The 55447-nt window shown below is 52.4% G+C and carries 58 protein-coding genes and 6 pseudogenes (2 of these 64 only partly in view); 32 read left to right on the top strand and 32 right to left on the bottom strand.

Going from position 1 to position 55447, the window contains the following annotated elements; translation table 11 throughout:
- Both FOV68_RS12295 and FOV68_RS12300 read left to right on the top strand, forming a co-directional pair.
- Positions 1–30, top strand: the end of a protein-coding gene (locus FOV68_RS12295) for a protein phosphatase CheZ (RefSeq protein WP_064703800.1). 591 nt of this gene lie to the left of the window's left edge; 30 of the gene's 621 nt are visible here — the last part of the coding sequence; the start codon falls outside the window, past its left edge; it ends in the stop codon at positions 28–30.
- A 321-nt stretch (positions 31–351) separates the two neighbouring features.
- The gene (locus FOV68_RS12300) at positions 352–666 is read left to right on the top strand and encodes a cupin domain-containing protein (protein WP_143990964.1); all 315 of its coding nucleotides are present in this window, start codon (positions 352–354) and stop codon (positions 664–666) included.
- Positions 667–760: 94 nt separating this feature from the next.
- On the opposite strand, the gene FOV68_RS12305 is transcribed toward FOV68_RS12300, so the two are convergent.
- Both FOV68_RS12305 and FOV68_RS12310 read right to left on the bottom strand, forming a co-directional pair.
- Positions 761–1201, bottom strand: coding sequence for a GNAT family N-acetyltransferase (locus FOV68_RS12305; protein ID WP_186289747.1), 441 nt, complete (start codon positions 1199–1201; stop codon positions 761–763).
- A gap of 208 nt (positions 1202–1409) precedes the next feature.
- The gene (locus FOV68_RS12310) at positions 1410–2402 is read right to left on the bottom strand and encodes a threonine/serine dehydratase (RefSeq protein WP_186289748.1); all 993 of its coding nucleotides are present in this window, start codon (positions 2400–2402) and stop codon (positions 1410–1412) included.
- Positions 2403–2453: 51 nt separating this feature from the next.
- Between FOV68_RS12310 and FOV68_RS12315 the strand changes: the two genes are divergently transcribed.
- The 5 genes from FOV68_RS12315 to FOV68_RS12335 all read left to right on the top strand — a co-directional run bounded on the left by FOV68_RS12315 (position 2454) and on the right by FOV68_RS12335 (position 6216).
- Positions 2454–2801, top strand: coding sequence for a helix-turn-helix transcriptional regulator (locus FOV68_RS12315; RefSeq protein ID WP_064703797.1), 348 nt, complete (start codon positions 2454–2456; stop codon positions 2799–2801).
- Positions 2802–3424: 623 nt separating this feature from the next.
- Positions 3425–3883 (top strand): DUF2778 domain-containing protein, encoded by a 459-nt coding sequence (locus FOV68_RS12320; protein ID WP_370513287.1) that lies wholly within the window; start codon positions 3425–3427, stop codon positions 3881–3883.
- On the top strand, positions 3861–4133 hold the full coding sequence (locus tag FOV68_RS12325) for a hypothetical protein (protein WP_083069397.1): 273 nt from the start codon (positions 3861–3863) through the stop codon (positions 4131–4133). Before FOV68_RS12320 ends, FOV68_RS12325 begins: the two co-directional genes overlap by 23 nt.
- Before the next feature lie 567 nt (positions 4134–4700).
- Positions 4701–5402, top strand: coding sequence for a glutathione S-transferase family protein (locus FOV68_RS12330; protein WP_115388192.1), 702 nt, complete (start codon positions 4701–4703; stop codon positions 5400–5402).
- Between the two features lie 250 nt (positions 5403–5652).
- Positions 5653–6216 (top strand): TetR/AcrR family transcriptional regulator, encoded by a 564-nt coding sequence (locus FOV68_RS12335; RefSeq protein ID WP_109651318.1) that lies wholly within the window; start codon positions 5653–5655, stop codon positions 6214–6216.
- A 127-nt stretch (positions 6217–6343) separates the two neighbouring features.
- On the opposite strand, the pseudogene FOV68_RS12340 reads toward FOV68_RS12335, so the two are convergent.
- Positions 6344–6727: pseudogene (locus tag FOV68_RS12340) on the bottom strand (terminase large subunit domain-containing protein); the annotation flags it as partial.
- Between the two features lie 234 nt (positions 6728–6961).
- Here FOV68_RS12340 and FOV68_RS12345 point away from each other — a divergent pair.
- Both FOV68_RS12345 and FOV68_RS12350 read left to right on the top strand, forming a co-directional pair.
- Entirely contained in the window at positions 6962–9169 is a 2208-nt protein-coding gene (locus tag FOV68_RS12345; protein WP_143990965.1) for a DUF4401 domain-containing protein, read from the top strand.
- Positions 9162–9692 (top strand): GDYXXLXY domain-containing protein, encoded by a 531-nt coding sequence (locus FOV68_RS12350; RefSeq protein ID WP_143991017.1) that lies wholly within the window; start codon positions 9162–9164, stop codon positions 9690–9692. Before FOV68_RS12345 ends, FOV68_RS12350 begins: the two co-directional genes overlap by 8 nt.
- Before the next feature lie 70 nt (positions 9693–9762).
- Here FOV68_RS12350 and FOV68_RS12355 read toward each other — a convergent pair.
- A pseudogene (locus tag FOV68_RS12355) lies at positions 9763–9945 on the bottom strand (Rid family hydrolase); the annotation flags it as partial.
- Between the two features lie 147 nt (positions 9946–10092).
- On the opposite strand from FOV68_RS12355, the gene FOV68_RS12360 reads away from it, so the two are divergent.
- Positions 10093–10488, top strand: coding sequence for a VOC family protein (locus FOV68_RS12360; RefSeq protein ID WP_069026903.1), 396 nt, complete (start codon positions 10093–10095; stop codon positions 10486–10488).
- Positions 10489–10512: 24 nt separating this feature from the next.
- On the opposite strand, the gene FOV68_RS12365 is transcribed toward FOV68_RS12360, so the two are convergent.
- Entirely contained in the window at positions 10513–10722 is a 210-nt protein-coding gene (locus tag FOV68_RS12365; RefSeq protein ID WP_143990966.1) for a hypothetical protein, read from the bottom strand.
- Between the two features lie 350 nt (positions 10723–11072).
- On the opposite strand from FOV68_RS12365, the gene FOV68_RS12370 reads away from it, so the two are divergent.
- On the top strand, positions 11073–11486 hold the full coding sequence (locus FOV68_RS12370; protein ID WP_143990967.1) for a hypothetical protein: 414 nt from the start codon (positions 11073–11075) through the stop codon (positions 11484–11486).
- Between the two features lie 594 nt (positions 11487–12080).
- Here the strand turns inward: FOV68_RS12370 and FOV68_RS12380 are convergent.
- The 3 genes from FOV68_RS12380 to FOV68_RS12390 all read right to left on the bottom strand — a co-directional run bounded on the left by FOV68_RS12380 (position 12081) and on the right by FOV68_RS12390 (position 15281).
- Positions 12081–12686 carry a hypothetical protein gene (locus tag FOV68_RS12380; protein ID WP_143990968.1) on the bottom strand — a complete coding sequence of 202 codons (606 nt, stop codon included), beginning with the start codon at positions 12684–12686 and terminating at the stop codon, positions 12081–12083.
- 456 nt (positions 12687–13142) lie between these two features.
- On the bottom strand, positions 13143–13595 hold the full coding sequence (locus FOV68_RS12385) for a GNAT family N-acetyltransferase (RefSeq protein WP_143990969.1): 453 nt from the start codon (positions 13593–13595) through the stop codon (positions 13143–13145).
- A gap of 615 nt (positions 13596–14210) precedes the next feature.
- Positions 14211–15281, bottom strand: coding sequence for a LacI family DNA-binding transcriptional regulator (locus FOV68_RS12390; protein WP_143990970.1), 1071 nt, complete (start codon positions 15279–15281; stop codon positions 14211–14213).
- Between the two features lie 205 nt (positions 15282–15486).
- On the opposite strand from FOV68_RS12390, the gene FOV68_RS12395 reads away from it, so the two are divergent.
- The 3 genes and pseudogenes from FOV68_RS12395 to FOV68_RS24575 form a co-directional block, all read left to right on the top strand.
- The gene (locus tag FOV68_RS12395) at positions 15487–18594 is read left to right on the top strand and encodes a beta-galactosidase (RefSeq protein WP_143990971.1); all 3108 of its coding nucleotides are present in this window, start codon (positions 15487–15489) and stop codon (positions 18592–18594) included.
- Positions 18595–18647: 53 nt separating this feature from the next.
- On the top strand, positions 18648–19913 hold the full coding sequence (locus tag FOV68_RS12400; protein ID WP_109651328.1) for an oligosaccharide MFS transporter: 1266 nt from the start codon (positions 18648–18650) through the stop codon (positions 19911–19913).
- Positions 19914–19978: 65 nt separating this feature from the next.
- Positions 19979–20083, top strand: a pseudogene (locus FOV68_RS24575) (type VI secretion protein); the annotation flags it as partial.
- Between the two features lie 120 nt (positions 20084–20203).
- On the opposite strand, the gene FOV68_RS12405 reads toward FOV68_RS24575, so the two are convergent.
- Entirely contained in the window at positions 20204–20602 is a 399-nt protein-coding gene (locus FOV68_RS12405; RefSeq protein ID WP_143990972.1) for a helix-turn-helix domain-containing protein, read from the bottom strand.
- Positions 20603–20668: 66 nt separating this feature from the next.
- Here FOV68_RS12405 and FOV68_RS12410 point away from each other — a divergent pair, with 66 nt between their 5' ends.
- On the top strand, positions 20669–21160 hold the full coding sequence (locus FOV68_RS12410; RefSeq protein ID WP_143990973.1) for a DUF2938 domain-containing protein: 492 nt from the start codon (positions 20669–20671) through the stop codon (positions 21158–21160).
- Between the two features lie 325 nt (positions 21161–21485).
- Here the strand turns inward: FOV68_RS12410 and FOV68_RS12415 are convergent, their stop codons facing one another.
- Together FOV68_RS12415 and FOV68_RS24390 are read right to left on the bottom strand one after the other, a co-directional pair.
- Positions 21486–21776: a Bor family protein gene (locus FOV68_RS12415; protein ID WP_010259114.1), complete on the bottom strand. Its 291-nt coding sequence runs from the start codon at positions 21774–21776 to the stop codon at positions 21486–21488.
- Positions 21777–21976: 200 nt separating this feature from the next.
- Positions 21977–22111 (bottom strand): annotated as a pseudogene (locus tag FOV68_RS24390) (molecular chaperone DnaJ); the annotation flags it as partial.
- Between the two features lie 139 nt (positions 22112–22250).
- On the opposite strand from FOV68_RS24390, the gene FOV68_RS12425 reads away from it, so the two are divergent.
- The gene (locus FOV68_RS12425) at positions 22251–22709 is read left to right on the top strand and encodes a GNAT family N-acetyltransferase (protein ID WP_143990974.1); all 459 of its coding nucleotides are present in this window, start codon (positions 22251–22253) and stop codon (positions 22707–22709) included.
- Positions 22710–22790: 81 nt separating this feature from the next.
- On the opposite strand, the gene FOV68_RS12430 is transcribed toward FOV68_RS12425, so the two are convergent.
- Positions 22791–23207 carry a GNAT family N-acetyltransferase gene (locus tag FOV68_RS12430; protein WP_010259116.1) on the bottom strand — a complete coding sequence of 139 codons (417 nt, stop codon included), beginning with the start codon at positions 23205–23207 and terminating at the stop codon, positions 22791–22793.
- Between the two features lie 582 nt (positions 23208–23789).
- On the opposite strand from FOV68_RS12430, the gene FOV68_RS12440 reads away from it, so the two are divergent.
- The 3 genes from FOV68_RS12440 (at position 23790) to FOV68_RS24395 (ending at position 26435) form a co-directional block, all read left to right on the top strand.
- A complete protein-coding gene (locus FOV68_RS12440; RefSeq protein WP_143990975.1) occupies positions 23790–24398 on the top strand; it encodes a dTMP kinase in 609 nt (202 codons plus the stop codon).
- 334 nt (positions 24399–24732) lie between these two features.
- A complete protein-coding gene (locus tag FOV68_RS12445; protein WP_186289749.1) occupies positions 24733–26046 on the top strand; it encodes an FAD-binding oxidoreductase in 1314 nt (437 codons plus the stop codon).
- A gap of 218 nt (positions 26047–26264) precedes the next feature.
- A complete protein-coding gene (locus FOV68_RS24395) occupies positions 26265–26435 on the top strand; it encodes a hypothetical protein (protein WP_255473680.1) in 171 nt (56 codons plus the stop codon).
- A gap of 144 nt (positions 26436–26579) precedes the next feature.
- Here the strand turns inward: FOV68_RS24395 and FOV68_RS12455 are convergent, their stop codons facing one another.
- A complete protein-coding gene (locus FOV68_RS12455; RefSeq protein WP_109651334.1) occupies positions 26580–27326 on the bottom strand; it encodes an NADPH-dependent F420 reductase in 747 nt (248 codons plus the stop codon).
- A 99-nt stretch (positions 27327–27425) separates the two neighbouring features.
- Between FOV68_RS12455 and FOV68_RS12460 the strand changes: the two genes are divergently transcribed.
- Positions 27426–27794 carry a helix-turn-helix domain-containing protein gene (locus tag FOV68_RS12460; protein WP_031594296.1) on the top strand — a complete coding sequence of 123 codons (369 nt, stop codon included), beginning with the start codon at positions 27426–27428 and terminating at the stop codon, positions 27792–27794.
- Between the two features lie 208 nt (positions 27795–28002).
- Here the strand turns inward: FOV68_RS12460 and FOV68_RS12465 are convergent, their stop codons facing one another.
- Positions 28003–28455, bottom strand: a complete 453-nt coding sequence (locus tag FOV68_RS12465) for a nuclear transport factor 2 family protein (RefSeq protein WP_143990977.1) — start codon at positions 28453–28455, stop codon at positions 28003–28005.
- A 144-nt stretch (positions 28456–28599) separates the two neighbouring features.
- Here FOV68_RS12465 and FOV68_RS12470 point away from each other — a divergent pair, with 144 nt between their 5' ends.
- Complete coding sequence (locus FOV68_RS12470) at positions 28600–29181, top strand: TetR/AcrR family transcriptional regulator (protein ID WP_064703859.1); 582 nt, start codon at positions 28600–28602, stop codon at positions 29179–29181.
- A gap of 44 nt (positions 29182–29225) precedes the next feature.
- Here the strand turns inward: FOV68_RS12470 and FOV68_RS12475 are convergent, their stop codons facing one another.
- On the bottom strand, positions 29226–29795 hold the full coding sequence (locus tag FOV68_RS12475; protein WP_031594299.1) for a DUF4142 domain-containing protein: 570 nt from the start codon (positions 29793–29795) through the stop codon (positions 29226–29228).
- A gap of 463 nt (positions 29796–30258) precedes the next feature.
- Between FOV68_RS12475 and FOV68_RS12480 the strand changes: the two genes are divergently transcribed.
- On the top strand, positions 30259–30768 hold the full coding sequence (locus FOV68_RS12480; protein WP_039387834.1) for an anti-virulence regulator CigR family protein: 510 nt from the start codon (positions 30259–30261) through the stop codon (positions 30766–30768).
- Between the two features lie 3 nt (positions 30769–30771).
- Here the strand turns inward: FOV68_RS12480 and FOV68_RS12485 are convergent, their stop codons facing one another.
- The gene (locus FOV68_RS12485; protein ID WP_143990978.1) at positions 30772–31047 is read right to left on the bottom strand and encodes an AraC family transcriptional regulator; all 276 of its coding nucleotides are present in this window, start codon (positions 31045–31047) and stop codon (positions 30772–30774) included.
- Positions 31048–31101: 54 nt separating this feature from the next.
- Positions 31102–31527: a RidA family protein gene (locus FOV68_RS12490; RefSeq protein ID WP_039387835.1), complete on the bottom strand. Its 426-nt coding sequence runs from the start codon at positions 31525–31527 to the stop codon at positions 31102–31104.
- 142 nt (positions 31528–31669) lie between these two features.
- Between FOV68_RS12490 and FOV68_RS12495 the strand changes: the two genes are divergently transcribed.
- A complete protein-coding gene (locus tag FOV68_RS12495; protein WP_143990979.1) occupies positions 31670–32266 on the top strand; it encodes a TetR/AcrR family transcriptional regulator in 597 nt (198 codons plus the stop codon).
- Between the two features lie 88 nt (positions 32267–32354).
- Here FOV68_RS12495 and FOV68_RS12500 read toward each other — a convergent pair whose 3' ends face one another.
- Positions 32355–32924 carry a TetR/AcrR family transcriptional regulator gene (locus tag FOV68_RS12500; protein ID WP_143990980.1) on the bottom strand — a complete coding sequence of 190 codons (570 nt, stop codon included), beginning with the start codon at positions 32922–32924 and terminating at the stop codon, positions 32355–32357.
- Positions 32925–33060: 136 nt separating this feature from the next.
- Between FOV68_RS12500 and FOV68_RS12505 the strand changes: the two genes are divergently transcribed.
- Positions 33061–33783, top strand: a complete 723-nt coding sequence (locus FOV68_RS12505; RefSeq protein ID WP_143990981.1) for a glutathione S-transferase — start codon at positions 33061–33063, stop codon at positions 33781–33783.
- 466 nt (positions 33784–34249) lie between these two features.
- Here FOV68_RS12505 and FOV68_RS12515 read toward each other — a convergent pair whose 3' ends face one another.
- From FOV68_RS12515 to FOV68_RS12545, 7 genes are all read right to left on the bottom strand, one after another.
- Positions 34250–35029: an ABC transporter ATP-binding protein gene (locus FOV68_RS12515; protein WP_010246775.1), complete on the bottom strand. Its 780-nt coding sequence runs from the start codon at positions 35027–35029 to the stop codon at positions 34250–34252.
- Entirely contained in the window at positions 35026–35712 is a 687-nt protein-coding gene (locus FOV68_RS12520) for an ABC transporter permease (protein WP_143990982.1), read from the bottom strand. The genes FOV68_RS12515 and FOV68_RS12520 overlap by 4 nt, the downstream gene beginning before the upstream one ends.
- 9 nt (positions 35713–35721) lie before the next feature.
- Positions 35722–36447 (bottom strand): ABC transporter permease, encoded by a 726-nt coding sequence (locus FOV68_RS12525; RefSeq protein WP_186289750.1) that lies wholly within the window; start codon positions 36445–36447, stop codon positions 35722–35724.
- Between the two features lie 6 nt (positions 36448–36453).
- Positions 36454–37302, bottom strand: coding sequence for a transporter substrate-binding domain-containing protein (locus FOV68_RS12530; RefSeq protein WP_022624593.1), 849 nt, complete (start codon positions 37300–37302; stop codon positions 36454–36456).
- Positions 37303–37323: 21 nt separating this feature from the next.
- Positions 37324–38511: a M20 family metallopeptidase gene (locus FOV68_RS12535; RefSeq protein ID WP_143990983.1), complete on the bottom strand. Its 1188-nt coding sequence runs from the start codon at positions 38509–38511 to the stop codon at positions 37324–37326.
- Positions 38512–38752: 241 nt separating this feature from the next.
- Positions 38753–39652 carry an alpha/beta fold hydrolase gene (locus FOV68_RS12540; protein ID WP_143990984.1) on the bottom strand — a complete coding sequence of 300 codons (900 nt, stop codon included), beginning with the start codon at positions 39650–39652 and terminating at the stop codon, positions 38753–38755.
- A 50-nt stretch (positions 39653–39702) separates the two neighbouring features.
- On the bottom strand, positions 39703–40317 hold the full coding sequence (locus tag FOV68_RS12545; protein ID WP_143990985.1) for a TetR/AcrR family transcriptional regulator: 615 nt from the start codon (positions 40315–40317) through the stop codon (positions 39703–39705).
- Between the two features lie 213 nt (positions 40318–40530).
- Between FOV68_RS12545 and FOV68_RS12550 the strand changes: the two are divergent.
- Positions 40531–40948, top strand: a pseudogene (locus tag FOV68_RS12550) (LysR substrate-binding domain-containing protein); the annotation flags it as partial.
- A gap of 34 nt (positions 40949–40982) precedes the next feature.
- Here the strand turns inward: FOV68_RS12550 and FOV68_RS12555 are convergent.
- Positions 40983–41240, bottom strand: a pseudogene (locus FOV68_RS12555) (aldo/keto reductase); the annotation flags it as partial.
- 144 nt (positions 41241–41384) lie between these two features.
- On the opposite strand from FOV68_RS12555, the gene FOV68_RS12560 reads away from it, so the two are divergent.
- The 3 genes from FOV68_RS12560 (at position 41385) to FOV68_RS12570 (ending at position 43498) form a co-directional block, all read left to right on the top strand.
- Positions 41385–41828 (top strand): antitoxin Xre/MbcA/ParS toxin-binding domain-containing protein, encoded by a 444-nt coding sequence (locus tag FOV68_RS12560; RefSeq protein WP_064703869.1) that lies wholly within the window; start codon positions 41385–41387, stop codon positions 41826–41828.
- On the top strand, positions 41825–42295 hold the full coding sequence (locus FOV68_RS12565) for an RES family NAD+ phosphorylase (RefSeq protein WP_069026891.1): 471 nt from the start codon (positions 41825–41827) through the stop codon (positions 42293–42295). The genes FOV68_RS12560 and FOV68_RS12565 overlap by 4 nt, the downstream gene beginning before the upstream one ends.
- Positions 42296–42466: 171 nt before the next feature.
- Positions 42467–43498: an AI-2E family transporter gene (locus FOV68_RS12570; RefSeq protein WP_010670602.1), complete on the top strand. Its 1032-nt coding sequence runs from the start codon at positions 42467–42469 to the stop codon at positions 43496–43498.
- Here the strand turns inward: FOV68_RS12570 and FOV68_RS12575 are convergent.
- Complete coding sequence (locus FOV68_RS12575; protein WP_143990986.1) at positions 43487–46216, bottom strand: cation-transporting P-type ATPase; 2730 nt, start codon at positions 46214–46216, stop codon at positions 43487–43489. The two genes, FOV68_RS12570 and FOV68_RS12575, sit on opposite strands and share 12 nt — an antisense overlap.
- Positions 46217–46730: 514 nt before the next feature.
- Here FOV68_RS12575 and FOV68_RS12580 point away from each other — a divergent pair.
- The 3 genes from FOV68_RS12580 to FOV68_RS12590 are packed head-to-tail and all read left to right on the top strand — an operon-like array spanning position 46731 to position 51839.
- Positions 46731–47819: an efflux RND transporter periplasmic adaptor subunit gene (locus FOV68_RS12580; RefSeq protein ID WP_033768724.1), complete on the top strand. Its 1089-nt coding sequence runs from the start codon at positions 46731–46733 to the stop codon at positions 47817–47819.
- On the top strand, positions 47819–50881 hold the full coding sequence (locus FOV68_RS12585) for an efflux RND transporter permease subunit (RefSeq protein WP_143990987.1): 3063 nt from the start codon (positions 47819–47821) through the stop codon (positions 50879–50881). The genes FOV68_RS12580 and FOV68_RS12585 overlap by 1 nt, the downstream gene beginning before the upstream one ends.
- On the top strand, positions 50874–51839 hold the full coding sequence (locus FOV68_RS12590) for an acyltransferase family protein (RefSeq protein WP_039387848.1): 966 nt from the start codon (positions 50874–50876) through the stop codon (positions 51837–51839). Before FOV68_RS12585 ends, FOV68_RS12590 begins: the two co-directional genes overlap by 8 nt.
- Here the strand turns inward: FOV68_RS12590 and FOV68_RS12595 are convergent.
- From FOV68_RS12595 to FOV68_RS12610, 4 genes are all read right to left on the bottom strand, one after another.
- Entirely contained in the window at positions 51825–52517 is a 693-nt protein-coding gene (locus tag FOV68_RS12595) for a DJ-1/PfpI family protein (RefSeq protein ID WP_143990988.1), read from the bottom strand. The two genes, FOV68_RS12590 and FOV68_RS12595, sit on opposite strands and share 15 nt — an antisense overlap.
- A gap of 56 nt (positions 52518–52573) precedes the next feature.
- Positions 52574–53476 (bottom strand): alpha/beta hydrolase, encoded by a 903-nt coding sequence (locus tag FOV68_RS12600; protein ID WP_143990989.1) that lies wholly within the window; start codon positions 53474–53476, stop codon positions 52574–52576.
- A gap of 107 nt (positions 53477–53583) precedes the next feature.
- Positions 53584–53907 (bottom strand): AzlD domain-containing protein, encoded by a 324-nt coding sequence (locus FOV68_RS12605; RefSeq protein ID WP_010246806.1) that lies wholly within the window; start codon positions 53905–53907, stop codon positions 53584–53586.
- On the bottom strand, positions 53904–54572 hold the full coding sequence (locus tag FOV68_RS12610; RefSeq protein ID WP_010246808.1) for an AzlC family ABC transporter permease: 669 nt from the start codon (positions 54570–54572) through the stop codon (positions 53904–53906). Before FOV68_RS12610 ends, FOV68_RS12605 begins: the two co-directional genes overlap by 4 nt.
- Before the next feature lie 111 nt (positions 54573–54683).
- Here FOV68_RS12610 and FOV68_RS12615 point away from each other — a divergent pair, with 111 nt between their 5' ends.
- Positions 54684–55232, top strand: coding sequence for a helix-turn-helix domain-containing protein (locus FOV68_RS12615; RefSeq protein WP_143990990.1), 549 nt, complete (start codon positions 54684–54686; stop codon positions 55230–55232).
- Here the strand turns inward: FOV68_RS12615 and FOV68_RS12620 are convergent, their stop codons facing one another.
- A protein-coding gene (locus FOV68_RS12620) for an ASCH domain-containing protein (protein ID WP_115388218.1) crosses the window boundary here: on the bottom strand, positions 55233–55447 show its 3' portion. It continues 124 nt past the right edge of the window; only the last 215 of its 339 coding nucleotides appear in the window; its start codon lies off the right edge, out of view; the stop codon is at positions 55233–55235.

The following is a 55447-nucleotide window of genomic DNA, read 5'->3' on the forward strand; positions in this document are numbered from 1 at the left end:
GACGACCTGCTGGCCAGTCTGGGAATGTAAGCCGACCCGAAGAAAATACGTGATTTAAAATGACGATTAATGATTAAAGGTCTGCGCAGGACAAACAGTTCGTCTGACAGCAAACACGCTATTGCGGCTAAATGTCCGCTTTGCGCTATTAGCTGACGCGATTTACCTATCGGCCCGTTGATAAACAGGGTTCTGACCAGGCCAGATTGCAGAATCTGGCACTTCAGAAATAAGAGCATAATGAGGAATGGTATAGTCTCTTATACGATTTATTTTCCCATATTTATTATATGACGGTAGGAAATATATATGGCATAAGAGCATTAAAAGAACACTAAAAGGAGTGACGTTATGTCGCTTTATGACCTTAGAATTGAATCACATGCATTACCAGAGGCCTGGCACTCTCAGGTATTAGGCCACATTGGCACAGCGAATCTCAAAGTTTTACGAATGGATGAACGCTCTGTAATTGAAGAGGTGCATGAGTATGATAAAGGGTTACTGGTCATTGACGGTCGTCTTGAACTGAGCGTGAAAGGAAAACAAATCTCTGTAACTTCTGGCCAGCTTTATGTAGCCAAAGCAGGGATTCCTCATACTGTAAAAAAAGGCAGTTTTGGCACCCTGGTTATCATAGATTTGCCAGAAACACGAGTAGCCTAACGATAGTTTGTCCGATATTTGCTCAGAAGATAATTTGCCTGATGCAGATGTCCGCCTTATGCCATAAGCGGACATTTATGAAAGTTGCAGTAGATTACACGCTGCGATGTTTCTCCAGTTTGATATCGGTATCGTTAATCTCTTTTTTATTACCCCAGCCGAACTGCATGTAAAATTTCGCCGCGCGACTATTTTTATCGGTTTCCAGCCACGCAACCTCATGATGTTTAAATAATTCCTGCTCGGCGAGAAAAACCAGCCTTCGACCTATACCTCTGCCTTCATATTCCGGGAGAACAAAGGCCGCAAAAAGACAGCCTTCATCCGGCAAAATCATTGAAAAGCCGACTATTTTGTCGTTTTCAGCCGCAACCCAGGCGCAAAGACTCTTTTCAATCATATCGGCCAAGACGCTTTCGGTGATCCCCAGCTGACGCATTTCTTCACGACTCAAATAATTCTCGAGCACTGAGGTTCTGACTTCGAAAATACTGTCAACATCAGAAGCCCGGGCTGTTCTTATATTAATATTCATTAGTCTTACTCCTTGTATGACAAAAATATATCTTGATGATGATGCCTGACATTCCCTTAAACGAACCATAGAATCTTGAGCAAAAAGGCTGTTAAACGGCAGTCCGTCAAAGGCGGCACTACCTCAAAGCCTGCGTAATGAATGAAGCCGTTATGATAAGAACGTTGCGCAATAAGAGCTCAGCCGACCTTAACTCCGCTCTGTTTCTTCATAGTGACGCCTCATTAACTAATTTGAGATAGCGGGAGCCCGATATGTTTCTACCGCTCACCACACAGACAACTTTACGCCCGCTCAATTCTTTTGCATAACGGATGGCTGCCGCAACTGCGGGTACGCCTGAAGGCTCTACAACATGGCTGTGCAGATTAAGCATTAACAGCATCGCTGCTTTGATTTCGGCTTCTGAAACCAGAAGAACACGATCGACGCGATCGCGTATGAGGGGCCAGGTCATCGCTTCAGGCTCTATATAGCCACTTATGCCTTCAGCGATTGACGACGATATTTCCACTGGGATCGCCTCACCAGCTTCTTTCCAGCACGCAAACGTCGGGCTTGCTTCACTCTGCACTGCCCACACTTCGGCTGCAGGGTTTATGCCCTTGATGGCTGTTGCGATACCGGAGGCCAGCCCGCCGCCGCCAATGTTTACGAGAATAACGTCAGCGTCTGGCCAGTCTTCCATGATTTCCAGACCGACGGTGCCGCCTCCGGCAATCATCTGCTGATTATTGTAGGCTGAGACGAACGTTGCGCCGGACTGTTGCGCTGCGACAATGGCTTCCTGCCTTGCGTCTTCAATGTCGTCAAAAAACGTAATCTGCGCACCATAACTTTTCATTGCAGAAACCTTAATCGGGTCTGCTGAAAACGGTAGGAATATGGTTACGGGTATGCCTGCTGCATGTCCCGCACAGGCAAGCCCTAAACCATGATTCCCTGCCGTCGGGGCGATGACGCCGGCACGTCGCTGGTCTGCATTAAGACTGGCAAGAACGTTTGCAGCACCTCTCAGCTTAAAGCTACCGGTATGCTGAAGATTTTCCATCTTAAGCCTGACCTCCGTCCCGACAAGAGCAGACAGCGAGTGGGAAGGCTCCAGTGGAGTTTTGCATACTGTTGATTTAATTCGCCCGGAAGCTGCATAAATATCTTTCAGCGTGACACTGTCTGTTAGCCTTTGTCTGTGGTTTGTCATAGTATGCCCATAAAGTTATATAAGAAAATGACTATATAGGTGATTGGCTATATGCACAACTCTAAGACATTAATGGCCGATATTTTTCGTGCCCTTGGTAATGAGCATCGGCTCGTGATTGTTGAATGGCTGTCCGATCCAGAGTCACATTTTCCGGTGCAGCAGGACGGCGATCTGGTTAAGGATGGTGTGTGTGTCGGATTTATCACCGAAAAAATTGGTCTGAGTCAGCCCACCGTGACAGGCCATCTGCAAATTCTTGCTAAAGCTGGGATTGTGACATCGAAACGTATCAAGAACTGGGTGTTCTATAAACTTGATCGTCAACGGATGGATGAAGCAACGGCAATGTTGTCTGGATATGGGAAGCAGGCGACTGGTTCACCTGAACAGCCATAATCGGTCAGTATGTGTATTTACAGGGCACTAAATCCAGTGTGTGTGTGTATCTCGCTCCTGCCGTGACCGCCTTTCAGATAAATTTATTCGGTCATCGTTATCTGTTGTCATCTTCTGCAAAACTGCCGTTTAAATTCATAAACTACCCCGGCTGATGACCAGCGTGTAGGTTTGGGTCCGCTTTTCGCTGTGAGTTCAATGGGTCGATGCAACGGTATCTTTAATCGAAGGGGGACATTTACAAAATCTGCATTCACTAATCCGTGTAGAACAGATCACACTACATAGTCATGCAGACATTCTGGAATCATCAGGTGCGTTTTTCAGGGTTAAAGCTGGGAAAAAGGTGCCGAAAATGGGCCGTACGCACCAGGAGCGCACTGAGGGGCTCTGTGGGGGTCGGCCAGGTAGTCTTATATTAAATAATGCTGACTGGCTCGCATGGAAGAATTTTGGCTGTCAAGCGCCCGCCTGCCCGTTAACTTCTCTATTAAGGAATGGTAGCATTGCCCGGTTCATTGGCATGCCTTATAACCTACAGGGAGCGTTTAATGCAGTTAATGAGAATGACCTAATACGATCTGACAAAGGGCGGCGGCGAGGCAAAGCTGCACGTTTACGGCGTGGGTACCTTCCCGGTCTTTTCCGGCCAAAAGCCTTATACCAATGATCCAAACTGTACCTACAAGCCTAACAGTGCCATTCCGGTCGGGCGCTACTGGATTGTTCCGCGTCCTGAAGGCAGTATCGCTAACCGGATCAGAGGATGGGCCGTCGACACCTGGAACAACTCAAATCATTCAGAGTGGTTTGCGCTCTTTAATTCGAAAACAATGACTGATTCAATCTTCATCAATGGCGTTTCCCGTGGCGGTTTCCGCCTGCATCCTCTTCGGCCAGACGGCTCCGGAGAAAGTGAAGGGTGTATCACTTTTGTGCGGCGTACTGATTTCTATACGGTAAGACAGGCGCTGCTCCGGAGAAAAAAAATTCGCGTGCCGGGTTCGCGAAACAGCTTGATGGCATACGGCTATGTTGACGTTCAGGGAGAAAGTAACTTTGCAAACTGCAAAATTCGCTAGAAAAGCAGCGGGTTTTTTCGTCTGCTTTATTGTGGCCTTTATGGTGTCGCGTTACGGGATGCCACTCTATCCGCTGACGGCGTGGCTCGTTGAACATTCTCACCAAATTTTCAGCAGTTATCAGGATGACGTATACGAAGCCGGTACGGATCCGGTTACGTTCTTTTCCCTTTTGACCGTTATCGCGTTTTACGCTTTAGCCATGTATTGGTTAGTAAAAATGACAATTAAAAAAGTAAAACGTGGATAGACTGGTTGCAGTAAAAACCGGGGGTTTTATGCTGCCCTGCAACTCTGTCTGAAAAATCAACACCAAAAAGGGTTCGCGAGCGGGTTGTTATATTTATTATGGTAGAACGTCCCTGCCGCTATTATTTTGACGTCCGCTTTTCGCTCAAAGCCACAGCGGCCGCTCATTTTAGTGACCAGTGATGATGCCCACACCAGTCGGCTTCATGGGCTGATCTAACCGCTACTACCTCACCCCGTGGCCCTTGCGCTTCCGGACTACCAGCCGGCTCTTCCTGTTGGCCAGCAGCCCGCATGGCAACCAGTCGACAGTAATTGCCAATATGTAACTCACCTGAAAACCCGTTTGAATCAAACCTCTCCACTCATTTGCATTTTTCATCCCTCCGGCGTCATTGCCCCCCTTCTTCAGTTATGCCTCCGCTGAAATATCGTATCAAGCAGGAAGGTCACCAAAAAATTAACCTAACAAGTGTTAGACATGTGTTGACGTGTGTTGATTTGACCGCTAATGTTTACCTACCTAACGTTAGTTAGATACCCCAACCATCAACCTGTAGGATCGACCATGACTGCTAAACTTCAGCTTTTTACATCACCTTCGGCCTTTCCTAATCCACAGCGCCTGCGGCTTTTCATGCACGAAAAGGGCATCGCTGACCAGTTTTCCGAGACCATCTATGACATGTCCCCTGGAGGAGAGCAGCGTGGCTGGCGACATTTGAATATGAATCCGTGGGGCGAAACACCTACCCTTGAACTGGCTGACGGTAGTTATATTTCTGAAACGGCTGCCATCGTTCGCTATCTTGATCAGGAGTATCCGGGCCGCAAGATTATGGGAGAAACAGCACTGGAACAGGGTCTGGATAATATGTGGGATAACCGGGTGTGGGTGCATATCCTGTACCGCATCGTTACAGCGTTCCACGTGTTGCACACCGGCCTCGGCTTCAAGCTGGAATTGACCAAAAATGAGGCCTGGGGTGAACACTGCCGTAAAGAAGCTTTGGCTCACGCCGCGCTGGTTAATCGCCATCTGTCAGACGGCCGCGAATGGCTGCTTGGCGGCGATGCCCCGACCTTCTCGGATATGACTCTGGCGACCGCGATCGCCTTCTCGAAATTCCCGGTCAATGCCACTCCACTGGACGAGCGTTTTGAGTTCTTAGATGCGTACTGGCAGCGCTGGACAAAACGTCCTGCCTTCCAGGCGGCCTACGCCGATCGCAACAGCGGCATTCCTGAGCTGGATTCGCCAACCCGGTAATAGCGCCACTCAATGTAAACTCCGGTACGCCGGGTTCGTTATCTACTGACTTTCCCGGTGACCAGAGTGCTTATGATAGCGTCGGCTGTCGATGTTACTTGCTAAACCATGATGGAATGACGTCTGCCTGAGCACCCTGGATGCATTGAACTTACTGTTTTTCATGGCAATCACCCTGTCACCCGGTAAGCGTTTGCTGTAAATTAGCGTTCTCTATTTAAGAGATCATCCCAATACCAAAGGCATCAAGATGAGCGTCAACACCAGGGAAGCCATTTTGCAGGCGGCCAGGAAAATTGCCCAATCTCAGGGCTATAACGGTTTGAATTTCCGCGACCTCGCGCAAGATGTGGGTATCAAAGCGGCGAGTATTTACTACTATTTTCCAGGCAAAGCCGAGTTGGGTATTGCCGTTGCCAGACGATACTGGGAGGACGGTGCGCTCGCGCTCGAGATGATCGAATCAGAAAGCCCCTCACCCATTGATGCGCTGGGTCGCTTTCCTGAAATCTTCCGAAGATCACTTGAGGCCGAAAATCGTCTCTGCCTGGGCAGTTTCATGGGCGCTGAAAAAGATACCTTACCTCCTGAAATGAATGCAGAAATACAGAAGTTTGCTGATGTGAACATTGCATGGCTGAACAAACTGCTGGTGGCTGCGAAGGTGTGCGATTCAAGTGAGAGTGAATCCAGAGCGCGTGCAATTTTCACGGCCATTGCCGGTGCCCAGCTTATCGCCAGAAGTCGCTCAGATATCTCGCTTTTTGATTCACTGGTGGATTCATACCGCGCCTTCGGACCTCTGCCAGCATAGCAACTGCCCGCAATCCGATTCAGTGAATGGGCGTTTTTCTGCACGCGCGCCCAATGCGGCGCGGCTTCCGGTAGCGTATGTGCTTTTCCACTCAGGAACTCACCCCTTTGAATCAATGCGCGACGGGCCAGAACGGATAGGCGCTGTGTGTCAGGCTGGATGGGATGGAAAAGTAAGTTTGGCACCACTTCGTGCAGCGCCATGCCGGACGCCACTTTCTGCAGTTCCTGAAACTTAGGGATCCAAACATATTCATTCAGGTACAGGTTGCCGTAATAACTTTGCACGGTATGAGCGTGGGTGCCTAAGAAATACAAGCGCGCGGCGGTGGTCAGTTGCATCTGATCCAACGGGCCATAGTCGCCCACTTATCACGCTTAATCCAGCTGTGCACGGTTGCGGATTTCTCTCCCAGCATTTCAGCAACGCGGGTGATGCGGTACGCCTGAGAGTACAGCAGTAAAGCCTGCCTGCGGGGATCGAGTTCGTCGGGGGCGGATGTCATGTTCACGCAGCCAAAATACGGCCACGATACTATTTGATCAAAATAATGCGGCAGATTGCGCAGAGTTCCCCCTCGCCTTTGATTTACGCTGTTATATCCTGGAAAAGATGTTTACATTTGTTCAGCAAAATCATCGGCCGCTCAGCAGAGCGTTACTGACCGACACGCGGATTGATCGCAGGGAAGAACAGCCGTTAACTTCATCATCAAAGTCATACCGCAAACAGAGGCAGGGAAAGAATGAGGGAGCTTGCACCCGATGGCATCACCGGGATGCCGTCACGGACGGCAGAGTATCTTTGTCGCCAGATCGCACGCCTGCTGAAAGGAGGAAGCCTGACCCCGGAGACCTGCGAGCGTATCTTTGCTTTCTGTGGAATCAGACCGTCAGATGCTCAGTGGCGTCAGTTTCTTATCCCGGTTCTTTCCTGTCTGGGATTACTGTCATTGGTTGCCGGAGCGGTGTTCTTTGTTGCCTGGAACTGGGCCTGGCTGCCAAAAATGGCGAAATTTGCCCTGGCCGAGCTGTTGATCGTCGCGCTGGCGGTGATTGTCTGGTGGCGCTGGTACAGCACGCTGGCACGCAACGCATTACTGGCGACAGGGTTAAGCTTCGGTGCCCTTTTTGCGCTGTATGGACAGATTTATCAGACCGGTGCTGACAGCTGGGAGCTATTCCGGGCCTGGTTATACGTTCTTCTGCCGCTGGCGCTGATTGCCAGGCAAAACAGCCTGTGGTTTTGCAGCTGGCTGGTCGCTAACCTGGCGTTCCAGCTCTATTACAACACCCTGCCGTCGTCACTTCTGGATCTCGCCGCGTCTGACAGTTTAACCAGGCTCCCGATCACTGTGCTCTACGCATATCTGGCGTTGCTGGCAGCCTGCCTGATTGTCAGGGAAGCGCTGGCCTGGTGCGCGATAACGCATCATCCCAAGAGCTGGCTGGCAAGCCGCTGGTTCTCGCGAGTCATGGCGGGATTTTTACTGCTTCAGCTGACCGCCATCGTGGCCGGGAACCTCTCTGACTGGGGCGGCGGTGACCACCTTCCTTATATCACCGGCGGTTGGGTGATCACCCTGCTGGCAGGTTATTACCTGTACCGTTACCGCTATCAGGATCTCTGCATGCTGACGCTGGGCATTGCCAGCCTGTCCGTGGTTGGCTGTGCGCTAATTATGCAGTTATTTCTTTTAGCCTACGATACGGGTGATCTGTTTTTGACTGGCATCCTGTTGGCATTCTGGGTGGCGGTAAATGGTTCAATTCTGCTGAAGTGGCAACGCAAACTGGTTGAAAAGGGGCCAATCGATCTGGTTCCGGCCAGGCTGACCTTACTGACAGACACTTTGCGTCAGCAGGGTTTGCTGAGCGCCTCACAGGTTGAGGAAATTAAGCAACGCGGTCACGCATCCGACCTGCCCTGGTATCTCAGGCTGGCGCTAAGCGTCGGAGGCTGGGTGGCAGCGATCATCATTCTGTTACTGATGATACTGATGCTCTATGCCACTGATCTGCTGGAAGACCCGAATGCTGCCACCCTTATTATTCCTTCGCTGCTGCTTGCCGCCATTGCACGTGGCCTGTTAAGCAGTCAGCGTGACGGTAAACATCATCTCGGGCTGGCATGGGCGATTGCGGCAACGTGCGGGCTGATAACCGGTGTTCTGCTGCAAATTCAGAGCAATGACGTCAGCTTTATTATGCTGAGTTCACTGACTGCCTTGCCGATCCTGGCCGCAATGGCAATGGCGATGCCCGACCGCACTTATCGGTTTATGGCCATCACTGCCCTGACCTTTTTCCTGGTGCTGGCGGGCTACTCTCTGGCCCGGATCTGCCTGTCTCCGATGGCTGCACGCCTTGCTGTGTCCGTACTGGTGGCGGCGGTTATATTTTTATGGATGTGGACTGTCAGTCATCAGTTGAGGTTACAGGCAGGGCCGTATGCTGACGCGGTACACCCCCTGCTGTATGGCATACCTTGTGGTCTGATGTTGCTGAGTTTCCTTGGGATTAACGCGGCGTATCTCACGGATTTCCTCTGGTCAGCATCGCAATTTTCCACGCTGCAGTCTGGGACCGGCACAGGGATCGCGGCTGGCTTAGTGCTGAGTGCGCTCAGTCAGAAAAGGCACAGACAGCCGCTGTTTTCGATTATCACGCTGCCCGCTGCGCTTATCTGCGGGGCCGCAGCCCTCTATGCACCGGGTATAGGGCTGGGATTGTGGTTAATTCTGATGGCACGTTATCAGGGAAGTCTGGGGTTGCTGGTGGTCAGTGGCGGTTTCATGGTGCTGTATGTCATTGGCTGGTATTACTTCCTGGAGGTAATTCTGCTGCAGAAATCCCTGCTGCTGCTGGTCAGCGGTCTGGTTTTACTTGGGCTGGCATGGGGAGTCAAAAAAGTATTACCTGCACAAATCGGAGGTGCCAGTGAAAATGCATAAACAGAGCCGATGGCTGGCTGGCGCTGTGATAGCGCTGGCGCTGATAGCCGTCAATGTCAGCATCTGGCAAAAAGAGCAGTTGCTGAAGCAAGGTGCGGTCATGATTTTACCTCTTGCCCCGGTTGACCCGCGATCCCTGATGCAGGGTGATTACATGGCGCTGAACTATGCCCTCACCCGCCCGCTGGAACTGACGTTGTATCAACAGGCTGAGTCCTGCGGCGCGACCCTGTCAGCGCCATGCCTGCCCACCAGCGGAACCCTGATTGTTGACCTCGATGCGGAGCGTCACGCGACTCAGGCCCGTTTTGATCAGGGTGAACCTCTGCAGCCAAATCAGCTGCGGGTAAAATACCATCAACATTATGGCTCGCTGACCATCGGCACCAACGCTTATTTCTTTCAGGAAGGTCATGCCGACAGATTCGCGCAGGCACGTTACGGGGAATTTCGGGTGGGAAGCGATGGCACGGCCCTCCTGACGGATCTGCTTGATGAGCAGGGTAAGGTGATTCAGCCTTAAGGATGCGAGACGCTCACTGGCCTGGCGCTAAATACCCTGACAGGCGGCCTTGATGTCCGGATGCTCCAGTCAGATAGTCAAACGTACAACCTGCCGCCGCAAGCGTTGTTGTCAGATTTGCAAAGGTCATTTTTACCGTAGCCGTAAAATCGGGTTCCGGGGTGCCATTGTCTCGGCTGCCTGTCTGACCCGGGACAAACAGCAAATCGCCTGAACGGATGGCAGCAGCATAACCATGCTGCTGATAGCGGGCGAACTGAAGTCAGCGTTTTGCCAGAAGCGGACATGGCTTACATCTGCTGCTTTAATCTCAAGAGAAATGCCTGACCCTCTTTCTGACTTGAACTACAACATGTACGGACTACATTAAGATTTCTCATTTCATTCAGGAGAATTGGTAATGTTTAGTCATGTTCACGTTGGCGCGAGAGATCTCAACGCATTAGTGGCTTTCTATGAACCTCTGCTTGCGAAGTTAGGCTTTGAACAGATGCCAGAGGGTAATGGCGGTCAGGCTAAAGGGGTTGGCTGGAAATATCCTTATAAACGATGGCCTCAGTTTTACGTGCAGGTGCCTGAAAATGGCCTTCCTTCAACCTGGGGAAACGGTATGCAGGTCAGTTTTTTAGTCGCTTCTCAGGAAGAAGTTCAGGAGATTTGGCACCTCGCCATGAAAATGGGAGGTGCCGACGAGGGTAAACCTGGTTTCAGAGAATACGCTTCAGACTTCTATGCGGCTTATTGTCGGGATCCGGAAGGGAATAAGCTGTGCTTTGTCCACGCTCCTGAAGAATAAATGCAGAAGACCAGACCACTGTTCTCATGTTGTCTGTACAATCTCCGCCTGGCGCTTATAGGACGTCAGTCCCCCATCTTCCCTGAGGCGGATATTTTCAGACAAGCAATAGCCCGGTGAAGCGTTATGGACATTGCTGGGCTGGCTCATCATGTCACAGACTGCCAGATAGAGGTGACCTGCAGGTATTGCCCCTTTCAGGCCGCCCACGTGATACGGGCATTGCTGACGCATGTCATACCTTAGCTGCCTTTATTGTCCAGCCAGAGTGATGGAACAGCGGTTGATAAGGGCAGTATTGCAATGGTGCCGGTTAGTGATCCTGACTTCTGCTTTGCCAGATGATGTGCGATCAGATCCTTCTGCTCAGCAAAATTTCGATTTATTCAACAACGTCCGTTGCATCATTATGAAGTAATGATTAAAGCATCATTTTACCTCTAATTGATTTTGCTATAAGGTTCTTCTGCTCGCGCAACTATACAGAGGATGCTGTGCCGGAAGCCTGTTTTGCTATAAACCTCGCGGCGAAAATTTAAGCGGATACGTTGCATCAATATAGCTGCTCAGACATAGAGAAAATTATGACGAACATTACTAACGACAACTGGATTAGGGTATCTGTGATATCAGCAATATTTAGTAGTGTCGTGGGTTCATTACTGGTTTTAACCTATCTTTCCTGGGGAAAAAGCAGTACACCCGTAGTGGGTATGATTTTCACTTATTTTTTTATTGTAATGACGAGTATTATTGGGACCACGATGGGCTCTTTAATAATTGGCATGCCATTAGCGATGATTTCAAAGCGATTTTATCCTGACGCTTCCCTCAGGGGGAGCTTTTTTATCGTGTGCTCTACGCTCTTCATGTGGCTGGTTGTACTGGCATGGCCTGTTATCAGGATATGCGAAACGCCTTATTCGGATATTTTGCTTTTAAGCCCCTATGCTTTCTGTTCAGCTGCCGCACTTGCTTATCTGGTTTACTGGGATTAATGCGTATTATATCAATCAGGATCGGTGCAGTAGGACCGTTAATGAAAAGAGCTAATGGTATCATTTTTCAGCCAGACATATGGAAACAGGTGAGTCCAGGGTGTCGGAATTCCCATGTTTTCCAGCCCCCCTGTGAGCAGTTTTAATTACAGACTCATCTGGATATTAATTAGATAATTCTTACGTGAGAACACGTGATCACATTTTGCCTGCCAGATAATCATGGATTCTGCTCGAAATATTGTTTATCCATCTCGACAAGTTTCTTTTGTAATCCTGACTCCCCTTCAACCACTTCGTAAAATTTACTGTGAGTATAAAGATAAATACGCTCGGATGACGCAAACATAAACATGTCTGGTGAAGCCATATTTGTGAAGCGACTTTTCAATTCGGGCTGTAAAAAGATGACATCATTCCCAACCTGAGGATTATTTTGCCACTCAATAAAGATAGCGCTTTTCTATTCCCCCATTTACATCGGCTTTTTCTTTAAAAAACCCCAGTAGGTAATAGTATAAATTAAACCTGTAGTATCTACCGTGCCACAAATGCAAAGAGCGTACTCATGATTACTTTTACTCATCCAGTAAATTACCACCCTATCGACTTGCACTGACTGAATTCAGTTTTTGGAACAATTAGCGCCATATGGTTTACTGCCATGCACTGTTTAAAAACCTGCTCTTTGTAATGCCCCACCTGTAAACCCAGCATGGTGCTGGACCGTTCCGCTGCATTCTTTTCAATGTAATAGCCACAATTTTCTTTGAAATCCTGAGGATTATCGCTATGAGACATCGACCATCTCAGCTGAGCTTCAGCTGCACCAGCTGACTGATGCTGAGGGGCGTCTTTTGCTGTTGTAGAGCCAGAAAAGAGTGGATTGCCCAGTAATTTCTGTACAAAGCGTTGGTTTTCACCGGTTATATGGCCGGTTTTACACAGCTGCAGATAGGCCTGCGAAAGGCGTTGCTCCTCAGCATTGGCAGCATGAGTGCATTCCTCCAGGACTTGTTCATTGGTCTTAGCGGGTTTTTTATCTGTGGATCTCCAGTAACTATTTTTAAAGTCCGGAACTGTGCCTTCAGTGGTGCCAAAAGGGCAAAGTGCACTGGCGCAACCCTGTAAAAACATGGGCACACACGTCAGCATCAGTACACGTAACAGGGGAAAGGCTTTAAGACTGCTTCTGTTCATTTTATTTTCACTTTGGTCAGCTGCGGACATGGTGTCTGAGCAATGTCATTTTTATGTACGTCGTTCAGATAATACCCGGTCTGCTGCACAAGGTATTCCGAATTCAGTGTTTCTGGTGCTGTACTCCTCGGCTGGCCACAAGTCTGGCAATGAACCACTGTCATCGGAAGCACATACTTATTATGTTCTCGACACTAAGCTGCCTGACTTACGCCTTATATGTTCCGCTTTTCGTTCATAGCTACCAGTAAGTTCCTTTGATTTCCTGAAGATGTTTCAGCCGCCGTTCTGCATGCCTGGTAAGAAAAGCAGCGTGTCCAGGGCGGCGCGGATTTAACGGTAATGGCTCTGATTTGCCTGAAAGTGGTTTGGTTATGTCAGCGCTGTATCCCGGCAGGCGTTTCTGAAAAGCGGTTCACCGGACAGAATATGCGGTCTATCCAGGAGGTGACTGTATCAATGCGCTGGGTCTCTGAGGCAGAGATGGTGCGTCACTTTTTCAATGCCGTTTAAAGCAACAAAGCCAGCTCGTTCATAGAAAGTGAATGCCGATGAAGGAGCGTTTGTGTTGATAAAATCAAACCAGTGGCCAGAATCCTTAAGTATCTCACTGAGCAGGGCACTGCCAACCTGCCTTTTTCTCCATCCTGAGTCTACATAGAGATGTCGCAGACGTCCGATGCCAGTTTTTAGTGTAAACGGGTCGATGTTGAGTCCACACACGCCAATGATTAATCCCTCTACAGAAGCCCCAATGAGTTTTTCTCCGGGTCTGTCAAAACGGTTGTGTCCGCTAAGCCAGTTATCTTCCAGTCGGCGTAACATGTTAAATCCTTCAGCCATGCTCTGCGATCTTAACTCAGCAAATCCTGGGCTGTCCGGGGTGACGCTTGTGAATTGGATATCCATGATTCTTCCAGTGATTTCAATCTGCATAGTCTGGACAGAATGATGATTGTGTCCAGTATGACAATGGCACACTCATACTTCCTACTGCCATCAATGTCCGCTCTGTGCCAGGAGCGGACGTTGAACATCGTGAAAATCAGGACGTATAGCAGCTTTATTACCTGTTTTTAAAAAACTATTCGATTCATTTTGGGAACGTCTGGGCTGATGTAAGTATCCCGCTATATCAGTACCCGCCCGTTTTTATTATTTGGCGATGCCCATGTTTTGATGAGCCTCAACCTTCATGCTTTACAGCGTGGCCAACAGGAGAGCCTTATCAGGAGAGTTTATGACCGACACACTTAAACAGTCCTGTCACTTCTGTCGATCTTCATCAATGGTCAATGACGTAAATTCGAAAGGCACGGGCTGATCCTCTATTAACAAATTGTGGATAGCCGTGTTTGAAAAGCATGCCATAGGTGTCTGCAATTACTTCCGTTTTAGCTGCGTTATCCATGAAGGTGAGTGAATAGACAGCAATATCATCGACGTAGAGGGAATACACCATTCCGCGGGAACGAAGGCTGGATTGAAGCGCCGGCCTGGATTCCCAGAATGAACGCGAAATTTTCACAGCTTTTCTATCAGTGATTTTAATTGTGCAATGACGGATTTTTTCTCATCCTCTTCTTCTCTACCGTAAGGACGGGTTGACTCGCGGATAATCAAACGCGTCGGCAGCAATTCACGGAGGTGCATCTGCGGTGCGGCCATCTGCTGGATTAACAACTCAACGGCCCGTTTACCCAGCTTGTTGAAATCCTGCGCAACGGTTGTGAGAGGTGGCTGGAAATAGAGGCTGTCCGCCGTATCATCATAACCGGTGACGGAAACCATCCTGCTGCCGGTGCGGTTCAGTTGCGCGAGAGCACTCAACACCCCGAGCGCCATTTGATCGTTCGCTACGACGATCGCGCTAATCCGCGTATACTGATGTAACAGTTCAAAAGCCTTATGCCAGCCACTGGCAGCACTCCAGTCACCAAAGACCGTTACCGCATTACTCACCCCAAGCCGGTGTAAAGTCTCACGCCAGCTGCTCAATCGCATACGCGCCGAAACGGAACTCTCAGGCCCTGCAAGCAGGCCGAACTCCCGGTGCCCCAGCTCCCAGAGATGACGGATGCAGGCTCCGCAGCCATCAAGGTGATCAAACCGTACGCAGCAGACATTAGTTTCCGGTGAGACATCTAAAAACAGACAGCAAATATCCGGGTTCTCATTCACCAGTTTTTCCGCAATGTTACCTTCAAGGGGCAGATTAATAACCGCGCCTCGGATATTTTGCGCGCGAAATTCATTCAGTCGCGCCTGAAGTGAGACATAGTCAGCCATCACCGGCATCGCGATAGCAACCTCCAGATGATGTGTACCTGCGTGACTTTTTATCGCAGCGGCGATTTGTGAGGGCGCATGCAACGTCAACGACGCGGTAATCAACCCGATAGACGGTGCCGACTTTCCCGCCAGCAATTGTGCTGAGCGGTTCGGTACATAGTGCAACGCCTGCATTGCACGGATGACTTTATCGCGAGTACGTTCAGTCACCACACCAGGTTTATTCAGTACACGTGAGACCGTCTGCTGGGATACACCGGCCTCGCGAGCCACATCTTCTAACGTTGCTGTACGGCGTTCCATCGTCTCCTCCGTTACTCGCTAACAAGAATGTCGTTCGCTAACATTTTATGTCAGAAAATCGACATTAAACTATGGTTTTCGCTCTGTTTCGTGATCGTCCGTGAGTTTCAATCTCACCATTGTTGCCGCTATTAACAAAATATCTGATAACTCATTCCATCTTGTCTAGCGAATGACATTTCACATTTATCCTACAGGTATACCTATGCGACATCACGCTTGCCACCTCTCCGGTGGACCTCTGTTTCATGACGTGCTTGCCCGTGAAGACTGGCAAAACCAGACCATTACACACCTGAACCGTTTACCGGCCCATCCGACCTTTGCCAGCTGGCGCGATCTTCGCTCGGCAAGGGAAAATCAGTTCTCTGCACACCGCCGCCTGCTGGATGGTCAGTGGCAATTTTCTTATGCCCGCAGCCCGTTTGAGGTGGATGCCAGCTGGCTGGAAAACGATCTGGCGGACAGCCGCAGTACACCGGTCCCCTCGAACTGGCAAATGGAAGGGCATGACGTGCCAGTCTATACCAACGTGCGTTACCCCATAGATACTACGCCACCACGCGTACCTGAAGAAAACCCGACCGGCTGCTACTCACTGACGTTTAGCGTCGAGGAAGACTGGCGGGCGAAGGGTCAGACGCAGATTATCTTCGATGGCGTGAACTCCGCATTCCATTTGTGGTGCAACGGCGAATGGGTCGGTTACTCACAGGACAGTCGTCTGCCCGCGGCCTTCGATCTCAGTGCGCTCCTTAAGGCGGGCGAGAACCGCCTCTGCGTCATGGTGATGCGCTGGAGCGCAGGCACCTGGCTTGAAGATCAGGATATGTGGCGGATGAGCGGAATTTTCCGCTCCGTCTGGTTGCTGAATAAACCAACGCTGCACCTTAGCGATGTTCAGCTCACTCCGCAGCTAGATGCGCTTTATCACGACGCCGAGCTGGAGGTCAATGCCACTGTCGCCGCCCCGACACCGTTGCTGGAAAAACTGACGGTGGCCGTTGAGCTGTGGAATGACACGCAACAGGTCGCCAGACATCAGCAGCCGCTCGGCTCACCAGTCACTGATGAACGCGGCAATTATGCTGAACGCACCGTGATGCGCTTGCCTGTAGAACGCCCGGCACTGTGGAGCGCGGAAACACCAAACTGCTACCGGGCCGTAGTCTCACTGTGGTGCGGCGATGAACTGATTGAAGCCGAAGCCTGGGATATCGGTTTTCGTCGGATTGAGATCGATAATGGCCTGCTGAAGTTGAATGGTAAACCGCTGTTGATCCGTGGTGTAAACCGTCATGAACATCACCATCAGCGCGGTCAGGTCGTCACCGAAGAGGATATGTTGCAGGACATTCTTCTGATGAAGCAGAATAATTTCAACGCTGTTCGCTGTTCTCACTATCCTAACGCACCACGCTGGTACGAGCTCTGTAACCGCTATGGTCTGTACGTGGTCGATGAGGCTAATATCGAGACTCACGGCATGGTGCCAATGAGTCGTCTTTCCGACGATCCGTCCTGGTTAGCGGCCTGGAGCGCCCGCGTCACGCGGATGGTACAAAACAATCGCAACCACCCGTCGATTATTATCTGGTCGCTGGGCAATGAGTCCGGCGTGGGTGGCAATCATGAAGCCATGTATCACTGGCTCAAGCGTAACGATCCGTCACGTCCGGTCCAGTATGAAGGGGGCGGCGCGAATAGCACAACTACCGATATTCTCTGCCCGATGTATGCCCGAGTAGAAAGCGATCAGCTTATCCCTGCGGTGCCAAAATGGGGGATTAAAAAGTGGATCAGCCTGCCTGGCGAGCAGCGCCCGTTAATCCTTTGCGAATACGCTCACGCAATGGGCAACAGCCTGGGAAATTATGCCGATTACTGGCAGGCGTTTCGTTATTACCCGCGACTGCAGGGGGGCTTTATCTGGGACTGGGCCGATCAAGCCATTACTAAAACCTTCGATGATGGCAGTGTCGGCTGGGCGTACGGCGGTGATTTTGGCGATAAGCCCAACGATCGCCAGTTCTGCATGAACGGTCTTGTCTTCCCCGACCGTCGCCCTCATCCGTCATTAATTGAAGCCAAACATGCACAGCAATACTTCCAGTTTGCCCTGCTGTCGCAAACCCCGCTGCGTATTAGCATCACCAGCGAATACCTGTTCCGCCTGGCGGATAACGAGGAACTGCAGTGGCAGGTTCAGGCTGCTGGTGAAACGGTTGCCAGCGGCAGCCTGGCCCTTGAACTTCTCCCTGAAGGACAGCGCGAGCTGACGCTGTCGGAGAAATTGACGCTGCCTGCCGGGGCCGAAGAGGTATGGCTGACGCTGGAGGTTATCCAGCCGCAGGCCACGGCCTGGTCCGATGCCGGTCATCGCGTCGCCTGGCAGCAGTTTGCCCTCGCAGCCCCGCTGGTTCTGCGGGCACCTCTGTCTGCAGGAAATGCTCCTGAGCTTGAGCGCAGTGACAGTGCCTGGACGGTGCGCAGCGGTGCGCAGCAGTGGGCGATCGACCGTCAAAGCGGACTATTGACGCATTGGCAGGTGGACGGCGTGGAGCAACTACTGGTTCCGCTGCGCGACCAGTTCATTCGGGCACCACTGGATAATGATATTGGCGTGAGTGAAGTGGAGCGCATCGATCCCAACGCCTGGGTTGAACGCTGGAAAAGCGCAGGCCTGTACAACCTCACCACCCGCTGCGTGCAGTGTGACGCGCATCATCTGAACAGCAGCGTTGTTGTCGATTGCCGCTGGCACTACCTGAACGGGGATGAGGTTGTGATCGTCAGCCACTGGCAGATGACCTTTGACGCACAAGGCAAGCTGCACCTGGCCATTGACGGCGAACGTGCTGGCACACTGCCGCCGCTGCCACGCATCGGGCTGAATTTTCAGGTACTGGATCAGAATAAACCGGTCTCATGGCTGGGATTTGGCCCGCATGAGAACTACCCGGATCGTCGCACCAGCGCCTGTTTCTCCCGCTGGGAACTGCCGCTGGACGAGATGACTACACCGTACATATTCCCCACCGAGAATGGCCTGCGTTGTGATAACAAAGCACTTGACTGGGGGCGCTGGCACGTGGCGGGTGATTTCCACTTTTCCCTACAGCCTTACGGCACCGCGCAATTAATGAAGACTGACCACTGGCACTGGATGCAGCCGGAAAGTGGCGTCTGGATAACCCTTGATGGGCAGCACATGGGCGTCGGCGGTGATGACTCCTGGACTCCCAGCGTACTGCAGCAATGGCTATTGCTTGAAACACAATGGAAATATCAGTTAACGATTCATTTCCAGTAATAATCGAAGCGTGAGCCCCGGGCTTACCGGCATAACCAGATGGAACAGTCAAAATGAAACTCTCTGAACTCGCACCAAGAGAACGACATAACTTCATTTACTTTATGTTGTTCTTTTTCTTCTATTATTTCATTATGTCGGCCTACTTTCCTTTCTTTCCGGTCTGGCTGGCAGAAGTTAACCACTTAACCAAAACAGAAACAGGGATTGTGTTTTCATCTATCTCACTGTTTGCAATTATTTTCCAGCCGGTGTTTGGTCTGCTCTCCGATAAACTGGGGTTACGCAAACACTTGCTCTGGATTATCACGATCTTACTGATTTTATTTGCGCCCTTCTTTATTTTTGTTCTGTCTCCTTTACTGCAGATGAATATTTTCGCTGGTGCACTGGTTGGCGGGATCTATCTGGGAGTCGTCTTCTCCAGTGGATCCGGGGCGGTAGAAGCCTATATTGAACGCGTAAGTCGGGCTAACCGTTTTGAGTACGGAAAGGTTCGTGTTTCCGGCTGTATTGGCTGGGCGTTATGTGCATCCATCACCGGTATTTTATTTAGCATAGACCCTAATATTACATTCTGGATTGCCTCCGGTTTTGCCCTGGCGCTAGCCGTACTGTTATGGATGTCACGCCCGGAAGGGAGCAACAGCGAGCGGGTTATCGACGCGCTTGGTGCCAACCGCCAGGCTTTTTCTATGCGCACCGCCGCCGAGCTATTGCGGATGCCACGCTTCTGGGGATTTATTATTTACGTTGTAGGTGTCGCCAGTGTCTATGATGTGTTTGACCAGCAGTTTGCTAACTTCTTCAAAGGGTTTTTCTCCAGCCCACAACGCGGGACCGAAGTGTTTGGCTTTGTCACTACCGGTGGGGAAATACTCAATGCAACGATTATGTTTTTTGCCCCTGCCATCGTTAACCGCATTGGTGCGAAGAACGCCCTCCTGGCCGCAGGCGTCATTATGTCGGCGCGTATTTTGGGTTCTTCTTTTGCCTCTTCAGCCACAGAAGTGGTTATCTTAAAAATGCTCCATATGTTTGAACTTCCTTTCCTGTTGGTCGGCACCTTTAAATATATCTCCTCCGCATTTAACCCAAAACTTTCGGCAACCTTGTTCCTGATTGGTTTTAATTTATCAAAGCAACTTTCGGGCGTTGTACTGTCGACATGGGTAGGCCGGATGTATGACACCGTAGGCTTCCATCAGGCTTATCTTGTTTTAGGCTGTATCACACTGAGCTTTACCATTATTTCCCTCTTTACCCTGAAAGGGAGTAAAACACTGCTTCCGGCAACCGGATATAACAGCGCCACCTGATAATAAGTGCCCACTTCACATAGCGGGCGCTTATCCTGGCCGGGTGTCTTATTCCGGGGTAATGGTTGTCGGCGACTAAGCTCCCGCGCTGCTGTATCGAAGGGGTGATCCTGGCAAAAAGGGTGGAGGCCCTGTTCAGGGCGGCGCCGCCCAGCCTGTACCTGTCACTGACGTTTCGAATGTCAATGACGTTATGCTAACCGCAGAGAATGACGCCATCATGCCCTATTGGCAAGGTCCGCTTCGTGCCAGAAGCGGACGTAGCTCATGTCCTGGAACTTTAAAATAATCTATCTGACGAGTCGCAGCCCTCTGGATACAATTTTTTTGAATTCTTCACATTCTAAATGCTCGGTTTTTGTACAACATGCGACATGTTTCAGCCCCCGGCTTAACAACTGGAGTTTGCGGATAGTGGCGTCGATCTCCGTTGCTCGTTGAAGAAGCTGAACGCTATCTAATGCGAGTTTGTTCTCTGCACTAAACATTGCGCCTATTTCATCAAGAGAAAACCCTGCAGCCTGCCCAAGCGCGATTAATTGCAGTTTATTGATAACATTTTCATTGTATTGCCTTCTTAGCCCGTTACGGCCAACAGGTTTGATTAGTTCTTTCTTTTCGTAATATCGCAACGCTGACGGGGTAACTCCGGTAAGGTCAGCGATTTCCCTGATATCCAGTTCTTTCATTGTTGACTTAAACCTCACTTTAAGTTGCACACTGATTATTATGTCATTTAAAAGAAGGAGTACGCTTTGGATATCATTATTTTTTTCAAAACTGTCATCACGGGCATTGGCGCAACACTGGTCATGGATTTGTGGTCGTTATGTCAAAAGCTCATTTTAAAAATTCCACCATTGAATTATGCGCTGGTAGGCCGCTGGATTTTATGGCTTCCACAAGGAAAATTCAGGCATCACACCATTCTTTCAGCGTCACAGATACGTGGGGAGAATCTTACTGGCTGGGTATTCCATTATCTGACCGGGATAATTTTTGCTGTTATCCCGCTTTTGCTTAACGGAAGGGGCTGGCTCCATGAGCCTTCTCTCTCAACGGGTGTGTTTACAGGTTTGTTAACTTTGATTGCTCCGTTCTTAATTTTGCAACCCGCGTTTGGCTTTGGTATCGCAGCCTCCCGTACACCTCGTCCATGGGTGGCGCGTTTGTTAAGCCTGATTACGCACCTTGCGTATGGTATTGGGTTATATGGCATTACCGCTGTTATGGCGTCATCAACATAGCGATATTGAGCAGTTCAAGTGTCAGAACACCCACTTTTATTGACTGGCACTGACCCTATCGCTGTTTTGATAAGCCGGATGAACAGAAAGTTATTAATAGGCGGACAATTTCAATGTCCGCTTATCGCTCAAAGCGGACTGACATGCCTCAACAGCTTACCACTGCTTTTACCAGGCTGGACGACGTTGCCTGAACTCGTTTCGGATATCGTCGGCAGCAGGCAAGCCGCGCAGCGGTGTGACAGCAGAATTTAATAGTTACATTATACTAATGCGATTTAATAACCGGCGGAGGATTAGGCCGGCGAACCGGCCTGAGGCATTATCAGATGGCGCAATAAACGCGCGCTTCACGTGGCGTGTAGATACCAAACGTCACCACGCTCAGTAAGCCATTAACAAACGTTTGCTGCACTTCAACCCGGTTAACTTTTTCCTGGCCGCCGCACACCTGCGCCGCATCAATGCTCTTACGCTGACCGATACCTGAAACAAAGAACGGCTGGCTGGTGGTTTTCGTCGCCGCGCCAACTTGATTCTGTTTCATTACGAAAGTCTGCTGCGCACAGCCGGTTAAACTCAGAGCCAACAACGCCGCAACACAAAGCTTGTTCATAAATATCCTTATCGCCTGAAATGACAAATAAATGCTGAGTGAAATCATCACTCAGCCAGCAATCATGTTATCGACAACGAAAGCGGAAATATGAGAAAAATTTTTAAGTACGCCTAACGGTTACGTTTTGCTGAACAGTACAGCAATAAAAAAAGCCCCTGCACAGCAGGGGCTTTTTATGTTTGCCGCAGCGTTTCCGCTTAGCGAGTCAAATCGTAGAAGAACTTTTTGACGCCATCGAGAAAGCTTTTTGAATGCGGACTGTTCTTCTCGCCCGCCTCACCACCAAAGCGCTATTCCAGCTCACGCAGCAGCGACTTATGCTTCTCGCTCATAGCGGACCCTGGCCTGCCGTCAGTCCGCTTTGTGCCAGCAGCGGAAGTTGCACATGTACTCTTATGCTAAATACTGAAAGCCGTCATAGATGGAATATTATGTTAGATTCAGTAGTTAAAACTGAATCGAGGATAGCGAATGTTCAGCATTTCAGAAGTAGATAAAAGTGATTCTGACCTGCTGTGGCTGGTAAGCGAACTCGATGCCTTTCAGAACGCACTATATCCTGCAGAAAGTAATCACTGCCTTGATCTTCCAAAAGTTAATGATGAGCAACTCCGGTGCATCATCGTACGTGATGAAGGTGGCTTACCTGCAGGTTGTGGTGCTTTGCTATTTCATGAAAATGGCTCAGCTGAGATTAAGCGGGTTTATATTCGACCGGAATATCGGGGGAGGAAGCTCGGAGAACAGATAGTCAGTGCAATCGAGACGATTGCTTCAGAAAAAAATTTGAGCCTATTGCAGCTTGAAACAGGGATTCATCAGCAACCGGCTATAGCACTTTATCGTAGATGCGGTTATGAGATATGCAATGCATTCCCACCTTATGCAACAGATCCGTTGAGTGTTTTTATGTGCAAAAAACTTCCTTAACTTCATGTTTTTGGGGTGCTAAAGGGTGTAGATGCAAAGTTATAATGTCAGCACCCCCACCTATGAACAGGCTATCTGGTCTTATCGGAGAGGCTTTTTCATTGAAGGTGATGTGTGAGCCACAAAGCCATTCCGTTCATAAAAGGGTATCGCCTGCTGTCGGGCATCAAGGAACACGAAGTTCATATCCCTGCTTTCTGATTCAGTGGTGGCAAAATCCAGCAATTTTTTCCCTATCCCTGTGCTTCTTAAAGCCTCATCTACGATCAAATCATCAATATGGAGATGTGATCCTCTGGCCAGAGTATGAACGGGACGGAAACCCATCAAGCCAAGCATTTTTTCATTGCCAAATGCGCCAACAAGTTCATAACCGTTCAACGTCTGAATTCTGACGCTTTCGATAAATTTTTCCCTGGAAATGTTCCGTAGCTGTGAAATCAGACTGTAAGCATGATCCCATTCTAGCGGCAGTAACTTTCTGATTGAAATATTCATAGTGCCTTCATTTCCATATAGGTTTCTGATTTTATAAACTTATGAGCAATGATTCGCAACAGTGAAGTTATGTTCAACGTACTGAAACCTTCAGCTGTCAAAAGTGAAACGTCCGCTCCTCGCTCATAGCGGACGCGGACAAAGATAAAACCCCCTGGATCACGCATTTCAGGCCTGCCGCTTACACTGTGGGAACCGGAGATCACAGCCCCCGATTCTCTACCCTGGTTAAAAGACAACCTTCATAAGCCCTTCTGCGCTCAGCAGCCAAACTTGCCCATTAGCTTTTTCTTCATGCTCCGGACATAGAATGGCGTAAACTGCGACTTTATATGAGAATCCAGTCCGGTGTGGTTCTTAACAGAGCACATCGGAGCCAGATGCTGACATCCTGTTCTATAAACCCGTGAGTCAAAACCGTTGCCAGCGTATTCATCAATGTCTGTTTAACATTCATGTTCACGCTGACGTGCCTGACGGCTAAAGAGAACGATATAAGTTCAGCTATCCAAACCAGGAAAATAAGATGTTTTTACCAGCTGGACGATTCGCAAAAATCTTAACTCATTTCTCATTCCTGGCATGAGTCGTCAGCTTTTTGTTTCTCTGGATGGGCCCAAGGGAACCGGTAAAACCACCCTGCTGGAGTCCATTACGCAAGTGCTAAGAGCAGATAACAGGAAGGTGATCCGACTTAGCGAGCAAAAAAGCGATCCCTTAAGGGCAGAAACAATGACGCTGGTTAACAGGCTCGCCAGAAATCCCTCCGTCGAACTGGAGCGGGAAATTTGTGAACGCTTTGCCGTTAGCCGTGCCTGGATTTCACAGAATGTACTCACTAAACAGCCCGGGAACTGCATTATCCTGATGGATCGCTGGTATCCGTCTGATGCCGCGTTTCGGCGGATGATGCCCTTTGCTGAGATTTTGCAGCGAAACATTGAACTCAACGTGCGAACACCAGACCTGCATGTCGGGGTGGTCACGGCACCTGAGATTTCATGGGAACGAGCCGCGGCACGATCCCGTGGGCTGGGCAGTACAGTCATTCACAAACTGGAAGAGCATGTCGCTTGCACCAGAGTGTTCGAGCAGGAGATGACCAACTACGGCTGGTTTTTATGTCGCAATGAAGGAACCGTAGAAGAAGCAACGATGCAGGTGATTGCTGAAATCTATAAAACGCTTTGATGCCGTACAGGCATCGTTTTCACGGGCGGATCCTCACTCGAAATAGCCCGTTAACAGGACGACCTGTTCCGTTTCGCTCTCCCCTGCTCGGGCCTCATGAATATATCGCCTCTGCAGATCACTGTTTTCGGTCTTTGACACCAGAAAATAAACCCCATAACAGTCGCGTTATAATCTCTTCTTCGAAAATTCGTGCCACCTTTGGTTGTTAACTCAAAAATCATCCACCTGAATTTTACTTGTCTGAAATCAACATTAGTCAGATTACCGCTGGCACAGATATCCCGCTTTCACCTATAAAATTCTTTTACTTTTTTAGAGAAGGCACAGGGAATTGCGCTACGCATCGATACCATTTAATCACAATCAACTGGGCTGGCCTGCGGGTGAGCATTATTTTCCGCCGCAGCCCATGCTGCGAGAGGATATCACTGCCGACTGGGTTATCGTCGGCGCGGGATTTGCAGGTGTTGCCTTTGCGCGCCGCCTGGCTGAAATTAATCCTGGTCTGAAAATTATCATCGTCGACGCGCACAGCACACGGGAAAGCGCATCGGCACGTAATTCCGGGTTTGTTATCGGTCTGCCTCATAATATTGGCAGCTCCACCGCTGAATTAAAAAAGGCCAACGCTTACCGTAACCTGCTTCAGGAAGGCATTCGTCAACTGGAGCAGGTTATTTCTCAGCATCATCTTCAGTACGACTGGGAACAGGTTGGTAAATATCACTGCCAGGCTGAGCGTGGCAACGATCGCATTTTAAAGGAGTACGCCAGCCACCTCGATTTAATGGATGAGCCATGGCAGATGTCAGACAGCGAGGAGCTTTACCTTAAACTCGGTACGCGCTTTTACAGCAAAGGGATATACACACCAGGCTGTGTGCTGGTTAATCCGGCGCAGTTGGTCGCCGGGCTAAACCACTATTTACCTGAAAATGTTCAACGGTTCGATAATACACCAGTGCTGGGGATCCGCTACGGCAGCGTGGCTGAAGTGCTGACACCATTTGGCATCATTAAAACGCCAAAGGTGATGCTGGCCACCAATGCATTATCGCCAGAGTTGCGACCGGGACTTTCGCGTCAGGCTGCAATGGCGACCTTCGCCAGCATTACCGATCCACTGACCGATGAACAACTGGCTACTCTGCCTCCCATGCAGAGCTGGGGGCTTACGCCGGTTAATGCGATTGCCGGTGCAACCTTCCGTTTTACCTCAGACCGCCGTTTCCTGATTCGCCAGCACGTGATACCCGCACTTAGCGGTCAGGTGAATGCCGCGCAGACCTGGCAGGCGACCCGGCTGCATCAGCGCTTATTTCATAAAGTCTATCCGACCCTGGGCAGCGTAAAGATAACCCACACCTGGTCCGGCACCATCAGCGTTACGCGAAACGGCGCGCCTGAATGGGGCATGCTGAACAACTTTATCTGTACGGCGGGTGGCTGTAACGGCGCAGGCGTTTCAAAACAGACCGTGGCGGGCAGTCTGCTGGCTGATTTCATGATGAAACAGGACAACCCATATATTGCGGATATGCTGTCGCTGGGCAAGGCCAGTTTCATGCCGCCATCGCCGGCGCTGGATATCGGCATAAAACTGTCACTGATGAAAGAGCGTTATCTGGGCCGTAAAGAGGTCTGATAATCTGTAACTGTAATGGTCGATACACGGGATATTGCTGAAGTGGCCGCAATTGAACTGATAAGGCGCGCCCAGGCCGGCGAAGAATTACCGGTCGAAACGCTCAATCTCGTAGGGCCAGTACGCTGACCGGAGAAGAGGCAGCAGCAGCCTGGCAACAGCTTCTGGGCCGTCCGGTAATTTATGGAGAAGATAATCCGGATGCGTTCGAAGCGAATATGGCGGAGTTTATGCCGCGCTGGATGGCGTATGAAATGCGGCTGATGGCTGAACGTTACGCCAGTGATGGAATGCTTCCACAGGAGGGCGACCGGGAACGTCTGGTCACCCTGCCTGGCCGCCCACTGCATACCTATCGCGATTTCATTACCGCACTCGCCAGCCAGTAATCTGGATCTGAGGCTTAAGGACAAGCCTGTAGAGCAATGCCGTGGACAATTGATGCCTGAGCCAGCAAGCCACCATGCAAAAATATTCTCAGATCAATCTTTATCCAGAACTTCAATACAGACAGATTATCCTTCCCGGACGATTTAAACCGGCCAGTTTATGGCACGGTTGTTTTCGATAATATCCTGATGAGAGGGCGCATCACCCAGCGTCGCGAAACTGGCATAAAGCTGTGGCAGCCGGGTCAGCCCTTCGCCCTTTCTGGCCAACGGCAGAGCTCGCAGCATTACGGGCGCTTCCCAGTCACAGCAGTAACAAGGTGTGCAGGGCTGCTGACGCCATGATTCAGCGATAGTCCCAGAGAACACAGGATCAAAGCCTGTGTCGTTAACCAGTGACATGGCCGTCTGCACAGCTTCAGGATGATCTCCCGCTACGGCAACCGCCAGACGACCCCGACTTCCCTGCGGCTGGCCCAGATCGGCGAGCGAGTCGGCAAGAATATTATTAAAAGCTTTAACCACAGGGTGCCCGATCTGCTCCTGAACCCATTCGCTTTCGGTCTGCCCATTATCCAGTGCAGTAATCGGTGCGTCGCGCAGGCCTGGATAATAGTTGCTGGTGTCGATCACCGGGACATGGGGTGGAAGGTGATCGAAAAGCCCATCAGGCAGGCTGCTAAGTGCCGGCAGCGGAATGGAGAGAATCACGGCTTCGACGTCTGTAACCGCTCCCCTGATGTCTGTGGGTTCTGCATTAATTTCACCCGCAAAAACACGCACGCCATCAACTCCACGTGAATTAGCGATTTTTACCTTGTGCCCCGCTTCACTGAGCTTACGTGCCAGGGTACCACCGATATTACCTGTGCCAATTACGCCGATTTTCATATTTTGCTCCTGATTCAGTGGTGAGTGAGATACCCTACATATTCACTGAATAAACAACAAGAACCGACAAAATAGTGGGTTACTAACCTGAAGGTAAGTATGGAAAGAGACTGGCGTTGTGATATTCCGGAACAGCGACTGGTGTGGGCTCAGGCTACCACCGAAGCGCTGAAGATTATTGAAGGTAAATGGAAGACAATTATTATCTGTCAGCTTTTCGCCGCTAAAGGCCCGCTGCGCTTTTCAGAGCTGGAGCGCCGGATTGAGGGCGTAAATCAAAAAATGCTGATCCAGCAGCTTAAGCAACTGGAACAGGATGGCATCGTGACACGCACGGTTTATCCCGAAGTTCCACCGCGTGTTGAGTACTCACTTACCGATCTGGGAAAAGCGCTTGGGCCATCAATGACTGCTCTGATTGACTGGGCCTTCCTGCGTCGTGAAACGCTGGGGCTTGATGGCTCCTGAAGCTCGCAATTCAAGCCAGTTATACCGATGTGTCTGAGCGCAGAAAACGCTTAAAATATCCTCTCAGGCACGTGGTTTTTCTTAACATGAGCATGAGCTTAAACGCTTCAGGAATCGCGCCCGAAGTGGAAATAGCTCGACAGTGATTGCACAGGAGAGCAGCTGCGTCAGCATGGAGATCGATCCTGAACGCATGTTACTTCACCAATCAGATGTCACCTGAACGGGTCATGCCGACCGCTGGCCACAAAAATCGCTCTTCATGCGTGCTGTCGAAATCGGGATCGGCATAGATATGAAGCCGCTTAATTTTAAGCCCATCGAACTGGAAAACGTTACAGTAACGGCCTTCAGAGCGACCCTTTACAGGCCAGGGCGTTCCGTTAGCGCTGATTCCACTCTCAAACCCTTCAACGACAATGTGATCGCCAGCAACCAGAATATTCATCCGCTCGAAATCGTGCTCGATCTTTTGCAGGGTGCTCATCATTCCCTGAGCGGCGCGAGCCACTTCAGCTTTTCCGTATCCCACACCGAACTTTGGAAAGTAGATCTGAATGTCGTCTGTCAGAAGATCCATCATTGACGAATCGCCCGAGTCAAGTTTGCGAAAATAGTCCTTAACAACTGTAACGCGCTGGTTGTGCTGCTCTTCGTTCACACTCTTTCCTTCTCTGTTTCGGGCCAGACGCTATCATCTGCGCCAGCAAAAAAATTTAATACTGGTCGTTATAGTATTATTAGTACAGAGTTGGACGCGGGCCGTCAATTTTTTTATAATGACCGTTATAGAATCGGAGGCTAAATGGGAAGACATCGGGAATTTGACGCGGAGGTCGCTTTAGAAGCAGCCCTGGTGGTGTTCTGGAAAAACGGTTACGAAGGCACCTCCTTTGATGACCTGACACGTGCGACGGGCGTTGCGCGTCCGAGTCTTTACGCCACCTTTGGAAACAAAGAGAGCCTTTTCCGTAAAGCGCTGGAGAGATATGAAGTCAGATATATGGCTTTTATGACCGGAGCACTCCAGGAACCAAACGTGCATGATGCGGTGCGACTCATTCTTAATGGCATGCTGGATACCCACACACTCGGTGGTGAATGCCGGGGATGTCTCGGTATTAATGGCGCTCTGGCATGTTCAGAGGGGGCTGAGACCATTCGCCAGGAATTGATCACTCGCCGCATTGGCTCAGAGACGGCTTTGCTGGAGAGGCTCAAACGTGCAAAGCACGAGGGCGAGCTTTCTTCATCCGCTGATTGTGAAATGTTAGCGAAATACCTTATGACTGTAGCGCAGGGCATGGCTGTTCAGGCAAAGGCTGGCGTAACGAGAGAGAAACTCCAGCCGATGGTGGATTATGTCATTTCTGGCTGGTCCCGATGATCCCGTAACAGCACTTGCGGATAATTCGGAACCGGCCAGCCTGGTTACATCGCCATGTGCTGGGCGGACTTCAGATGCTGTTCTACAACAGGGGTATGCGCGTCAGCCAGCGCCTTCACATCCGGATCCTTTATCTTCGTCGCGTCGCTCTTCAACGTCGACAGCACCATCTTATGATCCATTATTCCGGCGTTTTCCATATACATTTTGTCAAAGGCACCGCCGCTCTGCTTTTCCAGCTTGTCGGCCATGGCCTTATGTTTAGCGTCTGGCGCAGTCGGTAATGTCACCTCTTTTTGCTTAGCAACCGCCTGAACTTTTGTCAGGGCACTGCCATGATCTTCGACCATCTTCTGTGCAAAGGTTTTAACTTCTGCACTTTGTGTTTTGTTCAGCGCAATTTTGGCGGCGGCAATTTCATTGATATTGGCCTGCGCCATATCCTTCAGTGCTTTTTCATCACCAGGGCTGAGCTTGTCATTCTTTACGGTCTGCGGTGTATTCCCACCCTGCGGGGCGCTTGTCTGCGTCTCAGCCTGTACGCTGGCAGTGCTGAAGAGAGCGACGACAGCTGATATAGCCAGCCATCCTTTATAGCTTTTATTAGTTTTCATTTTGAACTCCTGCATATTATGGGAAGACCGATATCAGAAAAATTCTGCTCACAATTACCTGCTCCGTCTCATGAGTCGTCATGTTTTCTACCTCACTTAAGGTGTCTTATGTAGCAGAGTGATTAAGCGTTGTACTAAAATCAGGTAATCGCAAGTATAAACAATGAATTGCAGCAGCATAAAAATAAAGATAATGTATTCCGCCTCGCTTAAAGCCGAAAATTTATCTATTGTTAGCAAGGGTTTCAGCATAAAATTTATACGAAATATCAAAACATCGTACAGCTTTTCTTTGATTAATTTGAGATAATTCTTAAGATTGCTATGTGGTTGTCGGCCGTTTAATGCTGAGTAATAACTAACAGGTGACATAATAATGTGAAGAGGTTGAACTCATATCACCTCCTTACATCGCTTTATATTTTCTGGTTCAGATTACTGAATAATATTAAGGAAAGATAACATGCTCAAATCTCGCGCTTTAAAAGCCGCATTTGCGGTGGTGATATCTTGTACCGTGCTTGCTGCGCCCGTTTTCGCAAATCCGGGCAACGGCAACGGTGGTGGCGGTCAGGGTAATGGTAATAGCGGAAACCCGGGTAATAACGGCAAAAGCGGAGAGCACGGAAACAAGGGGCATGGTAATGCGGGTCCGAAAGAAAAACATGGAAATCGTAAGAACGCTGGACGACCGGATCACGTCGAGTCAGATATCAACTACTCTCTTGCACGTAAACTTGCCGTCAATTATGGCCTTGTCGGCTATCAGTCTTTGCCGCCAGGAATAGCTAAAAAAGTTGCGCGTGGTAAACCTTTGCCTCCGGGTATCGCCAAAAAAAGTTTGCCATCATCAATGCTAAATGAGCTGCCCTATTACCCTGGTTACGAATGGCGAGCTGTCGGAGATAATCTTGTGCTGATAGCCCTGAGCACCGCTGTCGTGACCGCCGTAATTAATGGGGTTTTCGATTAACCTTCAAAACTTTTTCGAATGGGTTAACTTTCCTGGTGGAGCGCCAGTAACACGCTTAAATGCTTTTCTGAAGGCGCTCTCCGACTCATATCCCAGTGCGGCAGAAACGCCTGAAATCGTCTCTCCTGAATTTTGCAGACGATCGCTGGCGAGCAGCATCCTCCGTTGCGTCAGAGATTCTATGGGCGTAATTCCAACCGTCTGACCAAAGTGTTTTGCAAATGCAGCGCGGGACATCCCTGTCTGTGATGCCAGCATATTTAACGTCGGGCATGTCATCGCAGCGCCCCTCTCCGGTGTAAAGTGCCTGACAGGCAGATTGCCACTCACGCTTTATGCACTCTGTGACAGGCTCCGTTCGTCCCGCTGATCGGGAATGCGCGCAATCACCTTAATTTCAAAATCAAATCCCGCCAGCCACGTTACACCCACCGCTGTCCAGTTAGGATAAGGAGGCTGCGGAAAAACGCGCTGCTTTATCTGCATGATGGTTTCGAATTGTTGCTCCGGATCGGTGTGAAACGTGGTGACATCGATCAGATCGTCAAAGGTACACCCTGCCGCAGCGAGCGTGGCTGCCAGATTCTCAAATGCCCGTTCAACCTGAGCAGCAAAATCGGGCTCCGGCGTGCCGTCGGCACGGCTGCCCACCTGACCTGAGACAAACAGCAGATCGCCTGAGCGGATAGCCGCTGAATAACCATGCTGCTCATAGAGAGCGTGACGATTTGCAGGAAAAATGGGTTCGCGAGTGATCATTAGAATTTCCTCAATAGCCTTTAAGGGATTGCAGGATGCAGCGCACACGCGTTTGATTTAATATACGCGGCGTATGTCACATTAATCACACATACGTCGCGTATTTCAATTAATATACCTCGCGTATGTGAAAGGAGAATCTATGGCTGCTAAACGTCGCGCTGAAACAATGGAAGAGAACCGGGCAAAACTGATTGCAGCAGCACGCACTGCCTTTGCCGAAAAAGGCTTTGCCGCCGCATCAATGGATGAACTGACGGCCAGCGTAGGTCTGACACGCGGGGCGCTCTACCACAATTTTGGTGACAAAAAGGGGCTGCTTGCAGCGGTCGTCGCACAGGTTGATGGCGAAATGGCCCAGCAGGCTAAAGCGGCAGCGTCTGGGGTGAGCGATGCGTGGGAGAAGCTGGTGGCTGAAGGCATCGCCTACATCCGCATGGCAATGGATGCCGAAGTGCAACGTATTGTGCTGCGCGATGGCCCGGCTTTTCTGGGAGATCCCTCGCAATGGCCCAGCCAGAACAGCTGCCTGGAAGCCACGCGTGAAACTATTACCCGACTTATCGACAGCGGGATAATGAAGCCGGTCAACGCCGATGCCGCCGCTCATCTGCTGAACAGCGCGGCACTGAATGCCGCACTGTGGGTCGCTTCCAGCAGCGAGCCGGAAAAGGCGCTGCCAAATATGATCGACGTGTTCACACAGCTGGCAGGCGGCTTGCGCCATCGTGCAATTTAACCCTGAATGTTCACCGCTGATTTTACTGATAGCCCTGAAGCTGTGAGTGCTGACGCCTGCAACTCTTTCAGGCGCGGTGTCGTTTAATTCAGTGTGACAGCGGAATCAGGCCGCTCTCCTGATAGGTCGCAATCAGGTTATCAAAAATGGTTATATCCTGGCGCGTGCGGGCTATTAACTGCGCGCCGGCAACTGCGGTGTAGATTGCCAGCGCACGCTGCGCATTTTTCTCCGGGTTATCGGGCGACTTTTCGTAAAGGACTTCTGTCAGCCAGTCAACGTTCGCATCAACGAAACACTGAACTTCACACTTCACTTCCTCGGGCAGATCTTCATATTCCGCCGCCATAAAGCTGGAGAGACAGAGCCGGTTGGCATCTTCAAGCGACTTGCGGAAAATCTGCGGATAGCGCTGCAACGCTTCATCCGGTGAGGCACTTTGCTCGCGGATATTCTTTAAATCCTCAGCCGTATCCTGCCAGTATCGGTTGGCGACCGCGGCCCCCAGATTGGCCTTACTGGCAAAGTGATAATAGATACTGGCATTCTTGATGCCTACTTCGTCAGCGATACTGCGAAAATTAATCCCGTTATAGCCATGATTCTGGGCAGCACTTTTTGCTGCCGCCAGAATGGCTTCGCGCGCGTTCAGGCTCATAACTCAGTTTTCCTTCATGAGGTGGAGACGCATTATAAGGGGAAAATATTTACCTGCCAACTGGTAGACAGGGATTGACATAAGGAAAGTTCAGCCCCACAATCAACCTACCAATTGACAGGTAGGTAACTTAATCATGACTGATATCCACAATGCATCTGCTGTTCCGTCACTCCCCGCGATGAAGATTTATGACTGGTATGATGGCCCTTATCCTGCACGGGTCAGGATTGCCCTGGCGGAAAAGGGCTTACTTTCTGAGGTCGAATTTATTCCGGTCAACCTGTGGAAAGGTGAGCATAAAAAACCTGAATTTTTAGCGATCAATTATTCCGGGATCCTGCCGGTTTTAGCGCTGAATAACGGAACGCTGATCGCTGAATGCACTGCCATTACGCAATATCTCGATGTGCTGGATGATAACCCGCTTCTGACAGGCGTCACGCCGGTAGAAAAAGGCGTAATCCATATGATGACCAAACGGGCTGAGATCGAATTTCTTGATGCGGTCAGCGTCTATTTTCATCATGCCACCGCAGGGCTGGGACCGGAGGTTGAGCTCTATCAGAATCCGGAATGGGGTGCGAAGATGCGTGAAAAGGCCATCAGAGGGATGCACTACTTTGACGGCGTTTTACGCTCGCAGCCTTATGTCGCGGGCAATACGTTTTCGATGGCCGATATCGCCGTAACCGGCGGAATGATTTTCGCGGCTTTGGTGAATCTTGCTGTTCCTGACGAGTGTCGCGCCCTGAAAGCGTGGTATGCAAAAATCCAGAGCCGCCCCAGCTATCAACAATGGCAGGCAATGGTTGAAGCGGGCCGCCCTGCTGCTGCATCGTCTCAGGACCGGGCGTGAGATCGCGCTGATCGTTCTGGATAACGTGGTCTGGCTGCTATTAAAAAACCCCCGGAAAATCTTCCTGATGCTGGTCAGTTAAGATTAGATTTGTAAAGGCTGCCACGGACAAACGTGGCAGCTTTTTTTCCGGGCGAGCGAGCCGCAGTGCGGGCCAGCGCACCTCTGCTGCTGCCGGGCCGTCCTCGCGCCGCTCACGCGGTACCTTCGGCTTTGACGTCGTGCCGACGAACCGTTCGGGGATCGGCCCTCCCTGGCCGGCACAGGATGTGCCATCCCCGGCGGTGCGTCATGCAGGCGAATGAAGTGAAGGAACCGCGCAGCGGCGCGAGGACCGCCAGCCCCTTCCCGGCACCAGAATGCGTTGTCACCTGTCGCTTAACTGACTGGCATCAGGAAAATCTTCCGGGGTTTTCTGATCTCAAAACACGAAATTTCAGCGCGTCAGCCTTATCAGAATGCCGCTTCAGCCTGCATTGCGCTCAAAGTGGCTGTTCACAAAGGCGCGGCAGCGTGGCGAGATCGGATCGAGGAACACCTGCTCCGGCGAACCGGACTCCTCAATCATACCCTGATGCAGAAACACCGCTTTGTTCGACACGTCACGCGCAAAGCCCATTTCATGGGTGACGATAATCATGGTACGTCCCTCTTCCGCCAGACTGCGGATCACCCGCAATACTTCACCCACCAGCTCCGGATCCAGCGCCGAAGTTGGCTCATCGAACAGTATCGCTTTCGGCTGCTGCGCCAGCGCTCGCGCAATCGCCACACGCTGCTGCTGTCCGCCGGAAAGCTGTGACGGCCAGGCGTCGCGTTTTGCATAGAGTCCCACTTTATGGAGCAGCGCTTCCGCTTCTTCAATCGCCTCTTTATGGCTGCGCTTCTGCACATGAACCGGCGCTTCAATGATGTTCTGCATCACCGTTTTATGCGGCCACAGGTTGAAGCTCTGAAATACAAAGCCGAGCTGCATTCGCATCAGCTTGATGCGACGGCGCTGCTCGCGGCTCAGTTTTTCGTCGGCGTTATCCAGCGTGACGTTCACCTCACCGACCGCAATTTCACCCGCCTGTGGTACTTCAAGAAACGGGATGCAGCGTAACAGCGTACTTTTGCCCGACCCACTGGCACCAATCAGCGATATCACATCGCCATCCTGCGCGGTCAGGCTGATGTCGTGCAGCACTTCGTGTCCCGCATAACTCTTTCTGAGATGGCTCAGCATGATGGTAGGTGCGGTCATGAGCGTGCTCCAGAATAGTAAGGTGATAAGCGTCGTTCCAGAATCGATACCCCTTTGCTGACCAGCATGGTGAGTATCAGGTAGATCACCGCCGCGCTCAGGAACACCTCCAGCGCCCGGAAAGTGGAAGAGACTATCGAGTCGGCAATGCCGGTCATCTCCATCAGGCTGATGGTGCTGACCAGCGACGTCGCTTTGATCATCGAGATGATCTCATTGCTGTAGGCCGGCAATGCCTGGCGAATCGCAATCGGTAAGGTGATGCGGGTAAAGATTTTATACGACGACATGCCCGAGACTTTAGCGGCCTCCAGCGACTGCTGACTGACGGCACGCAGCCCGCCGCGCAGGATTTCCGAGGTATAGGCGGCATCATTGAGAATCAGCGCCAGTAAGCCGCACCAGTAGGGATCGCGCAGCAGCGGCCAGAACAGGCTTTCCCGCACCGCCGGTAAACTGCCCAGGCCGTAATAGACCATAAAGATCTGGATCAGCAGTGGCGTACCGCGAAACAGCCAGACGTAGAAGCGACAGAAAACGCTGCCGACACGCGTCATGCGCAGCAGGTTAAGCAGCAGCGCCAGCACGCCGCCGCCAAAGAGTGAGAGCAGCGCCAGGTTGATGGTCAGCGGCAATCCTTTCAGCAGCGCCAGCAGCGTCTGCTGTAAAAACATGATATCCACGTGGACTCCTTAGCCCTTCACGCGCTGTTGACCGCGCATCGCAAACTTTTCCACGTAGCGGAAAACCATATCGGAACAGGTGGTGATAATCAGGTAGATCACCGCACCCACGCTGTAGAAGAAAAAGGACATCTGGGTGGAGTTGGCTGCGGTGGAGACCTGGTTCATCGTTTCCACCAGCCCGGTTACCGAGACCAGCGCCGACTCTTTGATCACCGATTGCCACTGGTTGCCCATACCGGGCAGTGCAGTGCGTAACGCCTGCGGCACGATAATGCGGCGAAACATCATCAGCCGTCCCATGCCGGTCACCGTCGCCGCTTCCAGCGTTCCGCCGGGAATAGCGAAGAAGGCGCCACGGAATACCCCGCTCTGATAGGCTCCGGAGATCAGCCCGATGGCAATCGCGCCCGCCACAAAACCGTTCACATCAAACGGTCCCTGGAAGCCCAGCGCGGTGCCCACAGTGGAGACCACCTGTCGTCCACCGAAGTAGAAGAGGTAGATCACCAGCAGTTCCGGCACGCCGCGAAACAGTGTGATGTAGCCTGCGGCCAGTCGCTGCTGCCAGCGTGAACCGGCAATCTGCATCCAGCAGAGCACGCTGCCCAGCAATGCCCCCAGCAGCCAGGCGCAGAGTGACACGCTGACGGTGACGGCGGCGGCATTAAGCAGCACGCCACCCCAGCCCTCATCCCCGAAGCCCAGTATCTGCCAGTCAATATTCATCAGCATCAGCGGTTACGCTTTCGGCGCGACATCTTCGCCAAACCATTTGATCGACAGTTTGCTCAGCGTCCCATCTTTGATCATGGAGTCCAGCGCCTGATTCAGCACCTGCTGCAGCTCACTGTTGCCTTTACGCAGACCAATCGCCGAGCCTGCACCCAGCACGCCACCGGAGAAGCCATAGCCGCTGCTGCTGATCGCCTCAGCATGTTTTTTCACAAAGGCATTGAGGTTGGTACGAGATGCCATGACGGCATCCACCCGGCCATTCATCAGGTCGGCGAAGGTTTCAGGACCCGCCTGATAGGTGCGGATAGTGGCAACATCGCCCAGGTATTTCTGCAGGAAATCCGCCTGAATGGTGGCGACCTGCACCGCAATGGTTTTTCCTTTGAAGGTAGTTTTCAGATCGTCGATCGCTTTTTTCATGCCGGCGTCATCATCCGCCGTCACAATCGTGCCGCTGCCTGGCAGCGTGGCCAGCGGGCTTTTTTTCGCAGTCACAAAGCTGGAGACGCTGACGGTGTACTGATGGGTAAAATCGATCGCTTCAGCACGTTTTGGCGTTACGGTCACCGCATCGATCACCGCATCATATTTACCGTCGATAAGGCCTGGGATCATGCCCGACCATTTCTGGGCGATGATTTCATATTTAAAGCCAGCACGTTTAGCCAGCTCCGCCACCATATCCGGCTCATAGCCGACGATTTTGCCGCTCGGTGTGGTCTGGTTGAACGGAGGATAAGCCGCTTCAGTCGCAAACTTCAGGGTGCCGAAATCTTTCGCCTGGCTGAACGCGGAAGTGGCGAGCAGCGCCACGGTCAGAGAAGCCGTGAACAGGCGGTTACGCATCATCATATAAACCTCATTTATTTATTATTAAGAGAGTAAATCAATTGCAAGGCGGGTCAGCGCCTGCGTCCCGGCGGTAATGCTGCGTTCGTCCGGCTGATAGTCGGAGTTATGCAGGTGATCGTCACGGCCCGGCGTGGCCGATCCAATATGAATCTGGCAGCCCGGTACCCGTTCCGTGAACAGTGAAAAATCTTCGGCACCAAAGCTGGCGCTGGGCTGCGCGATGATGGGCTTATCAAACTGATGCGACAGAATCTGTTCCAGTGAATCGATCAGGTGATCGTCATTCATCAAAGGCGGGACACCACGCTGGAAGTTAACCTCCACCCGCACGTTTTGCGCCAGCGCCACCCCTTCGCACATCCGTTTAAATGAGGTTTCCATAGCAGAGCGTACTTCCGGCGACTTAGTACGGATGGTGCCCCGAAACAGGCAGCTATCGGGAATGATATTGTGGGTGGTGCCACCCTGAATGTGCCCGATGGTTAATACGGCGGAGTGAGCGAGATCGCGTTCACGCGAGATGAGGGTCTGTAGCTGGCTGATGAGATGCACGGTCGCGATGATCGGATCGGTGCCCATGTGCGGACGTGCCGCGTGGGTCGATACGCCATGCACCGTAACGTCGAATTCATCGCTGGAGGCGGTACTGGCCCCGCGCGTCAGGGCGACTTCCCCCGCAGCCAGTTCAGGCTTGTTATGCAGGGTCACAGCCCAGTCGATGCCATCTGCCGCGCCGTCCGCAATCATCGCCTCAGCGCCACTTTCCGGCGTCTCTTCCGCGGGCTGGAATATCAGCCGGACCCGGCCTTTGAGTTGCTGACGATAGTGCGGCAGGATCGTTGCCACACCCAGCATCGTTGCGGTGTGAATATCATGCCCACAGGCGTGCATTTTTCCGGGATAGCGGCTGGCAAACGGCAGACCGGTCTGCTCATGGATCGGCAGCGCGTCCATGTCGGCGCGCAACAGCAGCGTCTTACCCGGCTCTGCGCCGTCGATATCCACCACAACACCGCTGCGGCCAACGCCGGTGCGGGGATTCAGTCCAAGCGCCTGCAGATAGTCTGTGACCAGACTGGCGGTGCGCAGCGTATCAAAGCCTAATTCCGGATGCGCATGGATATCACGTCGAATCGCCACTAACTGCGATTCAAGTTCATTAACTCTGGCTTTTATTTCCCCGGCCAGTCGTGCTTTTTCCTGATTCATAGCAGCCCCGGCAATATGCGTTCGGCACTCTGCTGCCGACCGCTATTTTAATCTCATCCTGATGACGGACGTTTATGACCGTTTATTTATTCACAGCACGCGACAGAAAGCAACGCGCAACAGCCTGCTCTACATACTTAAAAATCAATAAGATAGTGTTATTTATTGGAAACCTGTATGAGATAACAGCGGATCAGCAATAATATTAATAATCTGCCACACGACATTACTTTCCCTACTGTCACTGAGGTGATATTTCGCTTTTATCCGGAGAGGTAATAAAGAAGTCTGCCAGTATTTCCGCTAATTTCTCGGGTTGTTCGTCGGGAATAAAATGGCCGCAGTTGAGAACCGTTTTACTGCTTACCTGATGCGCTACGGTGCGCAGCGGGGTGGCCATATCGGGTATCGATCCCTGGTCGGCACTGACAGCCAGCAGCGGTAAAGCCAGTTTGCCTTTTAACGCGCGCTGTCGATTCTGCTCTGCCGACTGTGCGAAAGCGCGGTAAAAAGCCAGCCCGGCCCGCAAGGCCCCGGGCTGCTGAAAAACGCGCAGATATTCATGACGGGCCGCCGCATCTATGCAATGTGGATTGGCTGACTTACGGTTAAAAAACCAGTCGAGGTAGATCGCCTCTCTGCCAGTGATCAGCGCTTCCGGTAAATCATCCACGCAGTGAAATCCAAAATGCCAGGTTTTCCAGGCGCTATCACCCACCATTGGCAGTAAGTCAGGCAGCGTGATGCCGGGAATGCCGCCATCCAGCAGCGCGAGACGGCTAACCTTTTCGGGATGGCCTGCCGCCAGTGACCAGGCGACCCACGCCCCGATATCATGTCCGGCCAGATGAAAGCGTTCGATACCCAGCTGGTTCAGCAGCGCCAGTATGCGCTCTGCCACGCTGTCAGTGTCGTAACCACTGGCAGGAAAGTCAGAATCACCCTGCCCTGGCAGGTCGGGTGCGATCACATGAAAGCGGCTGGCAAGCAAGGGAATAACCTCCCGCCAGGCATAACTGCTTTGCGGGAAACCCGCGAGCAGAACCACAGCCTCAGCGTGTTCACTGCCTGCGCTGAGGTAGTGCAGCCGCTGCGAGTCAATATTAATAAAGTGGTGCTGGTAGAGTGGATATACGGGCATAAAACCTCCGGATAATAAGGAAACGACCACTTCCTTAATGAGTAAAAAATTTAGTCGAGTAACTTCAGTGCCAGGGGGATGATGCTGGCATCGGGCCGGGTCGCAGCAACTTTACCGGCGACCCGCATCCCCAGAACAATGCATAGCATCAGCGAAGCGGTGGCCTCTCTGTCCAGTGCAGGATTGACCGAACCATCCTGCTGACCCAGGCTGATTATCTGCTGCAGATTCTGCTGGTTGCGTATCAGCGCCGCGCTGACGGCTCCGGCAAGTTCCTCATCCAGAGTTTGCAGCTCTAAGGCGCTGACAGCCACCAGACAGCCGCGCTCACCTTCTACATCGCGCACTGAATCCACATAAAAATTGAGTAGCGCCGCCAGTTGCTCACGACCATTTTCACATTGCGTCAGTCGCGCCGCTAAACTGCTGTTACGCATTGAGAGATAGCGAGCAAAGACGCTTGCAAACAGCGTGCGCTTGTCGGTAAAAGCTTTATAGATGCTGCCGGTAGTGAGCTGCATAGCCTGGCCCAAATCGCCGATCGAGGTGGCGTGATAGCCCTTTTGCCGGAATACCAGCATTGCGCTGTCCAGTGCCGCATCGGTATCAAACGCCCGTGGTCGTCCCCGCTCTTTATAACGGTTATCGTTCATCGCAAACACCATTAGAGAATGATCATTTCCTTTAAGATAGACTGATTTGTCCGCCAGATAAAGGCTTACTTATGCCTGGGGCTCGCCTGGAAAAGGAACCCGCCCCTCACCATGACCTTTTCAGATAAAACACCGTATCGACGGCACGTGAAAGGCATAGGCCCAGACATGTTCGGCACGTCAGGCACACCGTTTTAATCTCGCGTTATGTAATCAGACCCATCTGAGCCACGTATTGCCGATCTTGAGCAGGAGCTGGAAATTCTGGTTCAACTCAATGGAATGCCCTCTGGCAATATCCGCTTTTCCGCAGGGGAGCATGCAGCTCGAACTCTCGTATGGCCGAAATTAAAACCTTTATCACGGGGAGTTTGAGAAGGAAGGAAAATCGTTACGTGTCAGAGTTGAAGAACAGATCACGTTTAATTTTCTGTCAGAAAGAATCGATGCCGTATTATCGGGTTTTGGTATTGCCTGTGTTCCTGAAGATACGATCACGGAGCATGTAAAATCCGCAAAGCTAATTCAGATTCTGCAGAATTGGTGCCCTGCATTTCCCGGTTATTATCTCTGTTATCCGAGCCGTAAACAGCATCCGCCCGCTTTTGTGCTGATGATAGATGCGCTTCGGCACCCGGAATAGCGGGTCTACAATTCGATGCAGACCCGCATGAATCTTAACGGCCCACACGAGCCTGATGTTCAGGGGAGTAACGCTCGCCGACGATTTCTATCGTTTCAAGCGCCTCTTCTATCTGCCGCACGTCGTCCCGTGAAAGAGTGATGTCGGCAGCACCCAGGTTTTCATCCAGCCGGTGCAGCTTAGTAGTGCCGGGGATGGGAACAATCCACGGTTTTTGTGCCAGCAACCATGCCAGTGCTATTTGTGCAGACGTAACCCCTTTTCCGGCAGCCAGTTCACCCAGTAATGAAACTTATGAATATGTGTGAGTCGCGACTTGCTCTGACACATGACCCTGAAAGGTTCAAAGTGACCGGTTTTCCTGATTTACCAGATCCTGAAATTTGCGCCCTTCACACCAAATGGTTATAGTTAAATGACCAATTGGAGGTGACAGATGAAAACATTCAGCTTTTCTGCGAATAAAACCAGGGCGCCACGCTTATGGCAGGCCGCAGGCCTGAACAACGCTGATGGTGTCGCCCTGCTGGGCCAGATTAATGAAGGCCTTGATGGCAACGTAGCTCACCTGATCGTCAATTGGGCGAAGATTACGCAAAACGATCTGCGCAAAATGTCCGGTATTCCCTCCACGACGTTCAGCCGGAGCGTGAAAGCGAAATTCAGCGCTGAACAAAGTGAACGACTGGTACGAATTATCCGTGTCATTGATCGCGCAGTTGAACTGTTCGAAGGTGATAAGGATGAAGCGCAAAAATGGTTGAATGAGCCTAACAGGGCGCTGAGCTGGAAAATGCCCGCAGAACTGATGGCGTCTGAAACCGGGGCATACGAGGTCATGAAATTAATCACGCGCCTGGAGCACGGAGTTTACTCTTGATTCTCTACAGGCTGACCAAGACAAAGTATCTTTCGACAGCCTGGACGGGATTTGGCGCAAAAGAGGCGGGCGGCCGCTGGAACAGCATCGGCATCTCCATGGTTTATGTTTCTGAAACAGCATCGCTGACTTTGCTGGAAACACTTGTCCATCTGCACTCAGCACACATCCTGGACGCATTCACACTTCTGCGCATCGATGTTCCCGATGCGCTGATTCAGACCGCTGATATCACTGAGTTGCCTGCAAACTGGGCCGATGAAGACGCACCGGCAGAACTGGCTGACTATGGAGACGCCTGGTGCTCTGCCTGCGATGCGGTTGCGTTGCGTGTTCCCAGTGCCCTCTCCCCTGTAGAATATAACTATCTGTTAAATCCTGAACATCCCGATTTCTTCCGGATAGTTCAACAGGCTGAGGCCATTCCGTTCCGGTTTGATCGTCGGCTGAAACCGGATCGTAAATAAATTATCCGGATAGCTTTTAGTCGCGCATTCGTGCGTTGAACAAGTGCCGGAAGCCACCGATGATCGTCTCTTATGCCCTGAGACAAGCCTTTCTCCCTCTGACCTGACGCAAGGCACTGAAGCTTAAGCCTCATCTATACTGCAGCTTATCTTTGCTGAAGGAGCCCAATCATGGGACTGAGCTGGTTTACCCTCTGGCCGCCGCTGGCACGCGTGCTGTTTATCCTCGCCTGTCTGACCATTATTCTGACCGGCCTTTATCTGGCAGCACCGCTGATCAATCAGGTCCTGCTGGCGATGTTACTGGCAATCATGCTTGATCCCCTGATTACCCGTCTGGAAAACAAACGCATACCGCGCATCGTCTCGTCACTGCTGGTGATTATGCTGATGCTGTTGATTATGGTGGTCACTATCCTCAAGTTAACCGTGCTGACGCCCGATTTAATGCAGCTCAGCCGTCAGGCGCCCGTGCTGCTGGCGGCCCGGCTTGAACAGCTGACGCTGGCCTTTGCCCGGCTTGATATCGGTATGACGCCCGACCAGTTGCTGACCTTTGTGGATGCGGGGGCGATAGTGCGCATTGTCACTGCATTTCTGACGCAAATCCCGGGGGTCATCTCATGGTGGATCATGGTGTTCCTGATGCTGCTGTTTATGCTCTATGAGATGCCGCTGCTGAAAGCTGCACTGCAACAGCGGGTAAAGGGAAAACATCAGGCCTTTTATCTGGCGCTGCAGGAGGGAATTCAGAGCGTTATTGTGTATGCCAGAGTGAAAACGCTGACCAGTATTCTGGGTGGCTTAATCGTGGGCGTCGGTGCGCATCTGATCGGGCTGAAGTTTGCCTTTTTCTGGGGCGTGCTGATGTTCATCTTTAATTACGTGCCGGTGCTTGGCTCCTTTCTGGCCGCCATTCCGCCGGTGATCCAGAGTTACATCATGTTTGATTTACAGATCGCGCTGGCGGTAGCAGGATTCTTTGTGGTGCTGAACCTCTGCCTGAGTTCGGTGATCGAACCACTGCTGATTGGTAAACGACTCAACCTGGCGCTGACCACGCAGCTGCTGGCGTTTCTGTTCTGGCAGGCGTTACTGGGGATTACGGGCGGGATACTGGCTATTCCACTGACCTATCTGATTAAAAAGGTCCTGCTGGCAAGCTATCCGCAGCAGGACCCGGAGGCAGAATTAACTCAGTGATGGCGTCTTCACCCGCCATGCGCGGGTGAGGCGTTTTTCGATCTCAACCACGATGAAGATCGCGATGCTGACAATCAGCGAAATCAGCCAGTAGTTGAGCGGCAGTGGGCGCGTACCAAACAGCGTGTTCATTAATGGCACATAAATAATGATCGCCTGAAGGACAATCAGAACCAGCGTCACCAGCCAGATACCGCGATTTTTCAGCAGACCGCGATCCAGTGAGAAGCCATCTGAATTACGGCAGTTAAGCATGTAAGCCCACTGCGCGGTGACCAGCATCTGCAGCAGCACGGTACGGATAAATTCGGCACTGTATCCACGCGGTTGCAGCCAGGCTTCCAGCACAAAGGCACTGATTGAAATCAGCAGACCGACAAACACCACGCGCCAGATGGCGTAAGCGTCCATCACGTGTGCTTTGACATTGCGTGGTGGCCGGCGCATCGCATTCGCTTCAGCAGGCTCGAACGCCAGACCAAATGACAGCGTGGCGGACGTTGCCATGTTCATCCATAGAATCTGTACCGGGGTTAACGGCAGCAGATTGCCCATCAGAATCGCGATAATAATCAGCAGACCCTGCGCCAGGTTGGTGGGCATGATAAACAGGATGGTTTTCTTAAGGTTGTCGTAAACCCGACGTCCCTCTTTAACTGCCGCAGCGATGGTGGCAAAGTTATCGTCGGCCAGAATCATATCGGCCGCCTCTTTTGTCACCTCGGTGCCTTTAATACCCATCGCAATACCGACGTTGGCCTGTTTCAGCGCCGGAGCATCGTTGACGCCGTCGCCGGTCATGCCGACGATCTCGCCGCTCGCTTCCAGCGCTTTCACCAGACGCAGTTTGTGTTCCGGGCTGGTGCGGGCAAAAATGTCATAGGTTTTTGCCGCGTCGGCCAGTTCGGCGTCGCTCATGTGTTCAAGCTGATAGCCAGTGATAGCAGCCTGACTGTTACCGATTCCCAGCATCTGACCAATCGCCATCGCGGTTTCCTGATGATCACCGGTGATCATTTTGACGCGAATGCCCGCTTTCTGGCACTCGTCAATGGCGGCAATCGCCTCGGGACGTGGGGGATCCATCATACAGGCCAGACCCAGCAGCACCATGTCACTTTTCAGATCGGCATGATCCAGTTCGGTAACGGGTGCAGAGGTTCTCTTCCAGGCGGCGGCAACGGTGCGCAGCCCTTCGCTGGCGTAGGTGGTGATGGCGGCATCCCAGTACGCACGGTCTATCGGCTCTGCACCCTCCGGTGTTTGCTGCTGCTGACACAGCGTCAGCAGCACGTCTGGCGCACCGGTCAGCAGCACATAAGATTCGCCGTTTGCAACACAGCTGACCGACATATATTTATAGAGGGAATCGAACGGCAGCTTGCTCACCACCTCAACCGGCTGAGGTGTCGTCTGACCCTTCGCCGCCAGCACCTTCAGCGCGCCTTCAGTCGGGCCGCCAACAATCGTCCAGTGTCCCTGACTTTCCTGACGCAGCTGGCTTTCATTACAGGTGTCTACCGCATGCAGGAACTGCTGAAACAGCGGATCCTGTGCCGCAGAGAGTCCACTTGCGTCGCCCTGCTCAGCAACAATCTCCCCTTTGGGTTCATAGCTGTTTCCGCTGACGCGCCAGCGGCTCTTCGCCAGCACCACCGCTTTCACCGTCATCTCATTCATGGTGAGCGTGCCGGTTTTATCGGAGCAGATCACCGACATCGCGCCCAGGGTTTCAACAGTCGGCAGTTTACGGATAATCGCCTGGGTACGCGCCATCGACTGCACGCCCAGCGACAGGATGATAGAGATAATGGCAGGCAGACCTTCCGGCACCGCAGCAACCGCCAGGCTGATGACGGACAGCGACAACTCGCCCAGTGGAATGTCACGCAGCAGATAGCCGAAGATAAACAGGGCGACCATCATCAGCAGGATGATGAAAAAGATCGCTTTACCGAGTTTGTCGATTTGCACCAGCAGCGGGGTTTTAACCTCTTTTATGCCGCTGATCATTTCGTTGATATGGCCCAGTTCAGTATCACCGCCGCTGGCGATCACCACGCCTGCGGCGGTGCCGGAGCTGACGGTGGTGCCTGAAAAAGCCAGGTTGAGACGGTCGCCCAGCGATTTTTCACCGGTCAGCGTCTCAGTGTTTTTCGACACCACCGTCGACTCCCCGGTGAGGATCGCCTCTTCAACCCGCAGATTATTGACCTCAAACAGTCGTAAATCAGCCGGGATTTTATCGCCGGGGCGTAACATCACCACATCACCAACCACAATATCGCGCGTCGCGACCGTGACCTGTTGGCCGTCCCGCACCAGCATCGCTTCACTGGCGAGCATGTTCTGAATACTTTTCAGTGACTTCTCGGCATTATTCTCCTGAATAAAGCCGATCAGGGCGTTGATGACGGCCACGCCGATAATGACAAAGGTATCGACCCAGTGACCCATGATCGCGGTGATCACCGCCGCGGCCAGCAGAATATAGATCAGCACATCTTTGAAATGCGCGATGAATTTGAGCAGAGCCGATTTCTCAGCTTTTTGCGGAAGGGCATTGGGACCGTGTTTCTGCAGGCGTTCCTGCGCAGTGGCGGTGGATAATCCTGCTGATGAGCTCTGCAGTTCGGAGAATATCTCTGCCACACTACGCTGATACCAGGGGCGCTCAGATAAAGCTAACGCTTTATCCTGCTTATCATTATTTAGCATATATAAACCTCGTGCCATTTAGCGATGAAATAAAGGCGCAATTAAAAGACATGCATTTTGCAGGCAGCCCCTCCTGCAGGTAATGACCGATATCATATTTACGTAAGAAACGTCTGACGAATAACATAAAATGGCTAAATTAAATCTAACCTATATTATGAGAATGACAACGTTGTTTTTGTTTAGCTAAGGTTTAAGTATGCTGATGCAGTGTGCATCGGCTTATACTCTGGCTCGCAAAAGGAAACTCTGATGAAAAAACAGAGCATTATCATGCTTTGCGGTTTCGTTATTCTCGCGGTCGCCGCAACGACTCTGGTGGGCTTAGTGACCTGGCTGGTGGTCTCTCAGATGGCGGCGTAAGCCGTTTCAGGCGAAGCGGCCCTGCCGCTTCGTTAAACTTATATGACGAAGATTAAAAATAAGTTTATCCCGGTCGCGATAAGCATCAGGGTTTATTACGACTTAATGCTTATCAAACCGCAGTTTAAAAGCTGATGTTAAGGCGAAGAAAATGATTAAACGCAAGGTTATCCTCATTTTGCTCTGTTGTTTTTTTATGACAGCGTGTGATGAAAAAAAAGAACCGGATGCTCCCCCGCCCCGCGTAATTAAAGTTTTCACCCTTGAATCGGACATCGCTCAAAATATCCGGGTATTTCCTGCGCGTATTCAGGCGGGTGATAATACCGATCTTGCGTTTAAACGGGCAGGCCAGCTGGTACAGCTTGATATTCGTGACGGAACGCCCGTGAAAGCGGGACAGCTTCTCGCTACCCTGAATGATGCAGATGCGAAACTACGGGTACGCGACCGCCAGACTGCGCTGCAACTGGCGGAGCGACAATTTCAGCGCTTCAATACGCTGGCCCAGCGCAGCGCCGTTTCAAAGTCTGAGATGGATGTGCAGCGTGCTAATCGCGATGCCGCCGCGACTGCGCTGAAAATCGCACAGGAGGAGTTACAGTTTCTTAGCCTTCGCGCGCCGTTTGATGGCGTGATTGCAAGGGTACAGGCGCGTAATCATCAGGTTGTGGCCGCCGGACAGCCCATTGCGCTGCTGACCCGTGCCGATCTGCTCGACGTCATCTTTACGCTGCCCGAAACCCTCTTCACCAGCCTCGATATCCAGAATATTGACTATCAGCCTGAGGTGCAGTTTAACGCCCTGCCAGGCCGCTTTTTCACCGCACAATACAAAGAACACACCAGCCAGACGGATGCCGCCACGCTGACCTATCAGGTGGTGCTGACCATGCCGCGTCCGGCTGATCTCCCTGGCGTTGCCGGTCTCAGCGGCTCGGTGCGCGTCAGGCTGCATAACCTGCCAAATGCCCCTGCCCAGCCGCGTCTGGTCGTGCCTGCAGCAGCGGTATTTAATCCCGATCGCAGCCCCACCAATCAGCCGCACGTCTGGCTTGTTGAGCAGGATGGCGAGGCGCTGCGCATCAAAGATCGACCTGTCGAAGTGGGTCGTCTCACCGCCCAGGGCATTGAAATCATCAGCGGGCTGAAGCCGGGCGACCGTATCGTTGCCGCCGGTGTGGGTGAGTTGCGTGACGGTGAAGCGGTGCGCATCTGGCAGCGCGAGCGGGGGTTATAATGCGTATTCAGGAGCATTTTCTTGATAAACCCATTCGCATCTGGATGGTCATTCTGTTGCTGGGCGTGGGCGGAATCTATGCGCTGCTCAACATTGGCCGCCTTGAAGATCCGCTGTTTACCATTAAGTCGGCGGTGATTGTTACCCACTATCCCGGCGCGTCCGCACAGCAGGTTGAAGAGGAGGTGACGTTGCCGCTGGAGAATGCGCTGCAGCGCCTGCCGTCGCTGGACAATGTCACGTCCATTTCGGGCAATGGCCTGTCGCAGATTACCGTTAATATTCATACCCGCTATCTGGCCGATCAGCTGCCGCAAATCTGGGATGAGTTACGTCGTCGGGTCGGCGATGCGGCCCGGCAGTTCCCGCCTGGCGTTCAGGCCCCGCTGGTTAACGATGATTTCGGCGATGTTTACGGTTACTTCTTCGTCATCCACGGTAAAGACTTTACCAACAGCGAACTGCGCAACTACGCCGATCAGCTGCGGCGCGATCTGGTGCTGGTGCCGGGTGTGGCTAAAGTTGCGGTAGCGGGCGTCGAGCAGGAGGAGATCCGCATCGCTCTCTCCGCCAGCAAAATGACCGCCTATGGTATGACGCCGCAGCGCGTCGCCGATCTGCTGAGCCGGAATAACAGCGTTGCCAGTGCCGGAACGCTGCGGGTCGACAGCGAATCCATCCGTTTTCATCCCACCGGTGAACTGCAGACGCTGGACGATCTGGCTAATCTGCCGATTCTGCCCGCTGGCAACCCACAGAACGTGCATCTGCGCGATATCGCCACCCTGACGCGTGGCGTTACCGACAATCCCGCCAATATCTACTTTGCAGACGGTGAAGCGGCTCTGGCTATCGGCATTTCGTTCGCGCCCGGCGTCAATGTGATTGATGTTGGCGACGCGCTTTCCGCCCGAATGGCGCACTATCAGCAGGATACGCCCGCCGGTATCAGCCTGAAGGTGTTCTATAACCAGGCGCATGAGGTAAAACAGTCGGTTGATGGCTTTATCCTCAATTTCCTGATGGCGCTGGCGATTGTGGTGGGAACGCTGCTGCTGTTTATGGGCCTGCGCAGCGGCATGGTGATTGCCGCCTCGCTGGCGCTTAACGTGCTTGGCACACTCCTGATCATGTACCTGTTTAAACTTGAGCTGCAGCGGGTGTCGCTGGGCGCGCTGATTATTTCGCTCAGCATGCTGGTGGACAATGCCATTGTGGTGGTCGAAGGGGTCAAAATCGATCACCAGCGCGGGCACCCTTTACAGCAGGCCATTGACCGTATGGTCCGGCGCACTGCCCTGCCGCTGCTGGGTGCCACGGTGATTGCAATTCTCGCCTTTGCACCGATTGGCCTGTCGCAGGATTCGACCGGCGAATACTGTAAATCGCTGTTCCAGGTGCTGCTGATTTCATTGATGCTGAGCTGGGTCACGGCGCTGACCTTAACGCCGGTATTTATCAACTGGGGTGAGAAGCGCCGCAGCACGGCTCAGCCTGAGCAAACCGAACCCTCCGTACCTTATCAGGGCATCGTATTCCGGCTCTATCGTCAGGCGCTGGGCGGCCTGCTGCGTTTCCGCCTGACCACGCTGACGGTAATGGTGGCACTGCTGGCTCTGTCGCTGTATGGCTTTACCCTGGTAAAGCAGAACTTTTTCCCCTCCTCCAGCACGCCGGTCTTTCTCACCGATCTCTGGCTGCCCTATGGCACCGATATTCATTACACCGCCAATACGGCGGCGGATATTGCCCGTTTCATTAACCAGGATCCTGAGGTCGCAGCCACGGTCACGACGGTGGGCCAGGGCGCTCTGCGCTTTACCCTGACCTATGACGCGGCACGGCAGTACAGCAACTTCGCTCAGATTATGGTGCGGGTTAAGGATGGCCGACAGCTTGATGCGCTGGCGCTGAAAACCGAGGCGTATATTGAGCAGAACTTCCCGCAGGTGAATCAGCGCATCAAACGTATCCAGTTTGGCAGCGCCAGTGACAGCGCCATTGCTCTGCGGGTGATCGGCCCCGATCCCGAAGTGCTGCGCCACATCGGCAGCCAGCTGGATGCCATTTTCCTGGCGGATGGCTCGACGTTCCCGGTGCGCAACGACTGGCAGGAGCGCAGCAAAGTGATCCGCCCGGTCTATTCGGCGCTGCGTGGTCAGGAACTGGGTATCGATAAACGTGACATCGATCAGGCGCTGAGAATGAATTTCAGCGGTGACGCGGTGGGCATTTTCCGTGACGGTTCCCGGCTGATGCCGGTGATGCTCTACCCGGCTGATGAAGAGCGGCAGAGTGTCGATCACATCGAGAACATTCAGCTGTGGAGCGCCGCCCTGCAGCACTTTGTCCCACTGAGCAATGTGATTTCTGACTTCCGGCTGGAGTGGGAGAATCCGCTGATTATGCGCCGCGATCGTACGCGCGTGCTGACCGTACAGACCGATCCCGATCCTGCCTCAGGGTTAACCTCCGCACAGGTGGTAGCGCGGGTTCAGCCACAGATCGATCAGCTTAAACTCCCGGCGGGTTACCGGCTTGAATGGGGAGGTGAGCTGGAGAGTTCACGTGAAGCGCAAAGCGGGCTGCTGAGTTCGCTGCCGGTAGGATTCCTGGCGATGTTCATCATTACCGTGCTGATGTTTAACTCGCTGCGCGACGCCGTCGCTATCTGGATTACCGTGCCGCTGGCGCTGATTGGCGTCACCTGTGGCTTTTTGTTCACCGGTATTCCGTTTGGCTTTATGGCGCTGATTGGGCTGCTGAGCCTGTCGGGCATGCTGATCCGTAACGGGATCGTGCTGATTGAGGAAATCAGGCTGTTCCGGCAGGAGAAATCGCTGCAGCTGGCGATTATTGATGCCGCGACCTCACGTCTGCGTCCTATTCTGCTGACCGCCTTCACCACGGTGCTGGGCCTGCTGCCGCTGCTGCGCGACGTCTTTTTCCAGAGCATGGCGGTGGTCATTATTTTTGGCCTGGGGTTCGCGACAGTATTGACCCTGCTGGTGCTGCCGGTCATCTATCGTTGCTTCCATGGCCGGGAGGCGCGCGGTGAATAAGAGCGGACTGGCAATGCTGAAGACGCTGGCCTGTATCACCGCCGTCTCGTTTTTCACGCTTTACCAGAGCTACGACAGCTACCATTACGACATCAATCTGACGCTGAACGTGCTGAGCTTTGTTTCGACAATCGCCACGCCGCTCTATTTTCTGCTCAGCGGTTATATCGACGCCGGTGAGCGGCATACGCCCGCGTGGCAGCTCGGCAAAATTCGCCGCATTCTGCTGATTTTTATCTTCTGGTTCAGCTTTTTCTGGTTTGCCGGGATGCATCATAAGGGCTATCTGATTCAGCCGTGGTTTGTAATTGCGCTGATTGTGATTTATGTGTCACATCCGCTGATTGACCGACTCATTCAGCGGCCTGGCCTGATGGCATCGGGGATTTTACTGCTGCTGGTGTTAGCTTTTGCCTATGACCTGCTCGCCAGCCTCTACCCGGGCCAGCGGGCCTTTTCGCTGCTGCCGCAATACCGAATCTGGACCTGGGTGCTCTACTACCTCACGGGTCGGCTGATGGCCGCGCCGCGCGTGATGCAGTTGCTGACATCACCCAGAGTGATAAAGATCAGCCTGCTGCTGCTGCCCGCGGTTTATCTCTTTACCTGGCTGTATGAGCGTCATTACTTTCTTGCGCGCTTTCTGGCCACCCATAACGATGTGGTGCTGACGGGCTCGCAGGTTTATCTGCTGGTGGTGCTGATTGTGATCAGCATTAACGCCATTCGCCTGCCGGAAAAAGTCCAGTGGCTGACGCCGTTTCTGACGACCCTGGGGAAGACCATGACCGGCGTCTATATCCTGCACTATCTGATTTTTGGCCTGCTGGCGGCGGCAATCCGCATCCAGACGCTGGGCGATAAACTGCTGGTCATCGCCCTGACGTTAATCTTCTCAATGGCGCTGTCACTGCTGCTGTTGCGCATCCCCGGCGTCAGTAAGCTAATCAGCCTGTAGTCGCCGTGCGGCTCGTTCGGTTGCCGCACGGCGAGTGGCAAGAAACTCAGCCATTTTCGCCCGCGCCTGCTCCACTTCCTGTGATGGTGCGGTATGCGGCGAACCGCTGGTAAACGGCGGTTCAGGATCATATTCCATCTGCAGCTGAACCGATTTCACTACCGCGTCACCCGAAATTTCTGCCACCAGCGTCAGGGCAAAATCGATGCCAGAGGTCACGCCTGCGCCGCTGATACGATTGCGGTCGCGCACCACCCGCTGACTGACCGGCTCCGCGCCCAGCAGTGCCAGCTGATCGATGGAACTCCAGTGCGAGGTCGCACGATATCCCTTTAGCAATCCGGCGGCCCCCAGCACCAGCGAACCGGTACAGACCGACGTAACCCACTTCGCCTGAACGGCCTGCTGGCGAAGGAAATTCAGCGTGACGTCATCCGACATCAGGGCGATCTGTCCCGGCCCGCCAGGCACACAGATCACATCCAGTGGCGGGCAATCTGCAAACGTAGTGGTCGGCAATATCGCCAGACCACGATCGGAACGCACGGGATGGCGAGCTTTCCAGATGAGATGGCATTCGACATCAGGCGTGCGCGCAAACACCTCCCACGGGCCGGTTAAGTCGAGCTGAGTGACATCAGGGAACAGCAAAAGACCAATCTGTAGCGGACGATTCATGCGTGAACTCCGGGCAGGTGATGAAACGCCATCATGCCGCGATGCCCGGTCAGATATCAATCCCGGCTACCGGAAACTATTTTCAGCGTATCCACCAGCGATGAGGGTAATATCTGGCCGTGACTCTGTCCGGGATAACGCGACAGAATCAGTCTGGCACCGCTCGGGCGAAGGATGTCAGTAAGCGCACGCTCTTCCTGCTGAAGATCGTCAGAGTGGCCGGTTCGGCGTTCGGTGATGCCATCACTCTCCATCAGATAGAGCGACAGATATTTAAGCGGGCTAGCCTCAGCGCGTCGTGCCAGGGTAAGAATGCGCTGATGATTCCAGCTCAGCGAGGGAGCAGCCGAAAAGTAATGGCTGAACCAGGCGGCATGAAAGAAGGTATCCAGCACGAACAGTCCGCCGTAGGAGTGACCCCAGAGCGCACGCCGCTGCGGATTACTGGGCGCAAGGTGTTCTGCCCACGGGACAATTGTGTTCAGCAGCAGCTGACGAAACTGATGGCTCCCTCCACCTTTGCGGCCCTGAGGCTGAGTGACCAGAGTATCAGGCGCATCATTGGGTGGGGTGTAGTCGTAATTACGCGCCGCCACATCAAAGGGCAAATGGGTGTCGTAACCCACCGCTACCAGCACCGGCGGCGTGCCGCTGCTCATTTTTTTCAGCAGAGGTTCTGTCAAATGTGCCATCGCCGCATTGCCATCCAGTAGCCAGAGCACCGGATAGCCGCCTGGCGGCGCATCGCTTTTGGGGATAGCAAGCCACACACGATAGTGCCGTTCCCCATCCTGTGAGACAAACATTTTACTCTGGAAGCGATACCAGGCGGAGCCTGTGTCGGCGATGTTCCTGCCCAGCGGACGCATATCGGGTCGGGCAATGGCCGGAACCGCGGTTAAACCGACTGTTATCACAGTCAGCAGCATCAGGAGGAAACAGGTAAGGACAGTGTTCATTCAGCAATCCCTGCAAGGTTATCGGGCTAATCACGCCTGAGAGAGTGCCATCCTGACAAATTTTCACCGCGATAACATCCCCGCTTTTGCCGGGGTTAATGACATCCTCAGGGCACGCCGAGAAAACGCAACAGCGCCGTCATTGCCGCCGCCCCCAGAATAATCATAATCAGCGGCGCCCGACGCCACGCCAGCAACAGGGCAAAGCCTACACCCGCCACCCGTGCCACACCGGCAAAATGCTGACCTTCAAACAGCGTGGTGGTGGCCGCTACCGCCAGCAGCAATATCGTGGCGGCGTCGGAGAGCATCTGCTGGGTACGCTCGCTGATCGGCAGTCGGTTTCCCAGCCTGACGCCTGCAAACCGCATCAGATAGGTTCCGGCCGCCAGCAGGGCAATCCCGGCGATAATCATTCCCTGATGTGTCATTTGCGCGATCTCCATGTCAGCAGGCCCAGCAGTGAAAACAGCACCGGCATGCCCGCCGGAACCAGTGGCGTCGCCAGCAAGGAGAGCAGCGCGCCGACGGTCGCGGGGATCCGGGTGCGTCGCTGGCGCAGCGCCGGGAAGATCAGGGCGATCAGGATCGCAGGAAACACCGCATCCAGTCCGATCACCGAGACATCAGGAATAAACTGCCCGATTGCTGCCCCGATCATGACGCTGACCGGCCATATCAAGCCGATACCGATACCGCACAACCAGTAAGCGCTGCGGCGTTGCGCCAGTTGCGGCTGAGAGATGCCAAACACCACACTTTCGTCGTTCATGATGTGACAGCCCAGCCAGCCTGACGGACCCTGCCCCACCAGATCCTTGACGGCGATGCCAAACGGCAAATGACGTGCATTTACCAGCAGGCCCGCTGCGGCGGCGGTAAATGGACTGCCGCCACCGGCCACAATGCCGATAAACAGGAACTCCGACGCCCCTGCCAGCACCAGCGTTGAGAGCGCCAGCGGCACCCAGAGCGGAAACCCGTCGGCCGACGCCAGGGAGCCATAGGATAAACCAACAATTCCATCAGCCAGGCAGACCAGAAAAATCGCTTTGATCACCCCTTTGTCCAGCAACTGCATTTGCGGAAAAAGCATCACTCTGTCTCATAATGAACATATAATCCGATATAATGAACATCGCGACAGCGTTTTACAAGATGAACGTTATGTTCGATATAAAAAACATTCAGGTTATCAGGAGTGCGTTTGAATACCCCTATCAGCATTATTGCCAATGCCTTAGTACGTGAACGTCAGCGAGCCGGTCTTTCACTGGCTGAAGTGGCGCGCCGCGCAGGGATCGCCAAATCTACGCTGTCACAGCTGGAAGCGGGTAATGGCAATCCGGGCATTGAAACCCTGTGGTCGCTTTGCGTAACGCTGAACATTCCATTTTCACGTCTGCTGGAGCCGGATGCGCGTCGTCTGCAGGTGATTCGGCGTGGAGATGGCCTGACGGTTACCGCCGATCTGGCCGATTATCAGGCCGTTTTGCTGGCCTCCTGCCCGCCCGGCGTTCGGCGTGATATCTATCTGCTGGAAGTTCAGCCCGGCAGCGAACGCATTTCCCAGCCCCATATCCCCAATACCATTGAGCATATTATTATCGCTAAAGGGCGTGCGCTGGTGGGCCCGGTCGACAGTGCGGTGGAGCTGGATGTGGGTGATTACATTACCTATCCGGGCGATGAGCTGCATATCTTTCGGGCGCTTGAAGCCGATACGATGGCGCTGCTGGTGATTGAGCACAGCTGATCACGGTTTAGTGAGCTTCTGCAGGGTTTCTGCGGGCGTGAGGTGAGTGATCAGCTGCACCTCACTGCTCAGCCTGATCTCCGGATAGTGCTCGCGCATCCCTTCCAGCAGCACCGCATCTGGCCATTCCTCCTGTTTCCCCTGCGTCGCGGCGACTTCGCTTAATCGCAGCGTGTCGACCTGCGTCACCCACACGATTACCGCGTCCGTTTCAT

It is taken from the genome of Pantoea sp. paga, assembly GCF_007558755.1.
Taxonomy (GTDB): Bacteria; Pseudomonadota; Gammaproteobacteria; order Enterobacterales; family Enterobacteriaceae; genus Pantoea; species Pantoea agglomerans.

Bases quoted from the DNA above. Each gene is read 5' to 3' on its own strand.
- FOV68_RS12300 (WP_143990964.1), top strand. From the start codon at position 352: ATGTCGCTTTATGACCTTAGAATTGAATCACATGCATTACCAGAGGCC.
- FOV68_RS12305 (WP_186289747.1), bottom strand. From the start codon at position 1,201: ATGAATATTAATATAAGAACAGCCCGGGCTTCTGATGTTGACAGTATT.
- FOV68_RS12310 (WP_186289748.1), bottom strand. From the start codon at position 2,402: ATGACAAACCACAGACAAAGGCTAACAGACAGTGTCACGCTGAAAGAT.
- FOV68_RS12315 (WP_064703797.1), top strand. From the start codon at position 2,454: ATGCACAACTCTAAGACATTAATGGCCGATATTTTTCGTGCCCTTGGT.
- FOV68_RS12330 (WP_115388192.1), top strand. From the start codon at position 4,701: ATGACTGCTAAACTTCAGCTTTTTACATCACCTTCGGCCTTTCCTAAT.
- FOV68_RS12335 (WP_109651318.1), top strand. From the start codon at position 5,653: ATGAGCGTCAACACCAGGGAAGCCATTTTGCAGGCGGCCAGGAAAATT.
- FOV68_RS12345 (WP_143990965.1), top strand. From the start codon at position 6,962: ATGAGGGAGCTTGCACCCGATGGCATCACCGGGATGCCGTCACGGACG.
- FOV68_RS12350 (WP_143991017.1), top strand. From the start codon at position 9,162: ATGCATAAACAGAGCCGATGGCTGGCTGGCGCTGTGATAGCGCTGGCG.
- FOV68_RS12360 (WP_069026903.1), top strand. From the start codon at position 10,093: ATGTTTAGTCATGTTCACGTTGGCGCGAGAGATCTCAACGCATTAGTG.
- FOV68_RS12365 (WP_143990966.1), bottom strand. From the start codon at position 10,722: ATGCGTCAGCAATGCCCGTATCACGTGGGCGGCCTGAAAGGGGCAATA.
- FOV68_RS12370 (WP_143990967.1), top strand. From the start codon at position 11,073: ATGACGAACATTACTAACGACAACTGGATTAGGGTATCTGTGATATCA.
- FOV68_RS12380 (WP_143990968.1), bottom strand. From the start codon at position 12,686: ATGAACAGAAGCAGTCTTAAAGCCTTTCCCCTGTTACGTGTACTGATG.
- FOV68_RS12385 (WP_143990969.1), bottom strand. From the start codon at position 13,595: ATGGATATCCAATTCACAAGCGTCACCCCGGACAGCCCAGGATTTGCT.
- FOV68_RS12390 (WP_143990970.1), bottom strand. From the start codon at position 15,281: ATGGAACGCCGTACAGCAACGTTAGAAGATGTGGCTCGCGAGGCCGGT.
- FOV68_RS12395 (WP_143990971.1), top strand. From the start codon at position 15,487: ATGCGACATCACGCTTGCCACCTCTCCGGTGGACCTCTGTTTCATGAC.
- FOV68_RS12400 (WP_109651328.1), top strand. From the start codon at position 18,648: ATGAAACTCTCTGAACTCGCACCAAGAGAACGACATAACTTCATTTAC.
- FOV68_RS12405 (WP_143990972.1), bottom strand. From the start codon at position 20,602: ATGAAAGAACTGGATATCAGGGAAATCGCTGACCTTACCGGAGTTACC.
- FOV68_RS12415 (WP_010259114.1), bottom strand. From the start codon at position 21,776: ATGAACAAGCTTTGTGTTGCGGCGTTGTTGGCTCTGAGTTTAACCGGC.
- FOV68_RS12425 (WP_143990974.1), top strand. From the start codon at position 22,251: ATGTTCAGCATTTCAGAAGTAGATAAAAGTGATTCTGACCTGCTGTGG.
- FOV68_RS12430 (WP_010259116.1), bottom strand. From the start codon at position 23,207: ATGAATATTTCAATCAGAAAGTTACTGCCGCTAGAATGGGATCATGCT.
- FOV68_RS12440 (WP_143990975.1), top strand. From the start codon at position 23,790: ATGAGTCGTCAGCTTTTTGTTTCTCTGGATGGGCCCAAGGGAACCGGT.
- FOV68_RS24395 (WP_255473680.1), top strand. From the start codon at position 26,265: ATGGCGGAGTTTATGCCGCGCTGGATGGCGTATGAAATGCGGCTGATG.
- FOV68_RS12455 (WP_109651334.1), bottom strand. From the start codon at position 27,326: ATGAAAATCGGCGTAATTGGCACAGGTAATATCGGTGGTACCCTGGCA.
- FOV68_RS12460 (WP_031594296.1), top strand. From the start codon at position 27,426: ATGGAAAGAGACTGGCGTTGTGATATTCCGGAACAGCGACTGGTGTGG.
- FOV68_RS12470 (WP_064703859.1), top strand. From the start codon at position 28,600: ATGGGAAGACATCGGGAATTTGACGCGGAGGTCGCTTTAGAAGCAGCC.
- FOV68_RS12475 (WP_031594299.1), bottom strand. From the start codon at position 29,795: ATGAAAACTAATAAAAGCTATAAAGGATGGCTGGCTATATCAGCTGTC.
- FOV68_RS12480 (WP_039387834.1), top strand. From the start codon at position 30,259: ATGCTCAAATCTCGCGCTTTAAAAGCCGCATTTGCGGTGGTGATATCT.
- FOV68_RS12485 (WP_143990978.1), bottom strand. From the start codon at position 31,047: ATGACATGCCCGACGTTAAATATGCTGGCATCACAGACAGGGATGTCC.
- FOV68_RS12490 (WP_039387835.1), bottom strand. From the start codon at position 31,527: ATGATCACTCGCGAACCCATTTTTCCTGCAAATCGTCACGCTCTCTAT.
- FOV68_RS12495 (WP_143990979.1), top strand. From the start codon at position 31,670: ATGGCTGCTAAACGTCGCGCTGAAACAATGGAAGAGAACCGGGCAAAA.
- FOV68_RS12500 (WP_143990980.1), bottom strand. From the start codon at position 32,924: ATGAGCCTGAACGCGCGCGAAGCCATTCTGGCGGCAGCAAAAAGTGCT.
- FOV68_RS12505 (WP_143990981.1), top strand. From the start codon at position 33,061: ATGACTGATATCCACAATGCATCTGCTGTTCCGTCACTCCCCGCGATG.
- FOV68_RS12515 (WP_010246775.1), bottom strand. From the start codon at position 35,029: ATGACCGCACCTACCATCATGCTGAGCCATCTCAGAAAGAGTTATGCG.
- FOV68_RS12525 (WP_186289750.1), bottom strand. From the start codon at position 36,447: ATGCTGATGAATATTGACTGGCAGATACTGGGCTTCGGGGATGAGGGC.
- FOV68_RS12530 (WP_022624593.1), bottom strand. From the start codon at position 37,302: ATGATGATGCGTAACCGCCTGTTCACGGCTTCTCTGACCGTGGCGCTG.
- FOV68_RS12535 (WP_143990983.1), bottom strand. From the start codon at position 38,511: ATGAATCAGGAAAAAGCACGACTGGCCGGGGAAATAAAAGCCAGAGTT.
- FOV68_RS12540 (WP_143990984.1), bottom strand. From the start codon at position 39,652: ATGCCCGTATATCCACTCTACCAGCACCACTTTATTAATATTGACTCG.
- FOV68_RS12545 (WP_143990985.1), bottom strand. From the start codon at position 40,317: ATGGTGTTTGCGATGAACGATAACCGTTATAAAGAGCGGGGACGACCA.
- FOV68_RS12560 (WP_064703869.1), top strand. From the start codon at position 41,385: ATGAAAACATTCAGCTTTTCTGCGAATAAAACCAGGGCGCCACGCTTA.
- FOV68_RS12570 (WP_010670602.1), top strand. From the start codon at position 42,467: ATGGGACTGAGCTGGTTTACCCTCTGGCCGCCGCTGGCACGCGTGCTG.
- FOV68_RS12575 (WP_143990986.1), bottom strand. From the start codon at position 46,216: ATGCTAAATAATGATAAGCAGGATAAAGCGTTAGCTTTATCTGAGCGC.
- FOV68_RS12580 (WP_033768724.1), top strand. From the start codon at position 46,731: ATGATTAAACGCAAGGTTATCCTCATTTTGCTCTGTTGTTTTTTTATG.
- FOV68_RS12585 (WP_143990987.1), top strand. From the start codon at position 47,819: ATGCGTATTCAGGAGCATTTTCTTGATAAACCCATTCGCATCTGGATG.
- FOV68_RS12595 (WP_143990988.1), bottom strand. From the start codon at position 52,517: ATGAATCGTCCGCTACAGATTGGTCTTTTGCTGTTCCCTGATGTCACT.
- FOV68_RS12600 (WP_143990989.1), bottom strand. From the start codon at position 53,476: ATGAACACTGTCCTTACCTGTTTCCTCCTGATGCTGCTGACTGTGATA.
- FOV68_RS12605 (WP_010246806.1), bottom strand. From the start codon at position 53,907: ATGACACATCAGGGAATGATTATCGCCGGGATTGCCCTGCTGGCGGCC.
- FOV68_RS12610 (WP_010246808.1), bottom strand. From the start codon at position 54,572: ATGCTTTTTCCGCAAATGCAGTTGCTGGACAAAGGGGTGATCAAAGCG.